This window comes from Sphingomonas glacialis, assembly GCF_014653575.1.
In the GTDB taxonomy this organism is placed as follows: domain Bacteria; phylum Pseudomonadota; class Alphaproteobacteria; order Sphingomonadales; family Sphingomonadaceae; genus Sphingomonas; species Sphingomonas glacialis.
On record NZ_BNAQ01000009.1, the window covers coordinates 1 to 53,353 of the forward strand.

The following is a 53,353-nucleotide window of genomic DNA, read 5'->3' on the forward strand; positions in this document are numbered from 1 at the left end:
CTCAGCCTCGGGGTGCCGGCACACGCGATCGAGCTGCATCACCATGATGTCGATGGCCACGGCCCGACCTTCATGGATTGGCCGTGCACCCCCGCCTATGTCCGCGCGATCGCCGAGCATTTCGGGATCGCTCTCTACGTCTCGTGGCGCGAGGGCGGCTTCGCGCGCGAGCTGGCGCGCGACGACGCGCCGACCGCGCCGATCGCGTTCGAGACGCCGACTGGCATCGGCCGTGCCGGGGGCAAAGGCCCTGCTGGCACGCGCGGGCTTTTTCCCCAGACGTCTCCCGATCTTCGGGTGCGCTGGTGCAGCCCCGCGCTGAAGATTGACGTCCTCGCGGCCGCGATCCGGAATCAGCCGCGCTTCCTTGACGGCCGCACGCTCGTCATCACCGGCGAGCGCGCCGAGGAAAGTCCCTCGCGTGCGCGCTATGCGACGTTTGAGCCGCATCGCACCTCCACCCTCGCGCGTGCAGTCGATCATTGGCGCCCAGTCCATGACTGGACCGAGCGCCTGACCTGGGACGCGATCTCGCAAGCGCGCATCCGCCCCCACCCGGCCTACGTCCTGGGATGGGGACGTCTGTCCTGCCGAGCCTGCATCTTCGGCTCACCGGACCAATGGGCGACGCTCCGGCTCGTCTTCCCTGCCGCCTTCCGACGGGTCGCGGCTCGCGAAGCCGCGAGCGGGAAGACGATCCATCGCTCGCTCACCGTCACGCAGCTCGCTGACCGCGGCACGGCGTTCCCGGCCGCGACGCTGCATCCCGACGAATTGGCGCAAGCCGATGATCCGGTCTGGCGTCTCTCGATTTTGACGGATTGCTGGACGCTCCCTGCCGGCGCATTCGGCGACCATGCAGGCCCGCCATGAACGCCGCCACGTGCGTCGATCTCATGGACCTGCTCGCTCCCACGCGGGAAGACCCGCTGTGGGAAGCCGAGAAATCGGGATGGCGCTGCTTCGTCATGGGCAACGACCGATGCCATTACCGCCGAGGGAGCAAGTCCGCACGGCTTGGCAGTCAGGCTATGACGCGGCCTCACGATCGGCCGATCCTGTTGGCGGGATGCTCTGACCAAGGCCCCGTCCACGGAGGAGAGGAAGCCTTCGGCCTTTTGAGCGCGCCTTGGCGCTCAGGAGGTTCGGCCATGCTCTACGACACCCACTACCGCCACAATGAGGCGCTGTCTCCCGAGGCGCTGGGCACATTGCCCGCAGCGCTCCACGCTCTGAACGCTGGCGTCGACGACTGCCGGCGTGCCGGCAGGCCGATCGACCGCGATGCGTCGATCCTGCTGCTGATCCGCAACCTGGCGTCCGTCGCCGAACGTGGTACGCCCAGCACCAACGAACTGCGCCTGCACTGTGCGGAAGATCGGGGCACCGTCATCGCCGGATCCGCGCTGCTCGACATCGCCGGCAACAGCGTCGCCGGCGATGCCGGTGCTAAACGGACCTTCCATCGACAGGCACAAAGCGCACTCGCTTCGCTTGCCGAGGCCATCGGCCTCGAGGCCCATGACGTCCGCATCGATACCGACATGGGCGGAATTGGTGATGATGGCACGACCGAGCTGCGCCACGCCGATCTCTCGATCCGCGTGCGTCCGCACAGCTTCCTCCCCGACAGCGAAATCACCTTCAACCGCTGCCGGGGCGGCGAACACGCCGGCCCCGTTCAACGCGCACCGATCGCCGAGCTGCTGGATGCAGCCACGTTCCAGCGCCGGCTCACCGCGACGGTTGGCGACGTTGGCGCTCCGCGCCTCGCCGCTGCCGCCTGATCCTTACGTCATCGGAGATTTATCATGGGTTGGCTCTTCATGCGCGATATGGGCGGCCACGCCTCCCCGCGCTCCTATCTCGACAACCAGTTCACATACCAGCGTGACACGCATCGCTTGACCGTGCTCGCCTCGGCCATGGTCGGATCGACCTATTACGCCGCGTGCGAGCGCCTCGCCGATGACGCCGAACGGATCGTCTTCGGCATCGTCTGCCTCACCAAGACCAGCACCGGTGCCCGCGACGGATGCACGTTCGGCTACAAAGACATGGATGAAACGGTCGGGCCGAACGAGAGCGATTGCCCGGCCGCGACCCTCGACGAGCTGACCGCTACGGACAGCGAATATGCTTTGGCCTGGCGCGCGCGGTGCCGCGCTAACCTGCTCGCGAAAAAGCTCGACCGGGCCAAGCCGACCCCGAAGCCCGGGCAGACCATCATCTTCGATGAGCCCATGCGCTTCAGCGACGGTAGCGACCGCAATCGCTTCGAGGTGGTCGCCAATCCCAAGGGCAAGACGCCGCTGTTTCGCGACCCGGAAAGCCGCGCGATCTGCCGCATCCCAGCATTTCGCAAACGGGCATACCGGATCGTTCATGCGGCGATCGTCGTGAGGGACGCGACTAGGGGCTGACGGAAAACCTCCAAAATCGCGTTTCCGCCTACTGAGGCAAAGGGACAGGGTTTATCGCGCAGGCTGAGCCTTGATTAAACAACCCCGTCCGTGACTTCGACGGTGCCATCGGAAATTATGTGTTTGCCGACAGGGGCACCCGCCCACTCTCGACCACTTCTGGTCGTACGGGTGACGGTGGCAAATGACCGTGTGTGGACGCCCCGTCGGATACAAGGGGGTATTCGAGAGATTTGATCGCGCAGGTTCAGGTGCTTCCGTGTGTCCGGCCTACTGATGCAGCCATCATCACGGCTGCTGGCCTGTATGGAGATCGCGGATTGGGTCAAGACCGGTTCTGCGCGCTCGAGGCGCTTGGACATTGCACTGGTTTTCCCAACCCCGTCATCTGACCGTTGCGCCATACCTCTCTACTGACCTTCCTTGCGTCCCTGACGCCTCAAGCCTTGGCGGTCACACCGCCGCGGCCGGAGCTCTGTAGGACCCGCCATGCGCCATCAGCGCCCAAACGGTCCTCGCCATCTTATTCGCCAGTGCGACGGTGACCAGCATGCGAGGCTTGCGCGCTAGCATGCCGGCCAACCATGCCCCGGCCTTGTCTGGATCGCGCGCCGCGACCTTGGTTGTTGAACTCGCGCCTAAGATCAGCAGCCGTCGCAGGCTGCGCTCGCCCATTTTCGTCGTACGCCCCAGCCGCTCCTTGCCGCCGCTGGAGTGCTGCCGTGGGACGAGCCCGCCAGGCCGCGAAGTCGCGCCCGCGTCGAAAGGTGCTGGCCGCCGGCGCCAGCGCTACCAGCGCGGTCGCGATCACCGGGCCAACACCGGGTATCGTCATCAGCCGCTTTGCCACGGGATCAGCCTTTGCCCGGCTTGCGATCTCGCGGTCCAGAAGAGCGATCTGCGACTGCAGCGCCTTCAGGCTCTCCGCGATGACGGCCAGCACCGGTCGCGCCTCAGACGGCACGTCGGTTGTGGGATCGACGACGATTTCGACGAGCTTGGCGACGTGCCCGACACCCTGGCGCACGATGTAGCCGAACTCGGTGAGATGTCCGCGCAAGGCGTTGATCAACTGGGTGCGCTGGCGCACGAGCAAGTCGCGCGTACGGAACACCACCGCCGAGGCCTGAGCCGCCGCGCTCTTGCCTGGCACGAACCGCATCGTCGGTCGTTGTGCCGCCTCGCAAATCGCCTCCGCGTCGGCCATGTCGTTCTTCTGCCGCTTCACGAACGGCTTCACGTAAGCCGGCGGGATCAGCTTCGTGTCGTGCCCCACCGCGGCGATCTCACGCGCCCAGTAATGCGCGCTCGCACAAGCCTCCATTGCCACCACGCATCGCGGCAGTGTCGAGAAGAACGCCAATACCTGATCACGCCGTAGCTTCTTGCGGAAGATCACCGTGCCGCCCGCATCCGAGCCGTGAACTTGAAAAACCGATTTGGCCAAATCGATGCCGACTGTGCTAACCTCACCCCTGGACGCCTCCTTCAAGTGATGTTTCAACACCTCCACTATGGCACATCGATGCCGTCAGGGGGCGTCCACCCCAACGGTTCTAAGAAGGCCTGCCGTCGCCGACGCCGGAACCGGACGATCGGCAATGCCCCTACAGTCGGTCGGTTTGGTTGCAATCAAGCTAATCCCGAACGCTGCCGCTCAATTCGGGCTTTCGTGGGCGTATCCCGGAAGCAATTCGCCGAGAAGTTGATTGGGAAACTTTCGGCTAAGAATGATCGCATAGAAGCTTTCGGTGAGTTGCGGGATGCGGCAGTGCTCGACCAGCACCCCGGATTCGAGCTCATCGCGCACAACAATGGGCGGGACCAGCGTCAGGCCGTCGCGTTCACGAGCTAATAGACGCAGCATCGCCATGTCATCGACTTCGGCGAGGATGATCGGGCGGATTCCCGCCAGATCCAGCAGTCGGTCGAACCCCAACCGGATGTCGCTGTCTAGGCTGGGGAGCAACACAGGCTCACTGCGCAAATCCTCCGGGAAGCGGAACGGCACCTGGCCCGGCCTCGGCCGTCCCACCAGACTAACGGGCTGTTCATTCAGGAGATGGTTGCGAAAGGGAGCGCGGGCGTCCCTCGGGGCGGCGCTGTTGGATAGGACCACGTCAATCGCATGGGCTTCGAGCTGTGCCAGCAGGTCGCGGATGGTGCCGGAGCGCACGATCAACTCGACGTCGGCGCGGCCGACCAAAGGGTTCAGAAACTCAAGCTGGAAGTTGCGCGACAAGGTCGTCAGCGCGCCGACCCTCAGGACCTGGCGGCTCGCGAGGGGGCGACCGTCGAGCGTGCTCATCAGCTCATCGCCAGCTTTGAAGACGGTGTCCGCATAGTCGAGCGTGATCTGCCCCGCTTCGGTCAGGACGAGCCTTTTGCCCACGCGGTCGAAAAGGGGGTGCCCCATCTGATGCTCGAGTTTTTGGATCTGCACAGACAGAGCCGACTGCGACAGGTTTAGCCGCTCCGCAGCCCGCGTAAGGCTGCCTTCATGCGCGACCGCCCAGAAATAGCGCAGGTGGTTGAAGTTCAGGTTTTTCATATCGTTCGATAAAACAGAACGAAATGGTCGAGACAATGAATTTTTCCGATCGTGCGTTGCCAGTTATCGGTTCTCCGACGCGCATGTTGCGTTGGGGGGAAGACCTTTGCCGATTGATCTGTTGCCCTATGCTGCTCCCTTGGCGCTCTTGCTGAGTGCGGCTGTCGGATTTCTACGCCCGGGCCGCACGTCCAGTATTGCTAAGCGAGTAGCTGAAGTTTCGGCCTTATTTGCGCTAGGGGTCGCGAGCGTTTCCGCTACAATGCTCTTTGCGCACGGGGCGTGGGACAGCACCCTGATCGGCGCGCGGGGTATTGGGTTCTCGATCCGCCTCGACGCGATCAGCGGCGTGATGCTTCTGTTGGTGTCATTCATCGGCTGGGTCGTGGTGCGCTATACAGCGACCTATTTGGACGGGGAACCACGCCAAGGCGCGTTTACCGGCTGGCTGTCGCTGACGCTTGCCACAGTGCTGCTGCTCGTGCTCTCGGGCAATGTGGTTCAGCTCGTCCTCGTGTGGATCGCGACGAGTCTGTTCCTGCACCGGCTCCTGCTGTTCTATCCGGAGCGGATCGCGGCAAAGAGGGCCGCTGCGAAGAAGTTCGTCACCGCGCGGATCGGCGACATGGCGCTGATAATCGCGGCTTTGTTGCTGACATTTGCCTATGGCACGACGGATATCGAACAGATTCTGAACGCTGCCCGCGCGGGGACCGGCGGCGACCCAGCGATTGTCGCGGCGGGATTTTTGGGGGTCGCCGCGCTTTTGAAGTCGGCCCAGTTTCCCATGCACGGCTGGCTGACCGAAGTGATGGAGGCTCCAACGCCGGTTTCGGCGCTATTGCACGCCGGGGTCATCAATGCCGGTGGCTTCCTGCTAATCCGCTTTGCCGACGTTATGTTGCTGGCGCCCGGTGTACTCGCCGGGCTCGTGTTGATCGGCGGATTCACCGCGCTCTTTGCCGGGCTGGTCATGCTGACCCAGCCGGCGGTGAAAACGTCTCTCGCCTGGTCGACAGTCGCCCAGATGGGCTTCATGATCCTCGAATGCGGCCTGGCGCTGTTCCCGCTCGCCCTGCTGCACATCGTGGCCCATTCACTCTACAAGGCGCATTCGTTCCTCGCCTCCGGCGGCGCGGTCGAACTGATCGCTGCCAACCGCCGACCCGGACCTGTGGCCAGTCCCAAGGCCGGGGCGGTGGCCCGTGCCTTTCTACTCGCACTGGCGATCTATGCCGTCGTCGGGTTCGGCTTTGGATTTCAGCACAAGTCGCCGCAGGCCATCGCGTTGGGCGCGATCCTGATCTTCGGCGTCGCCTATATGCTCGCACAAGGTTTGGCGGACGCCGCGCCGCGGGCATTGACCAGGCGTACCGTCGTCTACGCCGTCGCCACGTCCGTTGGCTATTTCGCCCTCCAGGTCTTCGCGATCTGGCTGACGTCAGGGGTGCTGCCGCCTGCACCGTCACCAGGTCCACTGGAATGGGCGCTGATCGTCCTTGCGGTCATCAGTTTCGGCCTCGTGGCGGTCGTCCAGGCGATGTTTCCGCTGTGGGCCTACCACCCCGCGGCCGCTGGGCTGCGCGTGCATCTCTCCAACGGCTTCTATGCCAACGCGGTGTTCGACCGGCTGCTCGGCGGCTGGCGGATGCGCGACGCCTCCTGATCTCCTGGGGAAAAGACCATGATGCATGCAAAGCCTCCACTCGGGCGCGACACGCTCGACATCGTTGTCGATCAAGCCGTTCGGGCGATCCCGCCCGCCTGGCCCTTGGCGTCGAGCGTGGCGGTCAATCCATTCCTTGGCCAGACCCGGGAGAGCCTCGCCACGGTTGCCGCCAGGCTCGCCAGGGTGGCTGGTATCCCGGTGACGATGCCGCGAAGCTGGTATCTGGAACAGATCGCCGATGGACACATAACTGATGCTGATCTTTTGGCCGCTCTTACGACTGCGCCGGCGGCGCAGCGCCCGCCGAACCTTGGGGCGCTGAAGGCCGCGGTCCAGGTGGCAAGATCGGGCACCGGTGCCCTGCCGACGGTCGCGGACCTTGCGGCGGAAGTTTCCGGAATCGACTGGCCGGGACTGATCGCCGAGCGGTTCGGCGCTTGGGCGGCCGGGTATTTAGACGAGGGGCAGGCGCTCTGGGCTGCCCCTCGCGGCAGAGGCGCCTACGCCGCTTGGCGCGCGGTCGCGACCCATGACCTGACGCCGGAGATTGCCGGTCTTTCCGGGTTCGCAACTCACGTGTCGCTGGCTCCGGAAGCAGCAGCGGATGCGGTGACGAGCGTCGTGCAACGCATGCGCGTTCCGATAGCGGCGGCGCACACCTATTTCCACCAGATGCTCATGACACTCGGCGGATGGGCGCAATATGCCCGCTATCGGCTGTGGCAGGCCGAACTCGCCGGTAGCACCGACGCGACCATGAGCGACTTTCTGGCGATCCGCCTTATCTGGGAAGCGGCGCTGTTTGATCGCTATGAAAAGGAGATCGGCGCGCGCTGGGCGTCGGTCGTTGCCAAGCATGCTTTGCCTGTCACACCCACCGTCGATCATGTCGTCGACGCCATCCTGCAGGAAGCATCGGAACGCGCGGCGCAACGCGAGCTGGCTGAAACGCTCGGTGGGCCGGAGAACGAGACGATCAAAGGCCGCCCCGTATTGCAGGCCGCCTTCTGTATCGATGTGCGCTCCGAGGTATTCCGGCGTGCGCTCGAATCCGTAAACCCGGCGATCCAGACCCTAGGGTTCGCGGGCTTTTTCGGCATGACCGCGTCGCATCGCCGCTTTGCTTCGGACGTGAGCGAACACCGGCTGCCCGTATTGCTGAACCCCGGCCTGACGACCAGTTCGGGCGGTGCGGACGACGCCGGTGCGGATCAGAGCGCTCGGTTGAAGGCGCGGGCGAAGCGTGCCTGGGGCCGTTTCAAGCTGGCCGCCGTATCATCTTTTGCTTTCGTCGAGGCAACGGGACCACTTTATATCGGCAAGCTGGTGATCGATGCATTGGGCCTGCGCACAACACCAGTGCCGAATGATCCGGCACCGCTTCCCGATCCCGCGCTCGATCTTGCGGCCCGGACAGCGGCGGCGGAGACCGTGCTGCGGGCCATGTCGGTGACGACTGATTTCGCAAGGCTCGTCGTCCTGGCCGGCCACGGTGCCAACGTCGTCAACAACCCTCATGCCAGCGGGCTGCACTGCGGCGCCTGCGGTGGCTATTCGGGCGAGGTGAATGCTCGCCTGCTCGCCAGCCTGCTGAACGATCCCGAGGTCCGCAGTGGTCTAATTCCAAAAGGGATCGCCATACCCTCTGACACTTTGTTCGTCGCTGCTTTGCACGACACGACGACTGACGCTGTCATGCTCTATTCCGAAGACTGCATTTCCGCAGCGCACGCTACCGATCTGAACGAAGCCAGGGTCTGGCTCGCCGCAGCGGGCAAGATCGCCCGGGGCGAGCGGGCGTTGCGTCTGCCGCGAGGAGCAGGTGAGGACAGTCTCGCAATGCGCAGCCGCGACTGGGCCGAGGTCAGGCCAGAATGGGCGTTGGCAGGCTGCAAGGCTTTCATCGCGGCACCACGTCGGCGCACGATGGGAAAGAGTCTCGAGGGTCGGGCCTTCTTGCATGACTATGACTGGCAGGGTGACATTGACTTTGGCGTCCTGGAACTGATCCTGACGGCGCCCGTGGTCGTGGCGAGTTGGATCAGCCTGCAATATTATGGCTCGACGGTGGCACCCGCGGTCTTCGGGGGCGGCAACAAGCTCCTGCACAACGTCGTTGGCGGCATCGGCGTCGTGGAGGGCAATGGCGGCGCCTTGCGTGCCGGCCTCCCATGGCAGTCCGTCCATGACGGTGACCGTCTCGTTCATGAGCCCCTCAGGCTTTCGGTTTGTATCGAAGCGCCGCGCGACGCGATGACCGCAATCCTCAAACGCCATCCCGACGTGCGTGCGCTTTTCGACAATCGCTGGCTCTATCTCTTCGCGCTCGACGAGGCGGGGCGGATCGCATGGCGATACACAGCCGATCTGGAATGGGTGGCGGTCATCGAGTCAGAGCCTGCAACGGCGGTGCCTGAGTTGGCGGCCTGACCCATGAAGCCGACGGAAAGCAGCGCGGCGCAGTTACCTCGCATGTCGCACCTCGAGCGACTGGAGTCCGAGGCGATCCATATCCTGCGCGAGGTCGTCGCCGAGGCGCGTAATTCGGTGATGCTGTTCTCGGCAGGCAAGGACAGCACTGTTATGGCCCACTTGGCCTTGCGGGCGTTCTACCGCGGCAAGCCGCCCTTTCCCTTGTTGCACATCGACTCGACCTGGGAGTTCGGATCGCTCCTGACGTTTCGCGATTCCTTTGCGCGCGATCACGGGTTTGATCTGATCGTGCGGGCCAATGAGGAAGGGCGTGCCGCAGGCCTCAGCCCCTTCGATCATGGCGAACGCTATACCTCAGCCATGCGCACCGAACCGCTCAAGGTCGCGCTCGATCAGGGTGGTTATGACGTAATTTTGGGTGGTGCCCGGCGCGATGAGGAGAAATCCCGCGCCAAGGAGCGCATAGTCTCCATTCGCAGTGCCGGTCATGGCTGGGTTCCAAGGCAGCAGCGCCCAGAGCTTTGGCACCTCTACAACACACGCCTCGCCCCTGGCCAATCAGCGCGCGTGCTCCCGCTATCGAACTGGACCGAGGCGGACATCTGGAGTTACGCGCTGCTGCACCACATTCCGCTGGCACCGCTTTATTTCGCCCAAGTTCGGCCAGTCATCGAGCGCGATGGCGCATGGCTAGTGATCGATGATCCGGCCCGTATGCGCTTCAAGGCGGGAGAGGCCACGAGCGAACGCTCGGTTCGTTTCCGAACCCTAGGGTGTTGGCCTGTAACGGCTGCGGTCGAGTCACAAGCCGCCGACCTTTTTTCAATCGTTCGCGAAACACTCGGCGCAGCGAACTCCGAGCGGCAAGGTCGCATCGGCGACAGCGAAGATGGCGGTTCGCTCGAACAGAAAAAGCGCGAAGGCTATTTCTGATGGAGGCAGCGGGGGGACTCCTCTATCGCGGCGACCGCGCGATCCTGGCGACAATGCATGCCAAGGAAAAGGTCGTGGCGCCGATCGTCGAGCGTTTTCTGGGCTTGCGCCTGGAAGTCGTTTCCGGGGTGGACACAGACGCCTTCGGCACCTTTAGCCGGGATATTGAGCGGACCGGATCGCAGCTCGATGCAGCACGCGCCAAGATTGAGGCGGCTTTCGAGGGAATGCCCGACCTTCAGATCGGATTGGCTAGCGAAGGCAGCTTTGGGCCGCACCCCTATATTCCGTTCTGCCCGCTCGAGCGCGAAATTGTCGTCCTGGTCGATCGAACGGCCCGGCTGGAAGTTGTCGGGTACCATGCGACGCTCGACACGAACTTTGCGCACGCGGTCGTAACCGATATCGCTGGCGGCCTCGCATTCGCTGAAAGGGTGGGGTTTCCGGATCACGGGGTCATCGTGATGGGCTGCCGCGATGGTCAGCCGGCACATGATCTCGGGCTGATCAAAGATGCGGAAACCTGGGACGGCCTGACATCGGCGCTTGACCGGGTCATCTCCAAGGTGGGTGCCGCCTTTGTAGAAACTGACATGCGTGCGCACCGTAATCCCAGGCGTATGCGCGCGATCAAGCGCGCGACGATTGAGTTGGTCCGGCGCGTAAGAAGTCCGTGTCCTGCCTGCGGCCGGCCTGGATATGCCGTGACCGAACGCCTTCCAGGCCTGCCATGTTCGTGGTGCGGCGAGCCGACGCTGCTCATCAGAGCAAGCGTGCAGACATGCGTCGGTTGCGGTTGGCGTGTTGAGCATGCCGTCGAGGCCGCAGCTGCTGAGCCCGCGCACTGCGGGGAGTGCAATCCATGAGCCGGGAGGAGCGGATGAGAGAGGTGAGGCGGGAGCCTGAAATCATGCTGGCAGTAGCGGACGCCAGAATCGCATGGGTGCTGGAGCACCCGCACATGAGTGATTGGCTGAAACAGGCGCTTCGAACGGCAGACGGGCTTGATCCAATCGGGCTGCAGAACGATATCGAGATGCTCAGGCATTTGATTGTTCCGAGAGCCCAAGCCCAGATCGAGATCACCATGACCTCATTATTCGTAGAGTGAAGCCGGCCAGAAGTCATCGGCTCGCCATAGGACATCAAAGAGGCCTTTGGTTCGTACGGCCGCTATCCTATGCCCCACGCCGAAGAGCTGCCGGGAAGCAGTGGCGAATGCTCCTCATTGCGAGACGCGCCTTAGCGCCCCTCTGAAGGTCCAATGTCGGAGCGGAAGCTGTCCTTCGGGGAGGCGTTCCGCTACGGTAAAATGTCCCAAAAGGCGACGCTTGGCGGCAGAGGTGGCGGGAAACCCTGTCGCTTTCTCCGATGCGCGACAAACGGATGTTTTCCGTCGTTCCCGTGGATAGCAACAAGCGCTCGCAAGCGACGCAATGACCATTGACGTTTTACACACGCGAAGGTCCCGTGTTGCTGTTGTGAAACTTAGCATTATCGCGATAGTAGTGACACCACATCGTCAGCCTATCCCGTCAGGTAGGCTTGCCAGGTCCCTCCGCCATATGTTCCGCGATGGCGCCTGCTGTCGTCCACCAAATGCGGGAGTCGGCAGCCTTCCTCAATCGCGTCAGTACCCGGTCGAGATGTACCGCTCGGTGGGCCTGCCCCATGATGTAGGGATGGAGCGCGATGCCCAGCACCACCGGGCGACGGTCGCACTCGGCCAGAAGCTGTTCAATCGCGTCCTCGATCATGCCGGCAAAGGTTTCGGCTTCCTGATGGCGGGCGATAATCGAGGGGATGTCGTTGATCTCCTGTGAATACGGGATCGACAGGATTCCCTTGCCACTCCGTGTATCCAGTCGTGTCGGCTGATCGTCATGCGCCCAGTCGAGGACATAGTCGAACCCTGCTTCTTCAAGGAGATCAGGCGTATTCTCACTTTCCGAGATCCACGGCCCGAGCCAACCGCGGGGGCGGAGGCCGATGGCTTCGAATTCCTGAAGCGTACGCGCGATCATTTCGCGCTCCTCGTTTTCGCTCAAGTGGCCCTCGGCCTGTGCATTGGTGCGGCCATGCGCGGCGATTTCATCACCCCGGTCTCGGCACGCCTCCGCAAGCCCTGGGCACCGCGTGATGATGGCGCTGTTGACGAGCGCCGTCGTCTTCAGTTCGAGCCGGTCGAACATCTCCATGAAACGCCAGGCGCCGACGCGGTTGCCGTAATCGCGCCAGGCGAAGTTCATAACGTCGGGATCGGTCTTGGATGGGGCCAGCGTTGCGCCCATCCCGTCGCCAAAGGCAAAAACCTCATGATTAACGCCGAGGTACACCGCCAGACGGCGTCCTTCGGGCCAGCTATAATCGGGGCGGCCGATGATTGGGACGTACTCATACCGGCTGTGATGTGCCAGTTCCGTCATGGACGTGTCCTCGCTTTGCCCAATACTTGTGCGATGGCCTCGGTCGCACAGCGCTCGTCATTGGCGGATCCACCTGACCCGGCGACGCCGATACCCCCGATCACGTCACCATCAACGATAATCGGCATGCCACCGCCCAACAAAAGGAGTTCGGGAATGGTGACGAGGTTACGAGACGTCGGATCTGTCGCTGCGCGCTCAGTCAGTACGGTCGTGTTGGCCTTGGTCGACAAGGCGGTGAACGCCTTGCGCTGGGCGGCGAGCGTGTTGTGCGGGCCGATGTCGTCGCCGCGCTGGAGAGAGACCAGGTTTCCGCCGCGATCGACGACCGCGACCACAGACTCTCGACCGATCGCGCGGCACGAGGCGATCGCGGCACTCGTCAGGCTGTTGGCCAGCGCCAGCGACACGGTTTTGCGTTCCAGCGGTACTGCGGGCGTTGCCGCGGGCAGAAGAATGACGAGACTCAACACCGTGATGTGACCTTTCAGGAATTATTAGCGCGGAGACGCATCAGGCGACGCCGGTCGCGATCAGTGCAGCCCAGCCAACGAGGAACGCCAGCGCGAGCCATGTCAGGATCGCACTGCCTGCTCGCGGCACGTTGGACCGGCGCAGGTCCATTCCAATCGGATGGGCGATCCGGGCGACAACAAACATTGCACCGGTGACCCCGAGCGTCAGGCTGGACCCGCGGGCGAGCTCGATCAGCGCCATCAGCGCCAGGACAAACGGAGCATATTCGACCAGATTGGCATGCGCGCGCATCCGTCCAGCAAGAACATCCTCACCGCCGTCGCCGATCAGCACATTGTCGCGCAACCGCATGCGGAAGATCCGCAGGCCAAGCCATAGGTTGATCGTTCCAAGGGAGGCCGCTGCCGCCAGCGTGACGGGAAGCGTCATGCCCGTCACACTCAGTTTCCCCGGTAGGTCGAATAGCCATAGGGGCTGACAACGACCGGCACATGGTAGTGACCCGCCTTGTCGATCACGCGGAACGTCAGCGTGATTTCCGGAAAGAACGGGCTCGCTGACGCATCGGGGTAGCGCGACATGTCGAACTGGAGCTTGTAGATTCCGGTGTCGAACGACTTGGCGTCCCCAAAGCTACGAACGCGGCCATCGGCATCGGTGGTAGCGGTGCCGACCTTTTGCCAGCGTCCGTCATCCGCACGCTTCGAGAGGGTTACAGGCACGGCCTTGCCGCCAACGCCCCGGGCGAGGTCAAGAACGTGAGTGGAAATGTCGGCTGCCGCGGCGGGGGTGGCGACTGCGCCGAGCAATAGAGCGAGAGCGATGGCCTTCATGAGCGATATCCTTGCTGAGTGTCGTATCGGGAAAAGAGGGTGTCGAGGCGCGATGTGCCTGATGGTACGATCGCGCCCTGCTGGATCAGACGACGGTGGCGCGGCGGATCGGCGACTGCGGCCGCGGCGTTTTCTGCATCGACTATAAGGAACGTCGCTTCGTCACCGATAGCCAAGCCGTAGCGTCGGAGCCCCAGAACCGATGCTGCATCCGTCGTGGCCATATCCAGCGCGGTCGCGAGATCGGCGTCGGTGAAGAAGCCTGATCGATACCCGATCATCATCGCGCGCCCGAGCATGTCGGCATCGCCATACGGCCACCAGGCATCGCGGATGTTGTCGTTGCCGGCAAACACGCGCACGCCTGCACTACGAAGCACCTTGATCGGCGGAAAAGCGCGGTCACCCGGCGCATTCGTCATGATCGCTACGCCGGCTTCCGCCAAAATATCGGCAGTGCGGGCGGCTTCGTCCGGCCCGACATCGCCGAGCGCATAGGCGTGGCTCACGACGACCTTGCTCTGCATTCCGATCGCGATCGTTCGCGCAGCGATCCGGCGCAGCTGCTCGATCCCCTGTCGACCGGGTTCGTGGAGGTGGATATCGATCTTCACGCCGTGCCGTTCCGCCACGCCGAACACCACGTCGAGGTGCGCGTCGGCATCACCGTCGAACGCCGAAGGGTCCAGCCCGCCGACGACGCGTGCCCCTTCCCGAACGGCCGCATCGAGTAGATCGGCGGTCCCGGGGGATGCAAGGATGCCTGCCTGGGGAAACGCGACGATCTCGACATCGACGCGGTCCCGCCACGGCTCACACGCCGCCATCACCGCATGCAGATTGGCGAGGCCGATCGAGGCATCTACGTCGACATGGCTACGCATCGCGACCGGGCCGAAACCGTGCGCCTGCGCCAGCAACGCCTGCGCGCGATCGGTGACCGGCAATGCATCCGCAAGCAGCTGCTTCTCGATACCCAAGCGTTCGCCAAGGCTTTCGGCTGGGCGATGCGGAGGCCAGTCATCGCCAACGAAGCTCTTGTCGAGATGGATGTGGCCTTCGACGAATGCGGGAAGGACCAGAAGCCCCGCCAGGTCGATGATGTCGGCATTGGCCGGCAGAGACGCCGCCTCAACAAACTGACCGCCCGACACCGCCAGATCGCTGGTTCGACCATCTTTCAGCAGAGCGTTTCGATATAGGCGGGGTGCGATGAAGTCACGCAAATCAGCGGTCCTTGGCTTAATGAAACTCGCAAATGGGCGCGCGTGCTCACATTTATGAATGAGATATTCAAATGGCCGGCATTCGATATTAGAATGCCGATATGCTCGACCCAAGATTGCTCCGTACCTTCGTCGCTATCGCCGATGCCGCCAGCTTCACGATCGCAGCCGATCGTCTCAATTCCACCCAGTCGACGGTCAGCCAGCATCTTGGCCGCCTTGAAGCAGCGGTCGGGCAGTCGCTGATCGATCGATCGGCGAGGCCTATTTCGCCGACGCCTTCTGGTGAGCGGTTGCTAGGCGGCGTGGACAAATTGGTTGACGCGAGATTCGGTGATTGATTCAAGGCTTCCTTTTGGAGGCAGGGTTGAGCCGGGGTGATCTGAGCGAAGCGGAATGGCGCGTTTTGAGAGGCTTGCTGCCGATTGATGCGGCGAGCCGTGGGCCTGGGCGACCGCCCGAAGAGAACCGTTCGATCATCAACGGCATCCTCTGGCGGCTGCGCTGCGGCACGCCTTGGCGCGACGTGCCGCCCAAATACGGCAACTGGAACACGATCTACCGCCGGTTTCGGCGCTGGAGCGAGGCCGGGGTCTGGGAGGCCGTTTCGGTCACGCTGGCCGAGATGATGGCGGACAGCGGCCATTACAGTATCGATAGTACCACCGTTCGCGCCCACGTCTCGGCAGCGGGCGGAAAAGGGGGGCTCATCGACGCGCTCTTGGCCGCTCGCGGGGCGGGTTCACCAGTAAACTTCACTGTCTGGCAGATGCCCGAGGACGACCGCTCGCCTTCCACCTGACAGTCGGCGAAGCGGCCGATTGCAAGGCCTATGACACGCTGATCGCCCTGCCGGAGCAGGCGCCAAAGGCGCTGCTGGCCGACAAGGGATATGACGCCGACGCCATCCGAGCCGACCTTGCGCGCCGCAACATCCAGGCCGTCATCCCGGGCCGATCAAACCGCCGGATCAAGATCGAACACGACCGGTCGCTCTACAAGGAACGCAATCATATCGAACGCTTCTTCGGCCGCCTCAAAATCAACCGCGCCATCGCCACCCGCTACGACCAGCTCGCCGAAAGCTTCCTCAGCATGATCCATATCGCCGCCGCTAGATACTGGCTCAAATTTGTCCACGCCGCCTAGCAGCTTTATGCTGGCCGAAATCCTGATCATGTTGCTACCGGCGTCACTTGCTGCCTGGGGGGAAGGCTGAGAATGGCGGCGCCGGAAGGAGCTGAATAAACTGTTCGGTCTCACGCCAACGTCATCGAGACCGTTCTCCCGACGCCGATACTTTCCTGCAAAGCCGACACGCTGCCTACTGTCGCGTCGCGGTAGCCTCGGGATGAGCCCAATTTTCTTATAGTGACGGATCGTGCGCTGGGACGCCGCGCTGGCGTCCGCTGAGGCTCGGGAACAGCCAATGCTCTCAAAAAAAATGCTAAGCTCAGGCCGCCTACGATCTCTGTGATAACGAGCGCGACACCGAGCTTCGACTCTTCGTCAGCGAAGCGACCGGGCTTTCCCGCGACGGTCAAATTGGCATCCGGTAGCCGTAAAATTCGTGGTCCTCATTATAACCACCGTGGCCGGCGCCGAGATCGGCAAAGTCGGACACGAACTCGATCGCTGTGACCCACTTGACCATCTTGAACCCGAGCTCGTTCTCGCATCGCAACCGCACCGGGGCGCCGTGCAGCACGCTGACCGGCTTGCCGTTCATGTCGATGGCCAGCAGCGTCAGGGCGTGCCGCATATTCACCATCCGGTGTACGTCATAGTACCGGCCGCCATCGGCTCCGTCGGCGAGCGAGTAGAATACCGCATAGCGTGCTTCCGGCGCCGGTCGCACCAGGTCGAGTATGTCGCGCATCGGCACGCCGCCCCATTTCGCGACGCCCGACCAACCCTGAATGCAGAAGTGCGTAGTGATCTGCTCCTGCTGCGGCATGGAGCGCAGGTCCGCGAGTGTGAAATCGCAGGGCCGCTCCACAAGTCCGCTCACTCTAAGGCGATAATCGGCAAAATCGCCTGCGACGAGTGTCTCGAATTCAGCCGAGTCCGGCATCGTTCCGTTGGGCCAGAAGTAGGGAGAGATATCTTTTTCGGTAAGTTCGCTCTTTGGGTCCCACCACTCTGCAAAACCTTTGAACCATCCGACCATGGCCTGTCCGGTTCTCTGGACGAGGCGTGCATGTCGGATCGTGAATGGCGTGGCGGACCACCATGCGATCGCCACCAGGGTCATCAATGGGACAAACACCGCAAAGCCGCGCCATGAGCCGTCGTGCACCCCGCCCCACATCATGTTGAGGTTAACTCTTGCGCCGGTGATGAACACCAACGTGACGTGTGCGAGGATGAACAACAGGAACCACCACAGCACCAGGAAATGCAGGGAGCGTGCTCGTTGGCGATTCAGCACACGACCGAACCAACCGGAGCTGTTCGAAAGCGAGGGGCTCTGCATGAATCCGGTCACGATCGATGTCGGTGCAGCGATGAACACCGTGGTGAAGTAGGCAAGCTGTTGGAGGCTGTTGTAGCGTGTCCAGCTATGGTCGATCGGAAAGTTCAGCGACCAGTATTGCAGCGCAGTAGAGAGGGCGTTCGGGAACACGTCCCATGTCGTCGGCACAATCCTCTGCCACTGGTCAGTCGAAAATAGCAGCACGTATATCGCAATGCCGTTGAGCACCCAAAGCGTGTTGACCGAGAAGTGCCACCAGCGGGCGAGGCCGATCGAATGACGAATGCCGGGGATGCCCAGCCAACCGGGGATCGTTACTGAATCGTCTTTGGCTGTCCACACTCGCCCGGTCGGTACGGGCTTTTGAAAGCGGAACCAGTCCGAACCGGGGGTGCAATCGCGATGCCAATAAAGGCGGGGATGATCTGCCAGGATCTGCACGCCAGCGCGCATGATGAACATCATGAAGAAGAAGTTGAGAAAGTGGCTGACCCGAAGCCATAGCGGAAAGCCCGAGATGACCACATGCGCGCTGGGCGGTGCGCCGGGATAGCGAACCAAAAAGCCCTGAACGTCGGGAATCTGACGGAGCGATTGTGCCACAGCGACGCCGGCGATAAGAATAACGAAAGCGATCGGCAGCGCCCACAGCACGCTGTACCAGCGTTTGCCGAAACGGATGACCGGGACGATCCCCGACTGTGGCGGCATCCAGTGGCTTAGCAGGACGCGGTCGTCGGCCCTTGTTAGGCTTGCCGCAATAGGATCGTGGATGGCGCGTCCGTCGTTCACATTTTCCATAAAATATCGACCTGTACGCGCTGACTACGGAAGCCCCGGTAGCCGTATCGGGTCAATAGAACGAAAGTTGAGCCACTTATGAGGTCGTGTCCAGTGTGTTGGAGGGGTTAAGATGTATATCTACCCGAGCTAGGAGCATCGACCTTATGACGCCGACCGAAGCGCTGACGCGCCTAAAAGAAGGAAACCGCGCATTCCTGAACGAGGAGCCGCTCCAGCCGTCACTCGATCGGGCCAGCCGCCTCGCCCTGGCCGGAGGGCAGAAGCCGTTCGCGGCGTATGTCAGCTGCTCCGACAGCCGAATGCCTCCGGAATTGCTGTTTGGGGGCGGGTTGGGCGAGCTATTCATTGTCCGTAACGCCGGTAACACGCTTGATGTTGCTGCGATGGGCAGCCTGGAGTTTGCGGTCAGCGTGCTGGGCGTGCCGCTCATCGTCGTCATGGGCCATGAAGGCTGTGGTGCGGTTAGCGCTGCGATGTCGGTAGTGACCAAGGGAGCGCGCTTCCCCGGCAACATCGGCAAGATGGTCGAACCGATCATTCCTGCGGTTCTGGGGGCGGGCCGACTTGGGCATGTCACGCTCGAAGGAGCCGTCCGCCAGAACGTCTCGAACGCAGTGCGCGAACTGCGGGAAGACTCCGCCCCGACCCTCATGGAGGCGCAGATCAGCGGTAGGCTTGTCGTTGTGGGAGCCTATTATTCGCTTGGCACCGGCGAGGTAGACGTTTTCGACACCGGCGTTGGCCAGCCGGCGTCCACGATCATCTAATCGTACACCCGAGCCATGCTCCAGATTCAGTGCAACTTCGTGGGAGCGGGCTGCGGCCTTGGCGTTACAACCCGCTTGGCTGCATGAAACTCAACACGTCGAAACAGCAGGTCGAGATCTTCCCGGCTTACGTCGAAGGTCTCGCCAAGATCGGCGAGCGCAAGGTCGATGTCTGCGGGATGCGGGGCGCTTAAGCCGGATGCGGCAAGCTCGTGACCCACGATCGGGATCGGGCGGTGTGGATAGGAGTGGCCCGAGACCCTGTGGAAAGCGAGGCCGGTCAGGATCAATATCAACGAATTGATTCCGACCGGCACGAACGGGAAAGCGTAACCAGCTTCCAGCACCGCAGGCCCACCGATCACGGCCGTCAACGCAGCCGCCCCACCTGGGGGATGCAGGCAGCGTAGCAGCGACATCGCGAGGATCGCCCCGCCCACGGCAACGCCCACCGCCAGATACGGGATGGGCACGAACCGGGCCGCCGTTACGCCAACGAGCGCCGATACGACGTTACCGCCAATCACCGACCAGGGTTGTGCCAATGGGCTCGACGGGACGGCAAATATCAGCACCGCGGAAGCGCCGATTGGTGCCACCAGCAATGGGAGCGGCGCCGATCCGTGCAGCGCCATGGCGCAGACCAGGCTCGTCAGTGCAACGCCGATCACCCCCCCAATGCACGCAAAAAGACGGTCGCGCAGGGTCGCGCCAGCAAGGATTGGTACAAAAGAAACCGGCAGTCTCATATTCTCAGATCACCTACTCTGAACGGTCCCGCTTCCTCCGCATCGACCAATTGCGGCTTGTTACTAGGTTCGGTCGACCTCTGCGCGCCTGCGGGCGCTCCGGACTTTAAGCAGGTCATGCCGCGAGAGAATGCCGAGAACGCGATCGGTGCCAACCTCGACAATGGGAATACGTCCGATCCCGCTCTCGACCATCAAATCAGCAACTTCGCCGATCGGGGAATGAAGGTAAGCGATCGGCTGTGACGGATCGGATAGCGCCTCGGCAAGCGGTGTTTCAGGCAGCTCACCCTCTACCTTCCAGCGCAGCGCGTCGGATCGGGACACCATCGCGAGGAGCCGCCCGCTATCATTCACCACGGGGTACGTCCGGTGCGTTGCGCCGTCCCCGAAAAAGGCGACGGCGTCCTTGATCGACATGGCACCCGACAGCACGGCCGGATCGGGTGTCATCACCTGCTCCGCTTGCAGGAACTCGTGCGGATCGACCGTGTATTCCTGAAGGATATGGCGGCCGCGCCGAGCAATCTTTTCGGTCAGGATCGACCGGCGCATGATCAGAACGCTGATCGCGTATGCCCCGGTGGCCGCTGCGATCGTCGCCGGCAAGGCGTCGAAGTGACCGGTCAGCTCAACCGCGAATAGCGCGCCGGTCAGCGGCGCACGCATGGCGCCGCTCATCATGCCGGCCATGCCGATCATCGCCCAGAAACCTACCGATCCAGGAAGGAACTGCCCGAGCAGGGCACCGAAAGCGCCACCCATGATCAGCAATGGCGCGAGAACGCCGCCCGAGGTTCCCGATCCCAGCGCGACCAACCACACGATCGCCTTCACAACCAGCAGCGTCAGGATCACCCGCACGGCCAATGATCCGTCGAGGAGCGCCTGAATGTTGGCGTAGCCCGCGCCAAGGACGCGGGGCTCGATCAGACCCCCGACCCCTACGACTATGCCGCCCAGCGCCGGCCACCACATCCAGTGCACCGGAAGCCGGTGAAACGCGTCCTCGACGCGGTAGAGCAGCACCGACAGCAATGCCGCCTCAAGCCCGACCAGGACGCCGATCCCGAGGGACAACCCTCCGACCGGCCACCACGCCTGCACGGGAGCGGCAGCAAATGGAAAGAGAGGTCCGACGCCCAGCAGCATGGGCCGCCAAGCAAATGCCACCAAGGTCGCCACGACCACAGGCACGAAGCTGCGCGGCTTCCACTCGAACAGTAGGACCTCGATCGCCAGCAGTATCGCGGCGATCGGCGTCCCGAAAATACCGGTCATTCCGGCCGCAGCGCCGGCGACCAGCAGCGTCTTGCGCTCGGCCGCGCTTAGGTGAAAGCATTGGGCGAACAGCGATCCGATCGCCCCGCCGGTCATAATGATCGGACCTTCGGCTCCAAACGGGCCGCCGCTTCCGATCGAGATCGCCGACGACAGCGGCTTGAGGACCGCAACCTTGAGCGAAAGGCGGCTTTCACCGTAAAGGATGGCTTCGATCGCCTCCGGAATCCCGTGTCCCTTGATCTTCTCCGAGCCAAAGCGCGCCATCAAGCCGATCATCAAACTGCCGACGACCGGTATCGCGACCGCCGCGAGGCCGACGTGGGCATCTACGATTTCAGCGGGCGCGGCCGACACCCTTCCGAACCAAAACAGGTTGGTGGCGACCGCGATGAGCTTCAGCAGAATCTAGGCTCCAAACGCCGCGCCCGTGCCAACGACGATCGCCGCTCCGGCGAGCATGATCATGCGCCAATCGGCGCTATGATCGGCGAGCCGTCTAGGTTTCGGGATACTGATGGTAGAAGTCGTCATGCCAACTCGCCGTCTAGGAATGGCGGCTGCCTATATCGCGACACGATATAGTTCAACGGCTAGGATGCGAATGATGACAGACGGACATGAGTTGACAGACGCCGATTACGCCGCACTTGCGGAGTTCCGCTACGCGCTTCGCCAGTTTCAGGCGTTCAGTGAACGCGTAGCCGCGAATTGTGGTCTGACGCCCCAGCAACACCAAGCGCTGCTCGCCATCCGGGCGGCCGCGCACGCAAACGTAAGCGTCGGCTATGTTGCCGAGCGTCTCAGTTTGAAGCCGCACAGCGCGACCGGGCTTATCGACCGGCTTGAAGCGCTTGGCCTAGTGACGCGCCGACCATCCCCCGACGACGGTCGCCAAGCTCTGCTCGAACTGATGCCGAGGGCGCAAACATTACTGCGGCAGCTATCGGAGACCCATCGCGAAGAGATCGTGCGCCTTCGCCCCATGCTCACCGAGTTGCTTGCACGCATCGATTGATCACACTTCCAAAGCTCTTACGTTGCAACATATATCGCAATACGATATATATATCCGCTGAAGGGAGTCGGCGACATGCAGTTGATCCTCATCGCGGCTGGAGCGATCGGCCTGGTTGCAGGCAGCCTGGCGGCAGCCGCGTTGCTTTGCTCGTTTTTGTGGTATGCATTTCGTCTCGTGCTGCATCCGGAATGGGCGGTATCCGCTGTTCTGATCCTCCTCGTTCTTGCCTTGGCCGGCGACCTGCCGAAAAGCCCGTTTTTGGACATGACGCTGACATTCGCGGTTGTCGCCGCAGTGCCTCTCTGGTTCGCAGGGCGCGCTTGGCGCAAGCAACGCGAGCGGGTCTTGGCCAGTCGGCGCAAGCTGTCCGTCCAGCCACGAACGAGCGAATTGTTTACACCGACAGAAACCGCGCTGTGGCCGCGGTTGTACCCGGCGATCACAGCCTGCATTTGCGAAGAGCGCCCACCTACTCGCGAAGAAGTTCGTATAGTGGCCGCGCGACTTTGGCGGGAGGGCTTCGCGCAACGCTTCGGCGCGCAGACTGTGCCAGCGAGCTTCGCTGCACGACGACTACTGGTTCGCGCCGCTACCGCGGCACTAAGCGGCAAAGCTGCCGTTTCCTTTCGACCAACACACGATGTAGTAGCGTAACCGGTCGAAGCTGTTTCAAAGGCCGGCGCAAAACTTCGAGACGGCGGCAAATCACACGATCTTTCGCTATTTTCTATCTGAGAGGACAAGGTGCCAACGCTGAGCCCACATGACAGAGCCTATTACGAAGCCCGCGCCGGGGCCGAGTTGGACCTTTCGCAGCGATCTATTGATCCGTGTGCCGCGAAGATTCACCACGACCTCGCAACCCGCTATCTCTCGATTCTGCATGATGGTGCGGCCGAACCCTCAGCCTTTCCAGCGCTCAATCATGCGCGCCCGTATGAAGCGCGCAAAGGTGGGCAAGGAGGAGGTTTCACGATAACATCGCCGCGCTACGGCTGGCGAGCGGTCCTTAATGGGGGGCTGTTATCGGAGAGGATGCGCCGGTTACGCCGGAGTTGCCGGTCGTAGCACCGTTACGTCACGGACAGAGCCGCGATGCGAGGCTTCGGCCTTTGTCGCCGGGTCGTGTAGTTCGCGAGCTGTGCTAAGGTTATCGGGGCTGATCGGGGGATCCGGACGGACATGGCTATACCTGCTCGACCACGTTTTCCCCGCCACCATCCCGAGAGGTGATCCCAAATGCGGGCGCACAGTCGCAACGCCGCAGATCATGGGCGAGCATTTCACCCGTCGCGATGACCTCAAAGGTCCGGGCGTCGATGTAGCGCACGGGCTCGCCGTTCAGCAGCGTTACCCAGGCCGCGCCGCGATGCTGGCGCGATCCTGCTCCGCCTTGCGAGGTGAAGACGTAACGGTGCTCAACCACGAACAAAGGCGTACCGTCGTCACCGGTACAGCGGTGACGGGCCAGTTCCTCTATCATGACTTCAACCCTCTCTGGGCGGCGTCACACTCACGATGCGCAACAGCCGGTCATGACCGTCGCGATCCGGCCAGCGGATCGACGACCCAGCCGTCATGCCGATCAGGCCGGCGCCGATCGGAGTTAGGATCGAGACGCGTCCCGCAGCTATGTCCGCATCGAGCGGATAGACGAGTTGCACGGTGCGGCGCGTGCCAGTGCTTTCATCGATGAAGTCGATCCACGAATTCATCGCCACCGTCTGCTTTGGCAGTTCGCCCGGTTCGCACAGCTCGGCGCGCTCCAGTTCGGCCAGGAGCATCGCCGAGGAATGCGGGTGCCGATGCTCGGCACTCAGAGCCAGCTCCGATAGCGCGTCGCACTCGGCAGCGGTAAGATGGATAACCGGATGATTGTCCACCGGGAGGGTGTGTTGTTCCATTGCAGCAGCTTTCCGCTATTCGAGAACACAGGCGCACATTGGCGCGTCCTGTAAAATCAGATCGAGTAAAGCCCGAACTCACGCGGCAAAGCCGCCCAGAGCCCGGGCTAGCGGCGCGCGGCGAGTTGCCCGGCATGGTGGCGGAAGCGCCTGTATCTCGCGGGAGCGAACATTTATGGAACATGATGGCCGCAACAGGCTGCGTCAACCTTCGCGTTCGATCCAGCCCTGTTGGTCACAACAGTCTCGTTCGATTATGACAATGCTCAAGTAGTTATGCCTCCTACGCGCTTGGATTGCGATCGTAGAAATCGACCTGCATTCGCATGGCTCCAAGCGGCTCAACAAAATGGGGCTGATCTGGAAGGACCAGGCCAGGATGGTCCGGATCGAGGATTGTTTCGGTAATGGGATCGAGCACTCGGTATCGTAATCGGCCTTCCAGCACCCGGATGATTCCCCAAACGCCGGCCTTGGTGCGATGCTCTTTGCGCAGACCGGCGGGAAGCGTGTTTTCGTCGAAAACCGGGGTGCTCTTGTAGGGCTCTGGCGCGTTCATTGTGCCGGCACCGTTCGGAAATGGACCGCGCGATCGACAAGATCAGTCATGTGATCGGCTGCCTGGATCGTCAGGGGATGCTGGGTGAAACCCGGCCGAGGAGAGATGTAATCCGCCATCTCCCGCGCCACTTCGAGCTGTCGATCCGAGCCCTCCGCCAAAACGGCGATCATCAGGTTCTCGAGCGCGATGACCCGGATGCGGAGCTGGACCAGTTCGGCGTTGGTCATGTCGGGAACGTCCGCGTGCGTTTCATGCGACATCGACGCCAGGGCACCGCCTTCGTTGTCCCATCTCGAAAGCGCACGCCGCCGAAGGTCGGACGGATCAAGGAGCGGATCAGTATCGGGCATCAGAATTTCCTCGTTGAGCGCGGCTGCGAGAGCTTGGGATCAATCATCGGTAGCCAATGCCCTTCACGTAATCGACCAGTTGCGCTTCTTCATATTCGGCGTCGCTCAGGAGGGCGCGAAGAACGGCCCGCGCGGTGAGCAACCCGACCGGCCGGTTGTCGCCGTCCGCCACCGGAATGTTCTTCAGGTGTCGCTCCTTCATCAGCTTGGACACGTCTTGCAGAAGGTCCGTCCCATGGCACAGCGCGACATCGCGCGTCATCACGGTCGAGGCCGGACACATGCAGGTGGCACCTTCGCAGACACTAATCTGCCTGACGACATCGGTTTTGGTGACGACGCCCCGTAATGCGCCCTTGCTGTCGCACACGATCACGAGGTCGGTCCCGGAAGTCAGCAGTTTGGCGGCTTCGATCAGCTTGGCGTCCTCGGCGATCGTCACCAGCTTTTCGCGTGCTGTTTCCAGCATCCCTTCGACGAACATCGCTCGGTCTCCTTGTCGCGCCTAAGCGTCCAGCCGGATTTCAGTGGCATGTTGCGGATACGGTGCAGCATGTGCGTGATCGACGGGCTTTCCGCCGAGCTTGCTTGCAAAGCCGTGATTGACATCGCGGTGGTGCGCTTCATCGGCGCGCACGACTAGAACGACATCGCGCAGCGTCGCATCGTCGGCCATCTTCCAATAATGCTTGGCGATTGCGGGCGCGGGCACGTTCGGCGAACGCCCTTCGTCGATTTTTTTGAGGTACAAAGTGTAGCTGGTCACTGCCTCTTCCTCGAAATAGCCGACGACCCGGTGCGCGGTGCGCGACGAGACGAGGTAAAGGATCGAAAAGCCGGCCAGGAATATACCCTGTACCAGCAGGATCACCATCCGCTCGAACCAGGTCGGCTTGGCAATTTCGATAAACGTCATGAGGTGCATGCGCTCGTTCTCGGCTTCCTCCATCAGCGTCCGAATCCAGCCCTCGTCATCGCGCATCCAGCACAGGCAGGTGAGATGAGTGAACATCGCGCCGACCATCCCCGGCACGGCCGCGACCGTCTCCAGGACGATCGCCCGATGACCGTAGCGCTTGGCAAAGAAGGTGTCGGCGCTGAAACGAAGGAGCTTGGTGAAGCCGAGCGCAAAGCGATCGGAAAATCCTTGTGCCTGATAATGGATGGCAGGCTGCGCTTCGCGTTCTTCGGCAAGCGCGCGCTTATCGAGGGTGAGGATCGAATTGGTCATGATGGTCCCTTCAGGACGCCGCGAGGACCGGCCGGGGTGAACCCCCGGACGCCGGTGCCAGGCGGAAATACAATGCCAGCTTGAGGCTTTCGGCGATGCGCGCCGCCTTGTTTTGAAGCGTAATGGCAGCTTCGGGCGACAGCAGCTCGTCGGTAACTTCGGTCCACAGCGTCAGCCAACGATCAAACATCGCCGGCGCGATAGTAGGCAGGTGTTTGAGATGCGCTGCGACCGGGTTGCCTTTGTAGCGCCCGCTTGTCAGCATAACCGACGACCAGAAGGCGACCAGCTTTTCGAGATGATGCTTCCAGTCGCCGATCGCATTATTGAATACGGGCCCGATCAGCGCATCGTCGCAAACGCGAGTGTAAAAACCCGGGATCAGGACCTTCAATTGATCTTCGCTGATTTGAGCATTGTCGCCCATGACACTGTTCCAGTCCGAAGTTGGTTTTGCGCTTGCCGTCAGACCGCGCCGCACATAGCTTAAACCACCGCAATTGAACGAATCGCATGTGTCGCATCGTCGCAGGAGATGCAGGCCGAAATTTTGAAAGGACAGAATAACACAGATTGGAATCGGAAGCTATTCAGGCGGCCAATGCGGATAATTCGTCAAACATTAGTCGCAGACGCAATGGTGTTACAACGGTCTCGGTCGGTTGTGACACCGCGCAGCCAACACGCACGCGCGGTTTTGTGAACTCAAAACCTCGCTTTACAATGTTGGTTGCTGAGATCGGCAAACCAGCTCGGTTATCACCGCGAGAGGCGGGGGCTACTAAAAAGCGCGATTGCGGGCTACCGTGAATCTGTGTCCGAATAATGCACAGGGGCCTGAAGGCGCTTTCGCGGTGGGACAATGAGGGAGGCGCAGGACCCGACGGCCCTCAAGAACACTCTCTCGATGTCGATCTGACCGAAATTCCGCCGCTGACGAATGCCGAGCTCGTTCAGCTCCGCATTCGCGTGATCGCGTCGGAAAACCTGATGATCATGATGCTGGCGGAAGGGTCCGATCGGCAGTTGGAACTCGCACGCGAGATGGCGTCCTATATCTCGCCGAGGCCAGGTTTCACCCACCACCCGCTAACGACTCAGGCGGCAATGCACATGGTCGACCTCGTCGATCGGGCTATACATTACCGGAGCATCGGCCCGTCATGACGGCGCCGGCTGCGTCCACGCCGACAACGCCCTATAAATCCACGCCGGTGTTCGACGAGACGACCCTTCCTGCCGGACTGCGCCGCGAACATCGCACGAAAGCCAGCGCGTGGGGAGTGATCCGGGTGCTCGAAGGACGCCTGCGTTATCGGGTGCTCGACCCGAGCTCCGAGGTGATCCTTGAGCCTGGCCATCCGGGGCTGATCCTTCCCGAGCAGCCCCATTTCGTCGAGCCGCTTGGCCCCGTCCGGATGCAGGTCGAGTTCTATGACCACCTCCCCGATCTGTGACTCATCCCTCCATGGGCGCATCGAGCGCGGGATAGACGAGCGAGGCGCCGTCCGCGCGCGCCGCCGGGTTGATCCTGGCGGCATCGACCCGCGCGGTCCCCATCAAGTGGAAGACATCCCTCCCGTCCTGAAGGAGGTAATCGGCGACGAACCGGCGATGGCAGCGCCACCAGACCGCTTCCGAACACATGATCGCGCACCGCCGCTCGACGCTCAATTCGGTCAGGCGTGAGAAGCCGACGCGAAACTCGTTGGACAGCGCGTAGTCCGCGTAATTGTGAAAGCTCTGGTTGGTCCAGAAGCCGTTGACTTCGGGTGAAATCGTTGTCGATTTGGGTCGCCGACCGCCCAATTCCTTGATCCGTGTATGACCGATCTGCCAGGCGGCGAGCGCTTGTGGAAGCGCGTCAATGTTAAACTGAGGATTGGTGCGGGATCGCGGCGTGCTGCGGATATCGACGACCAGCTCGACCCGGCCTGTCTGCAGAAGCTCGACGAACTCGACGACGCTCCGCGTCGAATGACCGATCGTGTAGACAGGCGGGCGGTCGACCGACATCATGCGAGTGCATCCTGGACCGCGTGGCGCAGCAACGGAAGCACGTCCGCATCGAACCAGGGATTCTTCGCCGCCCAATGGCGTGAGCGCCACGAGGGATGCGGCAGCGGAAAAATTGTGGGCAGATAATCTCGAAAGCTCATCACTCGTTCGGTCATTTTGCCCGGTCCCAACACGTCGGTCTGGGCGTGCGTCCCGACCAGCAACGTCAAACGCAGGTCGGGCTTGTGCGCCAGCAGGCGACCGCGCCAGAGCGGCGCGCATTCGGGCCGCGAGGGCGCGTCACCGCCGCCCGGCTGGCGTCCGGGATAGCACAGTCCCATTGGCAGGATCGCGATTTTGCTCTCGTCATAGAATTGGTTCGCCGACGCCTCCATCCACTCGCGCAGGCGATCCCCCGACGCATCGGAAAACGGGATCCCGCTTTCGTGCACCTTCGTTCCCGGCGCCTGGTTGGCGATCAGAATGCGCGGGGTCGCCGATATCTGCACGACCGGTCGCGGCCCCAGCGGCAGGACGTTGGCGCAGGCGCGGCAGGCGCGAACCTCGTCCAGCAGGGAATCTAGCGTGTTCATGCGTTACAGATGGGGTCGGAGGTTCCACTTGAAAATGACCGGCCGAAATTGCCCTCTGGGAGAATGCAGATGACTGAACGATTCAAGGTTGGCGACCGGGTCGGATGGAATTCGGAAGCCGGTCACGTCAGCGGGACGATCATCAAGGTTCATAGCCGCGGCTTCGATTATAAGGGCCACACCCACCGCGCGACTCGCGAGTCGCCGCAATATGAAATCAAGAGCAGCAAGACCGACCATATTGCCGCCCACAAAGGCTCGGCGCTTACCAAGCTGGGTGATTGAAAAATTTTGATCCGGGACGAAGAAGCGAATAGCCGATGAACGAGAGACCCGCGTCGCCGGCATCCAAGCCGCGCTTACCAGCGCGAACTGTCGCCTCTGCCTCAACCACTGGGGGCCACCCCAAAACGGCTTCGCGCATGACCAGGGGAGCACCATTCCCGACGCGCTCCTCGCCCAAGTCGCGCCGCTGCCCTAGAGCCGCATCCCGCTGACCGGCGACTATCTCTGGAATGAGATCGACCGCCCCCTCGAACGCTACCGCGCCAATCGCTTCAATCCCAAGAACTTTTATCCCCTTACCGTACACGGCTGAAGAAACTCCCACGGAGCCCCACTTCGCGCTGCTCGCGCCGGATTTGCCGGGCTTCGGCGGCTCGAGCGCAGCCACTCCCGGCTTTCTCGGCACGGGCGGGTTGGCGCATTTCTTGACGCGGCTGGCTGATGCCACTTCTCCGGACGGACCCGTGGGGTTGATCGCGCACTCGGTCGGTTCGCCGATAGCAGTCGAGGCCGTGATTCGCCATCCGGGCCGCTTCACCGCCCTACTCTCGATTGAGGGCAACCTCACCTCAGAGGACGCCTACTTCTCAGGGCAAGCGACCGGATTCGCCGACCCGGACGCGTTCAAACGAGTTTTCGTTACCTCGATCCGTGACATGGCGACCCGCGATCCGGCGATGGGCCGTTACGCCACTGCCGTCGCCGGCGCGGACGCTCTCGCCATGTGGCGTCTAGGCCGTGACGCGGCCGAGCTGGGACGTGACGACGGGTTCGGCGCGGAGTAACTGCGGCTAGCCGATGCGGGCGCGCGCAGTCTGTACTTATGGGGAAGACATAATAGCCCGGAAACCACCGCCCGGTTCGTCGACAAGCACGCGGGTGATCTGCCACACCGCGAGTTCTTTGGCGCCGGACATTGGAAGATGACCGACACCCCGGCCGCGACCGCCTCCGTCGCGCAGGCGCTGTTCTTGCAACCGTACGCATAGGCGAGCCGGCTGACGATCACGTCGGTGCCCCGATCGCCTCACCTTCGAAGCCGCTGTTTCGCTCGCTGCCACACTAGGGCGTCCTAACTCGCGGCCGTCTTAGCGTATATCTGTGTCCGTTCTATGTACCACCCCCGTATAGGGGGCCGTTTCGTAGCTGTAATTCGAGGTGACGCCGTTGCGTCCGAGCGTCTCTGTCAGGCCGTCGATCGCAGCCCAGTCGAGCGTGATCCCAGGCGCTACGACCAAGGCGCGATATCCGACCGTTGATCCGTCTTCGAGCGTCACGGTATTGCGCTCAGGCGCGAAGCGGGCGACCGCACTTTTGATCCAGCGCGCACCGGTAGGCATCACGCTCGCTTCGGGGCGTCGAGTATCCCTGGCATCGAACACGCCCCCGCCGACCATCGTCCAGCCGGGCTGATAGTCATGCTCGGTGCGCGGCTCGATGACGATGATGTCGAGCGTGCGATCACGCTCGAGCAGCGATGCAGCCGTTGCAAGTCCTGCCGACCCACCGCCGACGACAACGATGTCGGCACGCGCAGGACCGGCCTGTTCCGGAGTTGCCGAATTCGTTTCCAATCGGGACCGGAGCGCCGCCAGGTCATAGCCGGCGTTGCTCGCAGTCTTGAGGATCGTCTCCGCCGGCATCGAGCCTACCTGGGAAAGCGCCCAGAGCGAGGTCGAGCGCGTGCCGGTCCGACAATAGGCAAGCACCGGTGCGTCGAGACGTGCCAGCACGTCGGCCATGCGCGCGACATCTTCATCGCCAATCTTGCCCGCGACGACCGGCACGTGCGCAAACGCCATACCGTGGCTGGCCGCAAGTTGCTCCATCTGGTCTGCGGAAAGCTGGCCAGGCTCCTCGCCATCGGGTCTGTTGTCGACGATACCTCGAAAACCGTCCCGCGCTGCTTGGGCGATATCTGCCTCGGTCAGCTGCGGCGAAACCGACAGGGCTGGTGTCAGCGATTTGATAGTCATGGAATCGTCCTTCAGCGGTAGGAGGTTAGGCCGCGCTCAGCGGACCCGGGCTCTCGTCGACAGGCCGAACGGCAGGTATCCGGGGCACGTGGACGTCAGAGCCGTGAGCAACAGCACGACCCCGATGATGCCGAGGACGAGTGCGAGGGTGCCGTTGATCAATCCGGTCATGATCACCGCTGCGATCGCGACGACAGCGACGATCCGGATTGTACGGTCGATCGTTCCCACGTTCTTCATGGCCTGTTCCTTTAATGAAGGCCCGGCACGGGACGAGCGCGTGCCGGAGCATGGCATCAGGCGGCGAGCGGGCGCTTCGAGAAGTACCAGTCGGTATAGGCAAAGCCTTCACCCTCGCGGCTTGCTGCCGCTGCGATCGTCTTGGGTGGGGGGACGATGGCGTCCTCGCCCGGCTGCCAACCGGCAGGCGTCGCCACGCCATTCGCATCGCTCGTCTGCATGGCAGTGACCAGACGGACGATTTCGGGGATCGAGCGGCCGTTGCTCATCGGATAATAGAGCATCGCTCGCAGCATGCCTTCGGGATCGATCACGAAGGTGGCGCGCACGGCGGAGGTATCGCTCGCGCCTTCGTGGATCATGCCATAGGCACGTGCCACCTCCATCTTCAGGTCTTCGATGATCGGAAACGGGATTTCGACACCGAACTTTTCGGCGATGTTCCGCGTCCAGGCGATGTGAGAGTAGATGCTATCAATCGACAGGCCGAGCAGCTCGCAATTTTTCGCCGTCAGCTCAGCCGCGACCCTGGCGAAGCCGATGAATTCGGTGGTGCAGACCGGCGTAAAATCGGACGGATGCGAAAACAGCACCAGCCACTTGCCCTTATAGTCAGCGAGCGTGCGGTCGCCGTGCGTGGTCTTGGCGGAAAAGTTCGGTGCGGGCGCATTGATGCGCGGCAGGCCGACCGTAAGGGTATCAGACATGGGAAGTCTCCAGGGGAGGCTGCTTTGCCGGGAGAGCAGGCAGCAGACGATGCAGGATCATTCCGCCAAGCATTGCGGTGACGAAGATAGCTGCGGGGACAGGGGCGATGGCGAGATCGGCGATAGCCGGCCCCGGGCAGAGCCCGGCGATGCCCCACCCGATCCCGAACAGGACAGACCCGCCAATGAGAGACGGCGTGATTCCGGTCGTGGCGGGCAGTGTGAAGGATGTGTCGGCGAACGGAGCATCAAGCCGCCTGCGGATCCGCCAGGCGATTGCCATCGGGACGATGGCGCCGCCCATGACAAAGGCAAGCGTCGGATCCCATGCCCCGCCCAATAGGTCGAGGAACGCGCGGACCCGGGCAGGGTCCGACATGCCCGAATGCGCAAGGCCCGCGCCGAACAGGAGGCCGGCGAGCAAGGCGATCATCACGCGACGCATCACCAGGATACTCCCAAGACGTGCATCACCGCGACGGTCGCAAACCCCGCAACCATGAAGCTGGCGGTTGCCGCGATCGACCGGGGTGACAGCCGCGACAGTCCGCAGACCCCGTGGCCGCTGGTACAGCCGCTGCCCATGCGCGTGCCGAAGCCCACGATCAGGCCGCCGAGGACAAGGACGGTCATTGATGTCGGGAAACGCGTCGTCACCGGGCCGGCGACAAGTGCTACCACCCAAGCGCCAATCGGCAGGCCGATGATGAATGCGCTGGCGATCGGCCATGGGGTCCCACTTGGTGCGATCCCCGTCGCGCGCGCGACGAGCCCACTGACCCCGGCAATTCGCCCGAGGCCCAAAAGCATGATCGCGCCGGCAAGGCCGATCAACAGGCCGCCGGTCAAACCAGCAAGCGGCATGGCACCTGCCCAGTTCATCAGAGCACGTTCAGCGGAATCTGGAGGTAGCGCGTGCCATTGGCTTCAGGTTCGGGGAGGTGTCCACCGCGCATGTTCACCTGGATGGAGGGCAGAATCAGCTTGGGCATCGACAAGGTGGCGTCACGCGCCATTCGCATCGTGACGAACTCATCCTCCCCGACGCCTTCATGGACGTGCACGTTACCGGTGCGCTGTGCGCCAACGGTCGTCTCCCACGCGTAGCGGTCGCGACCGGGCGCCTTGTAGTCGTGGCACAGGAACAGCCGTGTTTCGGCGGGAAGGGTCAGCAGACGCCGGATCGAGCGGTAAAGTTGGCGCGCATCCCCGCCGGGGAAATCGGCTCGAGCCGATCCATAGTCGGGCATGAACAGCGTATCACCCGTGAATACGGCCTCACCGATGACATACGCCATGTCGGCCGGGGTGTGGCCGGGCACATGGAGCGCGATCGCCGGGATCGAGCCGATTGCGAACCGGTCGCCATCATCGAATAGGCGGTCGAACTCTGACCCGTCGCGGGCAAAGTCGGTGCCTTCGTTGAAGATCTTTCCGAAGACGTCCTGAACGCGCAGGATCTCCCGGCCTATGGCAAGCGCTCCGCCGAGTGCCTTTTGCAAATAGGGTGCTGCCGAGAGATGATCGGCATGAGCGTGCGTTTCGAGCAGCCAGTCGATCCCCAGCTCTTCGTCACGCACATAGGCGATGATCGCATCCGCCGAGGCGGTATCGGTGCGACCCGCCGCGGCATCGAAGTCTAGCACGCTGTCGATGATCGCCGCGCGGCGCGTTGTCGGATCATGCGCGACATAGCTCGCCGTGTTGGTCGGCTGGTCAAAAAAGCTCCGCACTACAAGCGTCGGAATACCCTGTGCGGCGGTGACTTGCGATGCGGCTGCGGCGAGAATCGTGTCTGTCATGACGGCTATATACGCCAAACTTTCAGACTTACAATATCTCGGTAATTACGTATATTCGTTGCGTGCAAAAGGGTGTCGAGGCAATCGGATGGCGATGATGCAAACAGATGAAGCAGCGACAACCCGCACTCCGTCACCCCGCCCTCTGCGGATCGGTGATGTCGCACCAAACTTTCATGCCCGCACGACACAGGGCGATGTTAGCCTCGACCAGTATCGTGGCCGCTGGGTCGTCTTCTTTTCCCATCCCGCAGATTTCACCCCGGTCTGCACGAGCGAATTCGTCGGTTTGGCCAAGGCGATGCCCGAGTTCGAGGCGATGGATTGCGCGCTACTCGGCCTGTCGGTGGACAGTCTGTATTCGCATGTCGCGTGGTTGCGTGCGATCCGCGAGCTATTCGGGGTCGAAGTTCGGTTTCCGGTGATCGAGGATCCCTCGATGGCTGTCGGCCGGGCCTATGGCATGCTCGATGAGAACGCGGCTGACGCTTCCAGTGTTCGTGCGACCTATTTCATTGATCCAGCCGGCATTATCCGAGGCGTTACATGGTATCCCATGACCGTCGGCCGTTCGATCGAGGAAATGATCCGGATGCTTGCGGCTCTGCAGCGATCGGCCGACGGCAGCGTATTGACGCCCGCAGGATGGCAACCGGGTGACGATGTTCTGGTTCCGCCGGGCGACATGGTTGAGACTGCTCTTGGTGAGGACGCGCCTGCCGACTGGTTCCACCAGACTCGAGCCGACCGATGACCGCAATTTTCCAATCACGTGAGCTGGCAAACGTAGCAGCCGACAGGCTGAAAAATTATGCGCAGCCGCAAAGACTGATGATCCTCTCCCACCTGTTGAACGGGGAGCAGATCGTCGGGGACATCGAACGAACGACGGGGATCGTGCAACCTGCGCTGAGCCAGCAGCTCGCCGAGTTGCGTCGGACAAACCTCGTCACGATGCGGCGTGCAGCCAAGCAAGTGTTCTATCGTCTCGCCGACGATGATGTGACGCTGTGCGTCCGTGCGATAGAGGCCATGTTCGGCAGCGGGGATGACGTTCCCAAAGCCCTTGAACAGGTCGTTCTGCCCGCCCCTGTTGCTTCTGCGGTGCCTCGCCGTCCTATTGCCGCCGCGGCGTTCGCCCGTGTCGAATGAGATCTGGTCGTGGGTCGGCGCACCGCAATGATGTCGGCGGTTCATCAAGAAGCACGCGGTTTGTGCGCTGCATATTCATGTTCAGGAGCACGAGAATGTCGAGAAAACTCATTGCCGGCCTGTTATTCGCGAGCACGCTGTTGATGACCGGGCCTGTCCTCGCAGCTCCCGCTGGCCAGCTCTATCCCGTCATCCCGCAATTCGGGGGCATCATGCTGGTCCCGAACGCTGCAGAGCGCCCCGATCCGAAGTTGCGTTACCGCGTCGTCTTCAACATTACGAAAGCTGCCGCTTCGCCCGACAAGATCAATCCGAGCTTGGAAAAAGTCGCCCGGTTTGTAAATCTCTTGGGTGCGGACAAGGTGCGACCGGCAACTGGTGATATCGTGGCAATTATCCACGGCCCGGCCACCCCGCTCATTCTCCAGAACGCGCCTTATGCGACGCGGACCAAAATTGCGGTAAATCCAAACGTCGCGCTTATCGTTGCGCTGCAAAAGGCTGGCGTCTCCGTGCACGTCTGTAGCCAGGCCATGATCGGCAATGGCATCACATCGGATCAGCTGACACCGGGAGTCGTGATCGACGATTCAGCACTCACCACATTGGCCAATCTTCAGCTCCGTGGATATGCGCTCATACCGGACTAAACACATGGCGGAAAGCCGCGCCTGAAGACCGGCCGATCGTTCGCAGATATTTGGGTTCGTTTTTGTACCGCTCCAAAATGACCGGAAACCCGGTTCCCGTCATAAATGTGTGACAAACAGGTGTTTTGCGTCACCTGAGCCGGCCTGCCGACGCTAAGTATCTCGGTCCGTTCTATGTACCGACCCCGACCCGGAGCTGGCCGCCTTCGGCATTACCTTCCCCCACGGTCATGATGACGGTGCCCGGCGAATGTTGGTCGCGGTCTAGGCGCATCTCGATCGCGACTGGAACACCGATGATCACGCGCGACCGGGCACCCGCATCCTCTCCGCTGGACGCTTCCAGACCGGCGTCCACTATGGATGGTTTCTTCGCGCCTTTCCGGCCGAGCCTCCCCGCTACGAATGACCCGAACCGCTTGGGTCTCCCATTTTGCCAACCTTCAGGAGTCCGGTCCCATGAAGACCTTCACCGACCCCTTGGCGAATACCCTGCCCATTACCGTGCGGAAATCACGGTCGAGGCGGAAGATGTCGTCAGCGCCTGCCGCTCCGCTTGTCGATGCGTCGCATACGACCGACGGGTGGAAGAGCCTCGATACAGAGCATCCCACTTATGTCAGCGCGATCGCTGAAGGTGCGGACGTCCATCCCTGGCGCTTTGTCCAGGATGGCGGCGATACCTCCGTCCTGCCCGTCCCGGGCCTGTTCTCTGAGGTGGCGGCGTGCGCGGGCTATGCCGCGACCCGGAGCGAGAATCTGGTCGACCAGCTCCGCATCATGATCGATGCGCTCGGCGCCGAAGGAGCGTTGAGGATCACCCCAGCGGCGATTGTCCGCTTGTGTGCAACGCGGCAGGCACTTCTCGACGACATCGCGACATTCGGGTTGAGCCCCACATCAACCGTAGCAGCAAGCGTGGTCACGTCTGCGCCCGACGCCACCTGACGCCCGACAGCCATCCGCCAGAGAGATGCGGCACATGGGCGGCCGCGAGACCCCCGCAACCGCAAAAATCCGGGCCGAGTTGCCGCTTTGCGGCTGCCCGCACCACCCCGGTTTTTGCGGTTTCCCTCCGCTGCGCTCCGGTGCGGGCGCCTCTTATTCGGCCGCCCAGGAGGTGCGCATCCGGCGGATAGGCCGCCGGCCTCGATCAGATGAAGGGCTTGACCCCATGACCACTTCCCTCGCTGCCGCACTCTCCGCTCTGGAGCTTGGACACCTCGAACCCCGCTCCGAAGACGTTTCGGGCATGTGCCCGCCCTCGACCGAAGCACTGGAGCAGACCACCACCGCCATCTGGAGCGACCTGTTCGCAACCCTCCAGAACACGTCGCTCGAGCGCGACATCGAGGAGATGGGCTGGGGCCTGGTCAACCTCTTCCACCGGGCCGCGGCGAAGAAGCACGCGACCATCGACCGTCTCACCGACGAGATCAGGCTCTTCCTGGCCGAACAGGACGGTTCGGAGATCAACACCGCCAACCTCGAGGACAAGATCGACCTTGCCAAGAAGATCGAGGAAGCCGCCACCTGCTACGAACACATGCGCGACACCGCAGCGGCACACTACATCCGCGAAACCGGCCGTTCCTGGATCCCGTCGACCGGCAACCGCATTTCGCTCGGGGTGACGTCGGCAATCGTTGACGGCCGAGCATTCCTTCAGGCTCGCCGCGAGCGCGTCCGCGACGCCAACACGGCACAGGGCACCCCCGTCGTGTTTGCCGGAGGACGGCTGACCTTCCAGACCGACGAGGACATGAAGGCATTTGGCGACAACCTGCTGCGCACCCTCAATGCGGTTCGGGAGCGCGTCGGCGACATGTATCTCGTCCATGGCGGCGACATGAAGGGCATCGAGCGCATCGCGGCGTCGTGGGCCGAACAAAACGGTATCCAGCAAGTCCGGTTCGGTCTCGATCGCAAGCTGGGTGATCGTGCCGGCTTCCGTCGCAACGAGCAGATGCTTTCGCTGAAGCCCCGCTACGTCATCGCCTTCCAAGGCAACGGTGTGACCGAGCGTCTGGTGATCGATGCCAAGAAGGCCGGCATCCGCGTGGTCGATCGCCGCGGACCGCTCGGAACCCCTCCCGCTGCACAGAACGCTCAGAGCGACCGCAAGGTCACCTGAGCTTCGGCTCGGCCGCTGGCTTTGCGCCAGCGGCCTCGCCTCTTGCGGCTTTGCCGCAGGAGATCATTCTCACCCACAACACCGATGGAGTAACACGATGCCTCGCCCCAACCCATTCCAGACGGCTGCGCATTGCTGGCGCTTCGCGCTGCGCTGCGCCGCGCAGCCGCTGACGGCGACACCTACCACGTCGTCATGACGGACAATCCCGCCGCTCCGCGTGTGGTCATGTCCGACCGCGACCTGTTTGCATCCGAGGATCTGACGCCATAGGACATCTAAGCGTTGTGCGATCCGTTCCTGCTCGGCATCGCGACGGGCATCGCAGGAACGGGGCAGCCGTTTTCGCATCGCGACCTCGCCATCGTCGAGGCACTCCGCGCTGAACGCGAACGTCGACGCGCCGTGATCGCGTAAAGCGGGCGCTGCCGCGCCCTGATATATGACGCAGAGCGGTCCCGTGGGCGAGGCCCGAGCCTACCCCGACCGTCTGCCTCGGATGAGGGGTATGGTCCTCACGCTGCTACGATGGTTCGCGCAGGCCCCGCCAGCACCCCGGTTGAGAGCCTCGATCGGCATCACGACAGCGGCGCTCAGGTCTCGACCGCCCAGCGGGGTGGAACGCGCCGGACCACCATCAGGCGATGTCGGAAGGGGCACGGCGCGCGAGCCTGGGCAGGAAGGCGGTGCCAAGGTCCACGCCGCGACCGTCATCCCGGTGAGGTTGCCCGCGTAGCGATCGGCGCATGGCGAGTGCAGGCAAGGTGTCGTGCCGCCTGTGGTGACTGGTCGAAGCACCGACATTGCCGGCAGACCGATGTGACAAGCTGGTCCTGCACACGGTTCTCTGTCGGTTGCCCGCCAGTGGGGGTCCATCCCCTCTGTTTCCTGAACGACCTAATCCGGCCGTCCACCCTCCCCAACCCGCGATCCTTCGGGCCGTGTTGCCGTGTGCCACGGCTGCCCGCACCACCCCTCGGATCGGGGTTCCCCTCCGCGTCTTCGCGCTCCGGTGGAGAGGGCGTCCTGGCCGTCTTTTTTGGTGTTCAGTCGAGGGGACGAACCCCCGGCCAGCAAAAAAAGGAACCTCGAAATGCAGAACCTCGTCATCCTCGCCGGCAACGTCGGCGCCACCCCCGAGACCCGCTCCACTCAGGGCGGCACCAAGATCACCCAGTTCAGCCTCGCCACCTCGCGCCCCAAGCGCGACAGCGAAGGCAAGATCCTTAAGGACGCCGATGGTCGCCGGGTCGAGGACACCGAATGGCACCGCATCACCTGCTTCAACGGCGTCGGCAAGACCGTCGCCCAGTACGTCGACAAGGGCCAGAAGGTCATGGTCCGGGGCCGCATCCACTACACCCGCTGGACGGACAACGAGAACATCGAGCGCTACGGCGTCGAGATCATCGCCGACGAAGTGACCTTCCTCAGCCGGGGTCGCCAGCAGCAGGGGGCAACCCAGAACCAAGACGATCTGGACGATGACGTCCCCTTCTGACCGAGGCAAGTACGGCCCGGAGCTTACGCTCCGGGCCTTTTCCCATGTTCAGCCTTGCCGCATCCCGTCCCCGCGTAGCACGATGCCGCGCAGCTCGCCGATGCGAGCCTGCTAGGGAGATGAGCATGAAACGGGCATGGCTGGTTCTCGCAGGAGCCTTCGCGCTCGCCGCTTGCGGCAAATCCGTGAAGGGCACCTACAACATGGTCAATGGACCATCGCCCGGCATCGTCGCGACCTTCGGCGACAAGACCTTCTCTCTTTCGAGCGGCACCAGCGGAAATTACGAAGTCAGCGGCGACACCGTGATCCTCTCCGGCATGTCGATGGCAGGCAGCTACAAGATCGACGGCAACAAGCTGATCGGCGATCGCTTCAGCTTCGTCCCCCGTGATCCAAATGACAAAAGGCCCATCAACCAGGGGCCGCGCGGAGGGTCGTTCGACCATGAGACAGGGGTTAGCTCCACTCTGGGATCAGGTAAAAACTAGGGTCGGGCGTCTCCCGGCTACGCCGGGACCGTCGCTCTATTCCGCTTCGCTTCACCGAGCCCCTTCGGCTCTCGGCCCATTCGGGTAACGATCGACTGACGGGCGCTCGGTGCGCGCAGGAGATCTTCTTCCGAAAAGCGGCAACATCTTTCCAATCTGGCCGGGCTGGCCGTCATTGCGCCCGAGTGAAGTCTCCCTTCGATCGCGAGACGCAGAGGGCAGATCCGAGAAGCCAATCGTCCACCACCCCTTAGCGAGGGGGACGTCACCGACGACCCAACGCTGCGCAGCGACGCTCCTACCTGCGAGCTTCACCCCGCTCTTTGAGGCGCAATCCTTGGGACGGCTCGGGGCCTCATACGATCAACCCACAAGGGGTCCGGGCGCTTCGCTACGGCTTTTTTCGCACGCGAAAAAAGTGATCGCGGCCCCTCCCCGTCCCTGTCGGGCGCCTGTCGAGCGGGGATGAATCCCGCCGGCTTCACAGGAGCCTTGAGACATGTTCAACGATATCTGGATCGCCCGCAAAAACGCCATGAGCCTCGCAAAGACCTTGATGGTGGCAACCATGGTCATCGCCGTCGGCACGGGGTACAGCGTCATCACCGCCGAAGATCACGACAGCTCGGTCGTCGTCGTGAACGATTATGATCCGTTCGAGATTATGTAGAGGGTCGATCGGGAACGCGGTCCCGGCCGGGTTTATTGCCCGGCCGAGCTGAGCATAATCAGAGACCTCGAGGTCAGCTCGGCGCTACGTGATCTCCCGACATCGGACGGGCACAAATCTACGCTAACAGACCAACCCAGCGGTCATCCACGCAAGCTGCCGCGTGCATGTGCGCATTCACATCCTTCTTAGGCAACCGGAAGTCCCGACCTTGCTGATTACTGTGACCGCCGCAGCGAGCGTCGCAAGCGCTGCCCCAGCCGCAAACGTGGCCGTAGGTCCAAACTCCTCCCACAATACGCCCGCAAGCGCGCTGGCGAACAAGAGCGCGGTTCCCGTCACCAGATTGAAGATGCCAAACGCCGTGCCGCGAAGGTCGGCCGGCGCGGTGTCGGCAACGAGCGCCGATAAGAGCCCTTGAGTGAGACCCATGAATAAGCCCCACAGCGCGACACCGACAAACAGCCCAACGAGGCCTGGTAAAAATGCCAGCACAAGGTCAGCCCCGATCAGCACGCCCAATCCGACGCCGAGCACGGCGCGTCGCCCGATCCGGTCGGACAGCGAGCCGGCCGGGGTGGCTACGATCGCATAGACCAGATTCATCGCCACCATGACGAGCGGCACCAACGCGATCGGAAGTCCCGCCTGCTGGCCCTTCAGTACAAGGAACGCCTCGCTGAACCGAGCCAGCGTGAACGCCGCGCCTATGGCGACCGTCCACCAATAGGCCGGACTCATTCGAGCCAGGTCGGCGCGCTTGATCGGCCATCCCTTCTGCCCGCTGGGCTTCGTGCCAGCCGGCTCCTGCACCCCGTAAATCATGAAAAGCATAGCGATAATCGCTGGGACAACCGCCCACCAGAATACGGCACGAAAGTCATTGGCGTAAGCCGCCATCAATACGATGGCGAGCGACGGCCCGGCGAAAGCCCCCACAGTGTCGAGCGCTTGGCGAACGCCGAACGCCGTTCCTCGGATCGCGGCCGGGGTGATGTCCGCTACCAAGGCATCACGCGGTGCAGTGCGGATGCCCTTGCCGACGCGATCGAAAAACCGTGCGCCAAATACCGCGCCAACAGATCCTGCCAAGGGAAAGACGGGCTTGGTGATCGCGGAAAGGCCGTAGCCGACGACCGCAAGCAATTTGCGCTTGCCGAGCCGGTCGGAAAGCACGCCTGAGAACACCCGCGCGATTGACGCCGTGGCTTCGGCTACCCCCTCGATCAATCCGACTGCGGCGACGCTCGCGCCAAGCGAGCCGACCAGGAAAAGCGGTAGCAGACTGTGTATCAGCTCAGAGGACATATCCATGAACATCGCAACAAAGCCGAGTGCGATGACGCTGCGGGGCACGGCGCGCCAGCCTTTCGGCACGAGATCGATCTGACCGCTCAATGCCTGATGTACTGCTGTAAGCTGACGCGGAATCCGATACGCACCTCATTGGCGCTGCGTCGGTCGGTGACGATCGCCGTCGGCCCCGTGATCGTGCTGTGGCCATATTCGAGATGGAGACTGGCGAGTTTGCGCGTGTAGGGCAGGTTGTAGTTGAACCCTGTGCGGATCGCCTGTTGGGTTGCGCGCCGCGCGATCTGGTCGGCACCCAGGCTTACCACGTCAAACCGAGCGAACAGATCGAGGTCACCGGTCCGGGGCGCGTCGAATAGCGAGACCTGCCCCATAACATAGCCACCATACACGTCGCTGCGGCTTTCGGAGAAGCGCGAGGAGATGCCTTCGGCCTCGATCGTCGTGGGGTGCCCGGCAATGGGAAAGGTATAGGCGATATCAGCCTCGCCTGTGGTCTTGGTGCCGGTCGCAGCCAGACCGCCTACGGCTGCAAAGCCGATGGCTGTCGCCAGATTGAAAGTACGGTCACGGATGCCGGTCGTCCGATCGACGGCGAAGCCGGCCGTGAGTTTCCTGCCGCCCTTGTCGTCGCTGACCGGGGTCAGCACGATCTTGGCTGCGACCGCGCGGCCGAACGAGAAGTTGACCTGTTGGGCGTTCAATCCGCCTCGATTGTCACCGATTGAACCTAACAGCGTTACCGTGGGCGATAACATCTTCTGCACCTGAACACCGAGCTGCGCGCCAAAGGTGTTGGTAGAACCGTGCTCCTCAAGGATCAGCGAGCGATTGATCGTCGGGAGATTACCCGACGATAGATTGTCGTCGCGTGACAGGATGCTGGTGTTGTGCCCGAACAGCACACGGAATTTGGCGGGATCATCGGCGTCCTGCACTGCCACGAACAGGTTCTCGAAATCGTGGCTATTGAGCGTGCCCGCCAGACCAGGATTGATGCCAAAGGCGTTCGTGTCGGTCAGGTCGATTTCATAGACCCCGGCGATGCGCAGATGATCGCTGATGCGCGGCAAGTCGATCTCCGCGCCCTGCCGGACACGCCGGAAATAATCGGGTCCTCCGGGGTCGATCAGCCGTTCGGCGAACCCCCATGCGGTCAGCCGAAAGTCACCCGCCTGGTAGACGATTCCTACATCTGGTTTGAACGACAGCCCCTGCTTGGCCGGCGCTGGAACCTCGGGTTGCGGCGTCGCGTCGCCTGCCGTGCCGGTCGTTTGCGAGGCTGCTGGCGTGGCGGCAAGCAACCCCGCGACCATGACGGCCCGTGCGGCTTTCACCAGAGATACCGTCGCCAGCCGGTCAGCCTCGACGCCGAACCCTTCTGCCGCGCGCGATACATTTTGATGTAGAGCCACACCCCGGTCAGCGTCATCGCGACCAGCCCAAGGCCCCATAGCAGCCCCAGGAACTTGCCCCCGTCGCCGATGATCTCGCCCGAATGAAGTCGGATCAACCAATCCTCGCCGTCGGGCTCGTCAGACAGGATGGCGGCCGTAGCGACGCCGACCGCGACCTTGCGCGGGTCGGCTCCGTCGAGGTGGAACACGAATGCCGGGGTTGGTGCCTTGATCTGCCAATCCACCCCTGCGATCGGACGATTGCCGTAGCGCGCGAGAAGCACTGCTCGCGCGTGGTCGAGAGCGGCCGGATCGAGCCCGGTTGGCTTCGCAAGCGATAACGGCGACACGATCGACGCCGCTGCTTCCTTTGCCGCTTCTTCCGACCCGAATATCTGCTGATATTGGAGCGCGACGCCGGTGATCGACACCAACAGGAATAGAACGGCCGCGCCGATCCCCAGCCAGCGGTGAAATTGACGGGCGGTCAGCCGGGTTTTGCGTTTCACTGGCTGCATGACCGTCCTCCCTCGGTGTAATGCAACACCTATTACATCATCTATATGGGCTTTGCCATCGGTGCAACAGGTGTAACATTAAACGACCATGACGCTTCGTTGGCTACTTTTCCTGGGTCACCTCCCTGCTACCTCGTCCAGCGCACGGGTCGCGCTCTGGCGTCGCCTACGCGCAGCCGGTGCCGCCAGTCTCGAACACGGCACGTGGGTACTGCCCGAAAGTGAGGCGCACGCTACGCTGTTCGCTGATCTGGCCAACACGGTCCGTCAACAGGGGGGCAGTGTGTCGATCTTCGCCGGCAATGTCGTGGGTGGGGACGACGAAGCCATCGCACGGTTCCGCTCCGATCGGGCACGTGAGTACGACGAATTCCATAACCGCGCTGATGCGCTCTTGGCCGAAGTCGCCAAAGAAACCGCCGCGGGTAAATTCATGTTCGCGGAGTTGGAAGAAATCGAGGACGATTTCGAGAAACAGCGGGCATGGCTCGCCAAAATTGAGGTCCGCGATTTTTTCAAGGATGCCCGGTCGGAACAGGCCAGATCCAAACTGGCGGAATGTGGTGAGGCGCTCCAGGTTTTCTCGCGTCTGGTCTATGAGAACGAGGGCGCTGAAAAGTAATGCTCGACACACTGCGCGAGATCGGGCGGGTTGAACGCACCTAATTCAAGCGCGCTTGGTGAGCGATCCCGCCGGGGAGCCGCATACTCACCCGCATCGCCACGACCCGACAACTCAAAGTCACCCGCATTACCCAGCTTCACACCGTGGCCAAGCTGATTTAAGATTTGAGGCGTTTGAAACTCGAGAAAGCAAAGGCTCTGCTCGATCTCCCTCAACAGGAGTTCGAACTATGGCTACACCTCTCTCACTTCAACTTCGCATCGATGACACGGACAACGCGTTCGCGGCGGTGATCGAAAGCTACGACGGGCAACTGCAGGCCGGTCGATATGGCCTTAGACGTCGCCGTTATCTCGCAAGCGTCATTCACTTTGGGCAGTGGCTTAGCGACCAAGGTCTCTCGATTAATCGCCTCGACGAACACCTGATCGCCAAGTTCCTGTCGGAGCACCTGCCACAGTGTTCATGCCAGCGGCCGGTGCCGCTCCGAATGATCGAGGTCAGAGCCGCACTTAATATCATGCTTCGTCTCCTGCGAACGCAGGGAATAGTCGCCGTTCCGTTCAAGGATGATATCGGGCGCGAACTCGCTGGCTTCGATACGAAGATGGTCGAGGTCTGGGGACTGTCGAAAGGTACCCGCGACCATCGCTGCCGGATCATCCGCCGGTTGCTCAAGAGTCAGTTTGGGACGGGTCCGATCGCAACGACACAACTCCGTCCGCCGGCGATCCGGGCGTTCGTAATCGGCGATGCTGGCTGGAGCACGAGCACGATCCGGGTCATGGCCGGTGCCGTCCGCTGCTATCTCCGGCACCGCCAGCTGCTTGGCGACGATGTTCGTGATCTGCTTCGCGCCGTGCCGCGGCCGGCGTACTGGCGGGACGCGGCATTGCCGGAAGCGCTCTCGCCGGACGAGTTGAACCAACTCTTGCACGCGTTCGACGCGCCTTGTCCCTCGCGCAGGCGCGGTTACGCTATGGTTCGCTGCCTCGCCGACCTTGGGCTTAGATGCAGCGAGATCGTCGCGCTGCGGCTGGATGATATAGGCTGGCAGGAAGGAACGGTGCGGATCGGCGCCGGTAAGGCGCGTCGTGCGGACGTGCTGCCGCTGCCGCAAGCGACCGGGGAAGCGATCGCCGACTATCTGCTGCACGAGCGACCGACGACGAGCCGGCGAGAGGTGTTCGTCCGGCATGTAGCCCCGCTAGGCGAGCCGGTCGGACGACGCGTTGTTCAGCAAGCTGTCCACGCCGCCTACCGGCGACTTGGCTGGGAACGAACGAGGGTCCACATCCTTCGCCACACGCTCGGCAGTCGGCTCGTCAACGCCGGCACACCGATGAAGCAGATCGCGGACCTGCTCCGTCATCGCAGCATCGTCACCTCCGCGATCTACACTCGGGTCGACGCTACGCGGCTATCGGCTGTCGCACTGCCCTGGCCGGGGGACGCGGCATGAGCGCCCCCTCCACGATGCTGGTGCGGGCACAGGAATACCTCGCCGAGCGCCGCCATCTTGGCTTCGAGCTCGACCGATCCGGCAGCCTTACCCTGGCGTTCGCCCGCTTCGCCGACGCCAGCGGCCATGTCGGCCCGCTTGCCGTGCAGATCGTCCTGCGATGGGCCAAAGAGGGCGCAGCACGCGCTGACCCATTTACCTGGGCTGGGCGGGTTGCTGTACTCAGGCCGTTCGCCCGGCATCTTGCCGATCGCGATCCGAGCACCCGGTTCCCGGAGGACTCACCGTTCGGATGCTCGCACCGACGGCTCGCTCCCCACATCTACTCGTCCGCCGAAATCGAGTCGCTGATCGCGGCCGCGAAGCGGCTCCCCGGCGGGTTGACGCCCGCAACCTTCGCTACGCTGTTCGGGCTGCTTGCCGCGTCCGGCATGCGTATCTCCGAGGCGCTTCGGCTGAGCATTCACGATATCGGTGACATCCAAACGCAGATTACCGTGCATCACTCGAAGTTCCAGCGGAGCCGGCTCGTACCGCTACACCCGACCGCCACGGCGGCGCTGAGAGCCTATTTGCGCATCCGGGCCAAGCACGGATCGATGGAGGGCAGCACGCCGCTGTTCCTTCTTGAGCAAACCGGCGAGCGCCTCACCTATGGAAACGTCAGGTCAGTGTTCGGCCGGCTTGCTGCTGAGCTTGGCATCCAGGCCCGCGGCGGCCATCAGGTCATCCGCATCCACGACCTGCGACATAGCTTCATCTGCCGTCGCCTGATGCTTTGGCAGCAAAACGGCGCCGACATCGGCAACGCGATGATGGCGCTCTCGACCTATGTCGGGCACGTCAACCTCGGCGACACTTACTGGTACCTGCAGGCGGTGCCGGACCTGATGGCGATCGCCGGGAGCCGGTTCGAGGCGCTAAGCGCCAAGGATGCTGAGGTGCGTCATGGCTGACTCTCTCGCACCCCCCTCCTTCCCGGCGCTGCTCCAGCGGTTCTTCACGGAATACCTGCGCGAGCAGCGGGCGGTCAGCCCTAGCACAGTCGCCGCATATCGCGACACGTTCCGGCTTATGCTCCTGTTCGCGCAGAGGACGATCGGGAAGTCACCGACCGAGCTTGCGCTCGCCGATATCGATGGGACGCTGATCCTCGCGTTCCTTGACCATCTCGAGCGCGAGCGCAGCAACAGCGTGCGCAGCCGCAACGCGCGCCTGTCGGCGATCCGTTCGTTCCTGAAGTACGCCGCCCATCAGGATCTGACGGCGCTCGCCACCATCGAACATGGCTTGGCAGTACCGCAGAAGCGGTCCGACCAGAACGTGCTCGGCTTCCTGACGCGACCTGAGATGGAGGCGATTATTGCAGCGCCAGACCCGCAAAGCTGGGCCGGACGGCGAGATCGCGCGCTGTTCACCCTGCTCTACAACACAGGCGCGCGCGTATCGGAGATCATCGATCTTCGAGTCGGCGACGTCGTACTCGACGTATCGCCTGTAGCGCACCTCCGTGGAAAGGGTCGGAAGCGACGAAGCGTGCCGATCTGGAAGACGACTGCTGCCACGTTGCGGCAATGGCAGCGCCACCTGCCCAGGGCCTGCGAAAACGATCCGCTGTTCCCGAACAGCTCTGGCGGAAGGCTGTCGCGGTCCAGTGTCACTCAGCGCCTCGCACTCGCGGTTACGAGCGCGTCCCGGTCGCTACCCCAGCTGGGCGGGAAGCCGATCTCGCCTCATACCATCCGTCACACGACCGCGATGCACCTGCTTCAGGCGGGTGTGGACATCACCGTCATCGCGCTCTGGCTCGGGCACGAAAGCCCGACAACGACGCACATCTATCTGGAGGCGGACCTCGCGATGAAGGAAGCAGCGCTCAGTCGGTTGGAGCCGACTGCCGCCACGCCGGGACGCTATCGTGCCCCGGATCGGCTGATGGCGTTCCTTCAAGCGCTCTGATTATGCGCAGCCCGGCCGGGCAATAACCCGGCCGGAACCGCGTTCCGATCGACCCATCTACATAATCTCGAACGGATCATAATCGTTGTTATGCCGATCTGCGCATAACAACGAATACGACCCCTTCGCCTGACCAGATGGGGGCCGAAAGGCCCCCGCGCCTTCGTCAGGCGCAAAGGTCTAGGGCCAGGCCGGCCATCGAGCCCGTCCCACCACCCCGCGCTTTCCGGCGCAAAAGAGAGGGGCCAAGCCGGGTATCGAGCCCGCCTCGTCCCCGCGCTACGCGCAGCTGCGGCACCTGTGGGAGAACTGCTCATTCGTGTCGTCGTAGTATGACATGGATGCGGCGATTGCCTCAAGGATGTGCGGTTCCCCCAATTTGCTCACGCAAATCGGCTCCCCCACGCCCCGCTGGCGCGGCCGCTTTACGCGGTCCCTGACCCGATCGCCCGGAGCCCATGTCCCGGTACTCCCGCACAATTTCGTGCCAACAACGGGAGAAGCCTATGCAAGTCGATCTGTATCAAACACTCAAATCCATCAAGGTAACCGACGATCAGGCAAAGCTGGTGGTAGCCAGCATCGAGGAGTATATCGACGACATGGTTGGAGACGCGACAAAGCCGCTTTCCACGAGAAGATCGACGGCCTGCAACGGTCGCTCGATACGCACATGAAAACCCAGACATGGGTCATAAGCATCATCGGCTTTACCATCGTGGCCCTGACCGCGATCGGAACGCTGGTGTCGATTCTGCGGCACTAAGACGAGGGGGCTCCGGCCCCCTTTTTTGCTCACCGCGTACTGTTGCCGACGATCAACTCCACGCCGTCCTGACGGGCGGCAGCTCCTCGAATGCTTCGAGCAGCCTGGGTTCCCGCAGCAGCGTCGTCCACTGCCCCCCATAGGTCCGTGACGCCAGATAGAAGGTCGAACCGTAGCACTCGACCATCCGGCAACGCTCCAGCTTGTCGACCAGCGAATAGTTGGCACCGTGGCGGGCGACGACATCTTCCATCTCGACGCGCATCAATGTCCCGCATTGACAGCAGCGCGAGCGAACCAGCGCTTTCATCCGCAACATCGTGCCGGCGTTCTCCATCCAGCGGGGCCACAGGGCAACGATGTTGGTAGACGTTTCCATGGCCGCGACGATAGTCCTCCCGGTCGGGGATCGCCAGCGGTTTGGGGTCGGCCGGTCTCCAACTCGCCGCCATCCCAAGGGGCCTTTCGGGCTCCTGCGTCCTCGCCGAGGCGCTTTCACGCGCAAGTCCGCCACGCGGACTTCTCCACTGCGTTTCGACCCTACGGGTGCGCGAGCCAGCTATGCCTTGGCGGTCCTGTCGCCGGTCGAAGGCCCCGATTGGCGGGGTCAGACAAGGAGACCGACATGGCCGACCAGACCTTCACATCCGAGCGCCCCAAGGGCGGGCCGACCGAGATCGCGCGGCTCAACGACTGGCTACGCGCACATATCACTGCCCCAGTTAACAACCGCATCGTGATGACGAGCGGTATCGCCGACCTGATCGGAGACGTCAGTATCTTTCGTGGATTCCGCAAGCGCGCCGAGCTGATCCGCACCGTACGTGACTACGACCGCTTCGATGACGCCATCAACCCGCACGGCGAGCGCGACATGGGCCGGTTCGAATTCGAAGGCACCGCCTGCTACTGGAAGATCGACTACTACGACCTCGACCTGATCGGGGGTTCGGAGGATCCGGCCGATCCGTTTCAGACCACGCGCGTCCTCACCATCATGCGCGTCGACGAACGATGATGCACACCGCCCCGACGCGCCCAGCCGTCGGGGCTTTTCCCCATCTCCCGAAAGGATCGCATCATGACCGTCGAAACGATCAATCAGATTAGCGCAACCGAGCGCGCACGCCGTCACCGTGAGGTGGACTTCGCACGCGGCAACGTCCGCCACGAAGGCGGCATCCTCTCCGAGGAGATCGAGCAGCTCAATGCCCGCTACATCGCCGGTGAAATCGACAGCGACGCGCTGACCGGTGCGATCCTGGCATCGCAGACCGTCCAGCTCCCTTGATGGCGCGGAGGTAGAAGGGAGTGCGCTGTGTGGCGGCCTCCCCTGCCCCACCACCGTCGGAAAGGCTCTGTCGTCGACGCCGTTCCATCGTGACGACCGGGCGGGGCCGGCGTCAAGGATGCGCGGTGCCCCCAATTTTGACGCGGCCTCCGTTTTCGCTGCGCTGCACTACGGCCACGACAAAATCGGCACCCCCACGCCCCGCTTCGCGGCCGCTTGCGCGGTCCTGTGACCCCGACCCCGCCCGATCGTCAGCCCGCCTCTGTCTCAAGCGAACAGAAGGAGGATCAGATGAACATTCAAACCGCACGCACCCAAGCATGGCTCGCGGACCTGGCCAGCATCCAAGCGGAGATCGCGATACACGGGATGCCCGCGGCACCCCGGCCCGCTCGCAAACGGACCCGCAAGCTCAAGCCGCTTTGGGAAGAGTGACCGAGACGGGGCGGCGCTGCCGCCCCGCTCTCGTCATGTCTCACACCGCTCGATGCGCCAGCACCTCGCGGATCCCGCGCGCGCAGCCCTCGGGGAATCCCTGCACATATCCGATCAGAAACGCGGTGAAGCCAATCCCGATCAGCGCCGCGATACCAAGCACGACGAGCTGCGGCAGCGACGCCCGTTGATGCAATGGTGTCCTCGCAGGAGGCGTCATTCTCCGCTGATGCGCCCGCTGCAACGTTCGAACCGCGGCGATCATCTCCTCGACCAGGAGCATGTTGTGTCGCGAGATTTCTCCAACATCGACGATCAGCTCCCGCGATGCGACAGCCGCATATTCAAACGTCAGCTCCGGTGTATCCACGAGACCGCTTAGTCCCGAACTTCGCTGATGCAGTTGCAACAATCCCGTCTCGATTTCGAGCAGAACGGCTTCTTCAAGGTCCGGTTTACTCACCTTCACTCCGCGGCTTTGATGGTTTCGCCTTATGGACCGTCCTGACCGCAAAACCTATGTCGCGGGCGTCGCCCCGCCCTATGGGCGGTGCCGGGCTCTATTCCGCTCGGCGCTCCACCGAGCCCCTTCGGGTCTCAGCCCTTCGGGTGACGATCCCTGACGTGAACCTGCCGGATTGAACCGCTGCCTGGCCTGCTACCATTGCATCGATTGCACTTGCGACCGTCTGTTCGCAGGGGCAGCAAAGTGCGGCCTTTCAGGCACCCTCTCTTAAAACTTCCAGGCCGTCCTTTGGGAGGCCTTTTTTGTTTGAAAGATTCCCTCTACCGCGGGGTCTAGCGGCCTACCGGAATCTTGCCGGCATGATCGACACGCGCCGCTAGCTTTGCCGAAGCTGCGGTCTCGGCCGGCTTGGGGCGGGATCGCTCATAGATCGGCGCGACAATACAAACAGGGAACTGGAATATGGACGAGAAGACTGACCGGATCGCGTTGGCGGCCGAGCTTACCGCCGCGTGGCTTGCGAACCCGAATACCCGACCCGAAGCCGATGCCGTTCCGGCTTTCCTCGCCTCCATGCACGCGGCTCTTGTGAAGCTGGACGCCCCGGCCGAGGCTGATCGCCAATCCGAGGCGCGAAGCGAGGCGGAATATCCACCAGCGACCACTGCGCGGAAATCGCTGGCGTCGCCCGACCACATAATATCGATGATCGACGGAAAGCCGTACCGTACCCTACGACGGCATCTCAGCCGCAACGGGCTTACGCCCGAGGAGTACCGCGCCCGCTACAATCTCAAATCCGATTATCCGATGGTAGCGCCGGCCTACAGCGAGGTACGTCGCGCGATGGCAAAACAAATCGGCCTTGGGCGAAAGACCAAGACGGCAGAGGTAGAGGCAGCATCGCCAGCGCCGACACCTCGGCGCAAGCTCAAGGTCGCAACGCCTGCGTAAGTCAGGATCCCAAGCGACCGTCCGTCGCGCGATCGTGAAAACAAATACTGCGCGAAATTGCGCGCTCGCTGTGTGATACCCTTGGGTTACAGCGATGAGGAGTTCACAGCCCCTGCCGCAAATCATGTCACCCAAGGAGGTGATATTGATTTGACCATGTATGAAACCGCAATGGTCGTGCTGACTGGGTAATTCGCTAGTCGTCGCGATCGTCACGCTGGGCGGGAAGTAATTTCGGCTTAGCGGGGGGCGGAGGTCTCACAGGGCCTTCGCCCCTTTTTCGAAGAAAAAGGCCGGCGCTGTTGACAGCGCCAGCCCCGGAAGTTTGAACCCGTCGCGTTCACAGCGCGACGGATTCAGGTCAGTGACACCGATCTGACTCGATGAAACCGCACCCCCCATATACGCCATTCATCCTGAAAATCTAATTTCAGGATGGATAGGCCTGGCGCCTGAGTGGAAATGTCCCTTCGTAGAACCCGCTCCCTCCCCCGCACCTATCGGGCTACCGGTATCTCCCCGATCCGCGTCGTCCATGCCGGACTTTTCTGGCTCCGCTTCGTATCGAACCCGCGCGCGCCGAACCCCTGCGCTGCGATTCCGACCGTCCCGCGGCCGAACCGATCGTTGAGCCCGTCCATGGCTGCGAGCAACCCGGGCGCACGCGGATCCTCGACGGCGAAGAGATCCCCCTGCCCCGCGCCCTGCGGCAGCAGCTCCTCGAGCAGGACGCCGCACTTCGTATAGACGCCCCCGGGCTGATACATCGCCTCCATCATCTTAGCCGCCAAGCCGGCGATGATGCGCGGATCGTTGCTGGGCGGCGACATCCGGGTCTGCCGGCTCGCCGAGGGCGGATTGGGCCGGTAGCGCGAGCCGTGCGCGAACACGATCAGCCGTGTTGCCACCAGTCCTTGGTGGCGGATCTTCTCGACCGCGCGCACCGCGCGCCGCACCATCGCCTCGCGAAGCTCCGCGAGGTCCGTCACCGGCGCGCCGAACTGGCGTGTTACCGCCGTCGCCTTGCTGGCTTCCGGCTCTGGCGTGAAGTCGTCGCATTCGACGCCGTTCAATTCGCGCACCAGGCGCTCGAGAACGACCGTGCCGACATCACGCGCGGACGCGGGTGCCATTGCCACGAGGTCGGCTGTCGTGCGGATTCCTAGCGGATGCAGTCGCGCCGCCAGCGCCGAACCAATCCCCCACACCTCCTTGACCGGCCACTTTGCAAACAGCCGCGCGCGTAGCTCGGTGTCGTGGAGGTCCACGACACCATCCCAGATCTTCTCGGTCGCCTTCGCCAAAGCGTTGGCGACCTTCGATAATGCGCGCGTCGGGCCAAGCCCGATCCGCGTCGGAAGGCCGGTCTGGCGCAGGATTGCCGCGCGCAGCTTATGCGCGGCCGCCACATTCCCCAGGCCGTTGGGCAGGACAGGCAGACGGTAAAAACTCTCGTCGATCGAGTAGATCTCGATCAGGTCGCTATGCTCCGCGATCACGGCATTGAAGCGCCGATTCATGTCAGCATAGAGTTCGTAATTGGAGGATCGGACCTCGATCCCATGCCGCTTGATGATGTCACGGATCTTGAAGAGTGGATCGCCCATCTTGATGTGGAGGGCCTTGGCCTCCTCGCTCCGCGCGATCGCACAGCCGTCGTTGTTCGACAGCACGATAACCGGCACGCGCCGTAGCTTCGGGTCAAAGACCCTCTCCGACGAGACGTAGAAGTTGCTGACGTCGACAATCGCGTGGGTCATCGGCGCGCGCCTATCGCTGGTAGTCGCGGACGGCTGCCCGCACGACGCCCCATATTTCCGTCTGGTCGTCGGCGATCTGCTCCGGGTAGCTCTG

66 protein-coding genes and 2 pseudogenes (1 of these 68 cut by a window edge) are annotated in these 53,353 nt (G+C 62.6%); 34 read left to right on the forward strand and 34 right to left on the reverse strand.

Annotated features, from left to right (window positions below; translation table 11 throughout):
* From IE187_RS19020 to IE187_RS19030, 3 genes are all read left to right on the forward strand, one after another.
* Window positions 1-873: phosphoadenosine phosphosulfate reductase domain-containing protein (locus IE187_RS19020; RefSeq protein WP_189677589.1), on the forward strand; the 873-nt coding region annotated here is incomplete at its 5' end.
* Window positions 874-1,151: 278 nt separating this feature from the next.
* The gene (locus IE187_RS19025) at window positions 1,152-1,787 is read left to right on the forward strand and encodes a hypothetical protein (RefSeq protein WP_189677590.1); all 636 of its coding nucleotides are present in this window, start codon (window positions 1,152-1,154) and stop codon (window positions 1,785-1,787) included.
* Window positions 1,788-1,910: 123 nt separating this feature from the next.
* Window positions 1,911-2,423 (forward strand): DUF6927 domain-containing protein, encoded by a 513-nt coding sequence (locus IE187_RS19030; protein WP_229839561.1) that lies wholly within the window; start codon window positions 1,911-1,913, stop codon window positions 2,421-2,423.
* A 453-nt stretch (window positions 2,424-2,876) separates the two neighbouring features.
* Here the strand turns inward: IE187_RS19030 and IE187_RS19035 are convergent.
* Window positions 2,877-3,915, reverse strand: a pseudogene (locus tag IE187_RS19035) (IS110 family RNA-guided transposase).
* Between the two features lie 165 nt (window positions 3,916-4,080).
* Window positions 4,081-4,974, reverse strand: a complete 894-nt coding sequence (locus IE187_RS19040) for a LysR family transcriptional regulator (protein ID WP_189677592.1) — start codon at window positions 4,972-4,974, stop codon at window positions 4,081-4,083.
* 262 nt (window positions 4,975-5,236) lie between these two features.
* Here IE187_RS19040 and IE187_RS19045 point away from each other — a divergent pair, with 262 nt between their 5' ends.
* The 5 genes from IE187_RS19045 to IE187_RS19065 are packed head-to-tail and all read left to right on the forward strand — an operon-like array spanning window position 5,237 to window position 11,120.
* Entirely contained in the window at window positions 5,237-6,640 is a 1,404-nt protein-coding gene (locus tag IE187_RS19045; protein WP_229839547.1) for a proton-conducting transporter transmembrane domain-containing protein, read from the forward strand.
* Window positions 6,641-6,658: 18 nt separating this feature from the next.
* A complete protein-coding gene (locus IE187_RS19050) occupies window positions 6,659-9,073 on the forward strand; it encodes a YbcC family protein (RefSeq protein WP_189677594.1) in 2,415 nt (804 codons plus the stop codon).
* Between the two features lie 3 nt (window positions 9,074-9,076).
* On the forward strand, window positions 9,077-10,009 hold the full coding sequence (gene cysD / locus IE187_RS19055) for a sulfate adenylyltransferase subunit CysD (protein ID WP_189677595.1): 933 nt from the start codon (window positions 9,077-9,079) through the stop codon (window positions 10,007-10,009).
* Window positions 10,009-10,875, forward strand: coding sequence for a DUF6671 family protein (locus IE187_RS19060; RefSeq protein ID WP_189677596.1), 867 nt, complete (start codon window positions 10,009-10,011; stop codon window positions 10,873-10,875). Before cysD ends, IE187_RS19060 begins: the two co-directional genes overlap by 1 nt.
* Window positions 10,872-11,120, forward strand: a complete 249-nt coding sequence (locus IE187_RS19065) for a hypothetical protein (RefSeq protein ID WP_189677597.1) — start codon at window positions 10,872-10,874, stop codon at window positions 11,118-11,120. The genes IE187_RS19060 and IE187_RS19065 overlap by 4 nt, the downstream gene beginning before the upstream one ends.
* A gap of 424 nt (window positions 11,121-11,544) precedes the next feature.
* Here IE187_RS19065 and IE187_RS19070 read toward each other — a convergent pair whose 3' ends face one another.
* Genes IE187_RS19070 through IE187_RS19090 form a run of 5 tightly spaced genes read right to left on the reverse strand, consistent with a single transcriptional unit; the run spans window position 11,545 to window position 15,085 of the window.
* Window positions 11,545-12,435, reverse strand: coding sequence for a polysaccharide deacetylase family protein (locus IE187_RS19070; RefSeq protein WP_189677598.1), 891 nt, complete (start codon window positions 12,433-12,435; stop codon window positions 11,545-11,547).
* Complete coding sequence (locus IE187_RS19075; protein ID WP_229839549.1) at window positions 12,432-12,908, reverse strand: GlcG/HbpS family heme-binding protein; 477 nt, start codon at window positions 12,906-12,908, stop codon at window positions 12,432-12,434. Before IE187_RS19075 ends, IE187_RS19070 begins: the two co-directional genes overlap by 4 nt.
* A gap of 40 nt (window positions 12,909-12,948) precedes the next feature.
* A complete protein-coding gene (locus tag IE187_RS19080; protein ID WP_189677657.1) occupies window positions 12,949-13,341 on the reverse strand; it encodes an MAPEG family protein in 393 nt (130 codons plus the stop codon).
* An 11-nt stretch (window positions 13,342-13,352) separates the two neighbouring features.
* Window positions 13,353-13,745, reverse strand: coding sequence for a hydroxyisourate hydrolase (uraH, locus tag IE187_RS19085; protein ID WP_189677599.1), 393 nt, complete (start codon window positions 13,743-13,745; stop codon window positions 13,353-13,355).
* Window positions 13,742-15,085, reverse strand: coding sequence for an amidohydrolase family protein (locus IE187_RS19090; RefSeq protein ID WP_229839550.1), 1,344 nt, complete (start codon window positions 15,083-15,085; stop codon window positions 13,742-13,744). Before IE187_RS19090 ends, uraH begins: the two co-directional genes overlap by 4 nt.
* Here IE187_RS19090 and IE187_RS19095 point away from each other — a divergent pair.
* On the forward strand, window positions 15,073-15,312 hold the full coding sequence (locus IE187_RS19095; RefSeq protein WP_189677600.1) for a LysR family transcriptional regulator: 240 nt from the start codon (window positions 15,073-15,075) through the stop codon (window positions 15,310-15,312). The two genes, IE187_RS19090 and IE187_RS19095, sit on opposite strands and share 13 nt — an antisense overlap.
* A 74-nt stretch (window positions 15,313-15,386) precedes the next feature.
* Window positions 15,387-16,120 (forward strand): annotated as a pseudogene (locus IE187_RS19100) (IS5 family transposase).
* Between the two features lie 391 nt (window positions 16,121-16,511).
* Here the strand turns inward: IE187_RS19100 and IE187_RS19105 are convergent.
* Window positions 16,512-18,248: a molybdopterin-dependent oxidoreductase gene (locus tag IE187_RS19105; protein ID WP_189677601.1), complete on the reverse strand. Its 1,737-nt coding sequence runs from the start codon at window positions 18,246-18,248 to the stop codon at window positions 16,512-16,514.
* A gap of 146 nt (window positions 18,249-18,394) precedes the next feature.
* Between IE187_RS19105 and IE187_RS19110 the strand changes: the two genes are divergently transcribed.
* Window positions 18,395-19,018: a carbonic anhydrase gene (locus IE187_RS19110; RefSeq protein WP_189677602.1), complete on the forward strand. Its 624-nt coding sequence runs from the start codon at window positions 18,395-18,397 to the stop codon at window positions 19,016-19,018.
* 26 nt (window positions 19,019-19,044) lie between these two features.
* On the opposite strand, the gene IE187_RS19115 is transcribed toward IE187_RS19110, so the two are convergent.
* From IE187_RS19115 to IE187_RS21645, 3 genes are all read right to left on the reverse strand, one after another.
* Window positions 19,045-19,767 carry an HPP family protein gene (locus IE187_RS19115; protein WP_189677603.1) on the reverse strand — a complete coding sequence of 241 codons (723 nt, stop codon included), beginning with the start codon at window positions 19,765-19,767 and terminating at the stop codon, window positions 19,045-19,047.
* Between the two features lie 63 nt (window positions 19,768-19,830).
* The gene (locus tag IE187_RS19120) at window positions 19,831-21,456 is read right to left on the reverse strand and encodes a chloride channel protein (protein ID WP_229839562.1); all 1,626 of its coding nucleotides are present in this window, start codon (window positions 21,454-21,456) and stop codon (window positions 19,831-19,833) included.
* Entirely contained in the window at window positions 21,457-21,582 is a 126-nt protein-coding gene (locus IE187_RS21645; protein ID WP_268249537.1) for a hypothetical protein, read from the reverse strand.
* A 70-nt stretch (window positions 21,583-21,652) separates the two neighbouring features.
* Between IE187_RS21645 and IE187_RS19125 the strand changes: the two genes are divergently transcribed.
* Window positions 21,653-22,066: a MarR family winged helix-turn-helix transcriptional regulator gene (locus IE187_RS19125; protein WP_189677604.1), complete on the forward strand. Its 414-nt coding sequence runs from the start codon at window positions 21,653-21,655 to the stop codon at window positions 22,064-22,066.
* Between the two features lie 75 nt (window positions 22,067-22,141).
* Window positions 22,142-22,723, forward strand: a complete 582-nt coding sequence (locus IE187_RS19130; protein WP_189677605.1) for a hypothetical protein — start codon at window positions 22,142-22,144, stop codon at window positions 22,721-22,723.
* 532 nt (window positions 22,724-23,255) lie between these two features.
* On the opposite strand, the gene IE187_RS19135 is transcribed toward IE187_RS19130, so the two are convergent.
* From IE187_RS19135 to IE187_RS19165, 7 genes are all read right to left on the reverse strand, one after another.
* The gene (locus IE187_RS19135) at window positions 23,256-23,552 is read right to left on the reverse strand and encodes a hypothetical protein (RefSeq protein WP_189677606.1); all 297 of its coding nucleotides are present in this window, start codon (window positions 23,550-23,552) and stop codon (window positions 23,256-23,258) included.
* Between the two features lie 4 nt (window positions 23,553-23,556).
* Window positions 23,557-23,973 (reverse strand): nucleoside diphosphate kinase regulator, encoded by a 417-nt coding sequence (gene rnk, locus IE187_RS19140; protein WP_189677607.1) that lies wholly within the window; start codon window positions 23,971-23,973, stop codon window positions 23,557-23,559.
* Window positions 23,974-24,256: 283 nt separating this feature from the next.
* Window positions 24,257-24,532 (reverse strand): TehB family protein, encoded by a 276-nt coding sequence (locus IE187_RS19145; protein ID WP_189677608.1) that lies wholly within the window; start codon window positions 24,530-24,532, stop codon window positions 24,257-24,259.
* Window positions 24,529-24,762 (reverse strand): hypothetical protein, encoded by a 234-nt coding sequence (locus IE187_RS19150; protein ID WP_229839551.1) that lies wholly within the window; start codon window positions 24,760-24,762, stop codon window positions 24,529-24,531. The genes IE187_RS19145 and IE187_RS19150 overlap by 4 nt, the downstream gene beginning before the upstream one ends.
* Before the next feature lie 166 nt (window positions 24,763-24,928).
* Complete coding sequence (locus IE187_RS19155) at window positions 24,929-25,369, reverse strand: CBS domain-containing protein (RefSeq protein ID WP_189677610.1); 441 nt, start codon at window positions 25,367-25,369, stop codon at window positions 24,929-24,931.
* A 21-nt stretch (window positions 25,370-25,390) separates the two neighbouring features.
* Window positions 25,391-26,116, reverse strand: coding sequence for an alternative oxidase (locus IE187_RS19160; protein WP_189677611.1), 726 nt, complete (start codon window positions 26,114-26,116; stop codon window positions 25,391-25,393).
* A 10-nt stretch (window positions 26,117-26,126) separates the two neighbouring features.
* Window positions 26,127-26,543, reverse strand: a complete 417-nt coding sequence (locus IE187_RS19165; protein WP_189677612.1) for a group III truncated hemoglobin — start codon at window positions 26,541-26,543, stop codon at window positions 26,127-26,129.
* A 398-nt stretch (window positions 26,544-26,941) separates the two neighbouring features.
* On the opposite strand from IE187_RS19165, the gene IE187_RS19170 reads away from it, so the two are divergent.
* Window positions 26,942-27,283 carry a hypothetical protein gene (locus tag IE187_RS19170; protein WP_189677613.1) on the forward strand — a complete coding sequence of 114 codons (342 nt, stop codon included), beginning with the start codon at window positions 26,942-26,944 and terminating at the stop codon, window positions 27,281-27,283.
* The gene (locus IE187_RS19175) at window positions 27,280-27,573 is read left to right on the forward strand and encodes a TehB family protein (RefSeq protein WP_189677614.1); all 294 of its coding nucleotides are present in this window, start codon (window positions 27,280-27,282) and stop codon (window positions 27,571-27,573) included. Before IE187_RS19170 ends, IE187_RS19175 begins: the two co-directional genes overlap by 4 nt.
* Before the next feature lies 1 nt (window position 27,574).
* Here the strand turns inward: IE187_RS19175 and IE187_RS19180 are convergent, their stop codons facing one another.
* Together IE187_RS19180 and IE187_RS19185 are read right to left on the reverse strand one after the other, a co-directional pair.
* Window positions 27,575-28,135 (reverse strand): DUF488 domain-containing protein, encoded by a 561-nt coding sequence (locus IE187_RS19180; RefSeq protein WP_229839552.1) that lies wholly within the window; start codon window positions 28,133-28,135, stop codon window positions 27,575-27,577.
* Window positions 28,132-28,707 carry a uracil-DNA glycosylase family protein gene (locus tag IE187_RS19185; RefSeq protein ID WP_189677615.1) on the reverse strand — a complete coding sequence of 192 codons (576 nt, stop codon included), beginning with the start codon at window positions 28,705-28,707 and terminating at the stop codon, window positions 28,132-28,134. Before IE187_RS19185 ends, IE187_RS19180 begins: the two co-directional genes overlap by 4 nt.
* 69 nt (window positions 28,708-28,776) lie before the next feature.
* Here IE187_RS19185 and IE187_RS19190 point away from each other — a divergent pair, with 69 nt between their 5' ends.
* Window positions 28,777-28,992: a hypervirulence associated TUDOR domain-containing protein gene (locus IE187_RS19190; RefSeq protein ID WP_189677616.1), complete on the forward strand. Its 216-nt coding sequence runs from the start codon at window positions 28,777-28,779 to the stop codon at window positions 28,990-28,992.
* On the opposite strand, the gene IE187_RS21495 is transcribed toward IE187_RS19190, so the two are convergent.
* Window positions 28,973-29,380 (reverse strand): hypothetical protein, encoded by a 408-nt coding sequence (locus IE187_RS21495; RefSeq protein ID WP_229839563.1) that lies wholly within the window; start codon window positions 29,378-29,380, stop codon window positions 28,973-28,975. The two genes, IE187_RS19190 and IE187_RS21495, sit on opposite strands and share 20 nt — an antisense overlap.
* Here IE187_RS21495 and IE187_RS19195 point away from each other — a divergent pair.
* Window positions 29,349-29,777 carry an alpha/beta fold hydrolase gene (locus IE187_RS19195; protein ID WP_229839553.1) on the forward strand — a complete coding sequence of 143 codons (429 nt, stop codon included), beginning with the start codon at window positions 29,349-29,351 and terminating at the stop codon, window positions 29,775-29,777. The genes IE187_RS21495 and IE187_RS19195 overlap by 32 nt on opposite strands.
* A gap of 303 nt (window positions 29,778-30,080) precedes the next feature.
* Here IE187_RS19195 and IE187_RS19200 read toward each other — a convergent pair whose 3' ends face one another.
* The 6 genes from IE187_RS19200 to IE187_RS19225 are packed head-to-tail and all read right to left on the reverse strand — an operon-like array spanning window position 30,081 to window position 33,717.
* Window positions 30,081-30,968 carry a bifunctional protein tyrosine phosphatase family protein/NAD(P)/FAD-dependent oxidoreductase gene (locus tag IE187_RS19200; RefSeq protein WP_189677618.1) on the reverse strand — a complete coding sequence of 296 codons (888 nt, stop codon included), beginning with the start codon at window positions 30,966-30,968 and terminating at the stop codon, window positions 30,081-30,083.
* Between the two features lie 36 nt (window positions 30,969-31,004).
* Window positions 31,005-31,208, reverse strand: coding sequence for a YgaP family membrane protein (locus IE187_RS19205; RefSeq protein ID WP_189677619.1), 204 nt, complete (start codon window positions 31,206-31,208; stop codon window positions 31,005-31,007).
* 56 nt (window positions 31,209-31,264) lie between these two features.
* On the reverse strand, window positions 31,265-31,915 hold the full coding sequence (locus IE187_RS19210) for a peroxiredoxin (RefSeq protein WP_189677620.1): 651 nt from the start codon (window positions 31,913-31,915) through the stop codon (window positions 31,265-31,267).
* The gene (locus IE187_RS19215) at window positions 31,908-32,360 is read right to left on the reverse strand and encodes a YeeE/YedE family protein (RefSeq protein WP_189677660.1); all 453 of its coding nucleotides are present in this window, start codon (window positions 32,358-32,360) and stop codon (window positions 31,908-31,910) included. The genes IE187_RS19210 and IE187_RS19215 overlap by 8 nt, the downstream gene beginning before the upstream one ends.
* Window positions 32,360-32,797, reverse strand: coding sequence for a YeeE/YedE family protein (locus tag IE187_RS19220; RefSeq protein WP_189677621.1), 438 nt, complete (start codon window positions 32,795-32,797; stop codon window positions 32,360-32,362). Before IE187_RS19220 ends, IE187_RS19215 begins: the two co-directional genes overlap by 1 nt.
* The gene (locus IE187_RS19225) at window positions 32,797-33,717 is read right to left on the reverse strand and encodes an MBL fold metallo-hydrolase (protein WP_189677622.1); all 921 of its coding nucleotides are present in this window, start codon (window positions 33,715-33,717) and stop codon (window positions 32,797-32,799) included. Before IE187_RS19225 ends, IE187_RS19220 begins: the two co-directional genes overlap by 1 nt.
* Before the next feature lie 97 nt (window positions 33,718-33,814).
* Between IE187_RS19225 and IE187_RS19230 the strand changes: the two genes are divergently transcribed.
* The 8 genes from IE187_RS19230 (at window position 33,815) to IE187_RS19265 (ending at window position 40,315) form a co-directional block, all read left to right on the forward strand.
* On the forward strand, window positions 33,815-34,471 hold the full coding sequence (locus IE187_RS19230; protein WP_438810939.1) for a peroxiredoxin: 657 nt from the start codon (window positions 33,815-33,817) through the stop codon (window positions 34,469-34,471).
* Window positions 34,468-34,869: an ArsR/SmtB family transcription factor gene (locus IE187_RS19235; RefSeq protein ID WP_189677624.1), complete on the forward strand. Its 402-nt coding sequence runs from the start codon at window positions 34,468-34,470 to the stop codon at window positions 34,867-34,869. Before IE187_RS19230 ends, IE187_RS19235 begins: the two co-directional genes overlap by 4 nt.
* A gap of 95 nt (window positions 34,870-34,964) precedes the next feature.
* Window positions 34,965-35,519, forward strand: coding sequence for a DsrE family protein (locus IE187_RS19240; protein ID WP_438810938.1), 555 nt, complete (start codon window positions 34,965-34,967; stop codon window positions 35,517-35,519).
* Window positions 35,520-35,978: 459 nt separating this feature from the next.
* The gene (locus IE187_RS19245; RefSeq protein ID WP_189677625.1) at window positions 35,979-36,467 is read left to right on the forward strand and encodes a hypothetical protein; all 489 of its coding nucleotides are present in this window, start codon (window positions 35,979-35,981) and stop codon (window positions 36,465-36,467) included.
* A 226-nt stretch (window positions 36,468-36,693) separates the two neighbouring features.
* Window positions 36,694-37,653: a DUF2493 domain-containing protein gene (locus IE187_RS19250; protein ID WP_189677662.1), complete on the forward strand. Its 960-nt coding sequence runs from the start codon at window positions 36,694-36,696 to the stop codon at window positions 37,651-37,653.
* 1,093 nt (window positions 37,654-38,746) lie between these two features.
* Window positions 38,747-39,154 carry a single-stranded DNA-binding protein gene (locus IE187_RS19255; RefSeq protein WP_189677626.1) on the forward strand — a complete coding sequence of 136 codons (408 nt, stop codon included), beginning with the start codon at window positions 38,747-38,749 and terminating at the stop codon, window positions 39,152-39,154.
* Window positions 39,155-39,279: 125 nt separating this feature from the next.
* Entirely contained in the window at window positions 39,280-39,645 is a 366-nt protein-coding gene (locus tag IE187_RS19260) for a hypothetical protein (protein WP_189677627.1), read from the forward strand.
* A 499-nt stretch (window positions 39,646-40,144) separates the two neighbouring features.
* On the forward strand, window positions 40,145-40,315 hold the full coding sequence (locus tag IE187_RS19265) for a hypothetical protein (protein ID WP_189677628.1): 171 nt from the start codon (window positions 40,145-40,147) through the stop codon (window positions 40,313-40,315).
* A gap of 177 nt (window positions 40,316-40,492) precedes the next feature.
* On the opposite strand, the gene IE187_RS19270 is transcribed toward IE187_RS19265, so the two are convergent.
* Genes IE187_RS19270 through IE187_RS19280 form a run of 3 tightly spaced genes read right to left on the reverse strand, consistent with a single transcriptional unit; the run spans window position 40,493 to window position 43,586 of the window.
* On the reverse strand, window positions 40,493-41,713 hold the full coding sequence (locus tag IE187_RS19270) for an MFS transporter (RefSeq protein WP_229839555.1): 1,221 nt from the start codon (window positions 41,711-41,713) through the stop codon (window positions 40,493-40,495).
* Window positions 41,710-42,963 (reverse strand): porin family protein, encoded by a 1,254-nt coding sequence (locus IE187_RS19275; RefSeq protein WP_189677629.1) that lies wholly within the window; start codon window positions 42,961-42,963, stop codon window positions 41,710-41,712. Before IE187_RS19275 ends, IE187_RS19270 begins: the two co-directional genes overlap by 4 nt.
* Window positions 42,960-43,586 carry a PepSY domain-containing protein gene (locus IE187_RS19280; protein WP_308435302.1) on the reverse strand — a complete coding sequence of 209 codons (627 nt, stop codon included), beginning with the start codon at window positions 43,584-43,586 and terminating at the stop codon, window positions 42,960-42,962. Before IE187_RS19280 ends, IE187_RS19275 begins: the two co-directional genes overlap by 4 nt.
* Before the next feature lie 43 nt (window positions 43,587-43,629).
* On the opposite strand from IE187_RS19280, the gene IE187_RS19285 reads away from it, so the two are divergent.
* From IE187_RS19285 to IE187_RS19305, 5 genes are all read left to right on the forward strand, one after another.
* Entirely contained in the window at window positions 43,630-44,163 is a 534-nt protein-coding gene (locus IE187_RS19285) for a Chromate resistance protein ChrB (protein WP_189677631.1), read from the forward strand.
* Between the two features lie 232 nt (window positions 44,164-44,395).
* Window positions 44,396-45,628, forward strand: a complete 1,233-nt coding sequence (locus tag IE187_RS19290; protein ID WP_189677632.1) for a tyrosine-type recombinase/integrase — start codon at window positions 44,396-44,398, stop codon at window positions 45,626-45,628.
* The gene (locus tag IE187_RS19295) at window positions 45,625-46,584 is read left to right on the forward strand and encodes a tyrosine-type recombinase/integrase (protein WP_189677633.1); all 960 of its coding nucleotides are present in this window, start codon (window positions 45,625-45,627) and stop codon (window positions 46,582-46,584) included. Before IE187_RS19290 ends, IE187_RS19295 begins: the two co-directional genes overlap by 4 nt.
* Window positions 46,577-47,587 carry a tyrosine-type recombinase/integrase gene (locus tag IE187_RS19300; RefSeq protein WP_189677634.1) on the forward strand — a complete coding sequence of 337 codons (1,011 nt, stop codon included), beginning with the start codon at window positions 46,577-46,579 and terminating at the stop codon, window positions 47,585-47,587. The genes IE187_RS19295 and IE187_RS19300 overlap by 8 nt, the downstream gene beginning before the upstream one ends.
* 506 nt (window positions 47,588-48,093) lie before the next feature.
* Window positions 48,094-48,264: a hypothetical protein gene (locus IE187_RS19305; RefSeq protein WP_189677635.1), complete on the forward strand. Its 171-nt coding sequence runs from the start codon at window positions 48,094-48,096 to the stop codon at window positions 48,262-48,264.
* A gap of 141 nt (window positions 48,265-48,405) precedes the next feature.
* Here the strand turns inward: IE187_RS19305 and IE187_RS19310 are convergent, their stop codons facing one another.
* Window positions 48,406-48,732, reverse strand: coding sequence for a hypothetical protein (locus IE187_RS19310; protein ID WP_189677636.1), 327 nt, complete (start codon window positions 48,730-48,732; stop codon window positions 48,406-48,408).
* Between the two features lie 246 nt (window positions 48,733-48,978).
* Between IE187_RS19310 and IE187_RS19315 the strand changes: the two genes are divergently transcribed.
* The 3 genes from IE187_RS19315 (at window position 48,979) to IE187_RS19325 (ending at window position 50,079) form a co-directional block, all read left to right on the forward strand.
* Window positions 48,979-49,371, forward strand: coding sequence for a DUF3768 domain-containing protein (locus IE187_RS19315; RefSeq protein WP_189677637.1), 393 nt, complete (start codon window positions 48,979-48,981; stop codon window positions 49,369-49,371).
* Window positions 49,372-49,434: 63 nt separating this feature from the next.
* Window positions 49,435-49,644 carry an antitoxin VbhA family protein gene (locus IE187_RS19320; RefSeq protein WP_189677638.1) on the forward strand — a complete coding sequence of 70 codons (210 nt, stop codon included), beginning with the start codon at window positions 49,435-49,437 and terminating at the stop codon, window positions 49,642-49,644.
* A 291-nt stretch (window positions 49,645-49,935) separates the two neighbouring features.
* Entirely contained in the window at window positions 49,936-50,079 is a 144-nt protein-coding gene (locus tag IE187_RS19325; protein WP_189677639.1) for a hypothetical protein, read from the forward strand.
* 40 nt (window positions 50,080-50,119) lie between these two features.
* Here IE187_RS19325 and IE187_RS19330 read toward each other — a convergent pair whose 3' ends face one another.
* The gene (locus IE187_RS19330) at window positions 50,120-50,542 is read right to left on the reverse strand and encodes a hypothetical protein (RefSeq protein ID WP_229839556.1); all 423 of its coding nucleotides are present in this window, start codon (window positions 50,540-50,542) and stop codon (window positions 50,120-50,122) included.
* Window positions 50,543-51,007: 465 nt separating this feature from the next.
* Between IE187_RS19330 and IE187_RS19335 the strand changes: the two genes are divergently transcribed.
* Entirely contained in the window at window positions 51,008-51,499 is a 492-nt protein-coding gene (locus IE187_RS19335; RefSeq protein ID WP_189677641.1) for a Ros/MucR family transcriptional regulator, read from the forward strand.
* Window positions 51,500-51,996: 497 nt separating this feature from the next.
* On the opposite strand, the gene IE187_RS19340 is transcribed toward IE187_RS19335, so the two are convergent.
* Together IE187_RS19340 and IE187_RS19345 are read right to left on the reverse strand one after the other, a co-directional pair.
* On the reverse strand, window positions 51,997-53,259 hold the full coding sequence (locus IE187_RS19340) for a Y-family DNA polymerase (protein ID WP_189677642.1): 1,263 nt from the start codon (window positions 53,257-53,259) through the stop codon (window positions 51,997-51,999).
* Between the two features lie 10 nt (window positions 53,260-53,269).
* Window positions 53,270-53,353, reverse strand: the final stretch of a protein-coding gene (locus tag IE187_RS19345) for a LexA family protein (RefSeq protein WP_189677643.1). It continues 354 nt past the right edge of the window; the window shows 84 of its 438 coding nt (coding positions 355-438); the start codon falls outside the window, past its right edge; the stop codon is at window positions 53,270-53,272.

Excerpts from the sequence above, each read along its gene's own strand:
- IE187_RS19200 (WP_189677618.1), bottom strand. The coding sequence starts at position 30,968 with ATGACTATCAAATCGCTGACACCAGCCCTGTCGGTTTCGCCGCAGCTG.
- IE187_RS19045 (WP_229839547.1), top strand. The coding sequence starts at position 5,237 with ATGCTCTTTGCGCACGGGGCGTGGGACAGCACCCTGATCGGCGCGCGG.
- IE187_RS19145 (WP_189677608.1), bottom strand. The coding sequence starts at position 24,532 with ATGAACGCGCCAGAGCCCTACAAGAGCACCCCGGTTTTCGACGAAAAC.
- cysD (WP_189677595.1), top strand. The coding sequence starts at position 9,077 with ATGAAGCCGACGGAAAGCAGCGCGGCGCAGTTACCTCGCATGTCGCAC.
- IE187_RS19110 (WP_189677602.1), top strand. The coding sequence starts at position 18,395 with ATGACGCCGACCGAAGCGCTGACGCGCCTAAAAGAAGGAAACCGCGCA.
- IE187_RS19290 (WP_189677632.1), top strand. The coding sequence starts at position 44,396 with ATGGCTACACCTCTCTCACTTCAACTTCGCATCGATGACACGGACAAC.
- IE187_RS19315 (WP_189677637.1), top strand. The coding sequence starts at position 48,979 with ATGGCCGACCAGACCTTCACATCCGAGCGCCCCAAGGGCGGGCCGACC.
- IE187_RS19340 (WP_189677642.1), bottom strand. The coding sequence starts at position 53,259 with ATGACCCACGCGATTGTCGACGTCAGCAACTTCTACGTCTCGTCGGAG.
- IE187_RS19150 (WP_229839551.1), bottom strand. The coding sequence starts at position 24,762 with ATGACCAACGCCGAACTGGTCCAGCTCCGCATCCGGGTCATCGCGCTC.
- IE187_RS19125 (WP_189677604.1), top strand. The coding sequence starts at position 21,653 with ATGATGACAGACGGACATGAGTTGACAGACGCCGATTACGCCGCACTT.
- IE187_RS19260 (WP_189677627.1), top strand. The coding sequence starts at position 39,280 with ATGAAACGGGCATGGCTGGTTCTCGCAGGAGCCTTCGCGCTCGCCGCT.
- IE187_RS19175 (WP_189677614.1), top strand. The coding sequence starts at position 27,280 with ATGACGGCGCCGGCTGCGTCCACGCCGACAACGCCCTATAAATCCACG.
- IE187_RS19165 (WP_189677612.1), bottom strand. The coding sequence starts at position 26,543 with ATGGGCGACAATGCTCAAATCAGCGAAGATCAATTGAAGGTCCTGATC.
- IE187_RS19080 (WP_189677657.1), bottom strand. The coding sequence starts at position 13,341 with ATGACGCTTCCCGTCACGCTGGCGGCAGCGGCCTCCCTTGGAACGATC.
- IE187_RS19205 (WP_189677619.1), bottom strand. The coding sequence starts at position 31,208 with ATGAAGAACGTGGGAACGATCGACCGTACAATCCGGATCGTCGCTGTC.
- IE187_RS19225 (WP_189677622.1), bottom strand. The coding sequence starts at position 33,717 with ATGACAGACACGATTCTCGCCGCAGCCGCATCGCAAGTCACCGCCGCA.
- IE187_RS19170 (WP_189677613.1), top strand. The coding sequence starts at position 26,942 with ATGCACAGGGGCCTGAAGGCGCTTTCGCGGTGGGACAATGAGGGAGGC.
- IE187_RS19230 (WP_438810939.1), top strand. The coding sequence starts at position 33,815 with ATGCAAACAGATGAAGCAGCGACAACCCGCACTCCGTCACCCCGCCCT.
- IE187_RS19040 (WP_189677592.1), bottom strand. The coding sequence starts at position 4,974 with ATGAAAAACCTGAACTTCAACCACCTGCGCTATTTCTGGGCGGTCGCG.
- IE187_RS19285 (WP_189677631.1), top strand. The coding sequence starts at position 43,630 with ATGACGCTTCGTTGGCTACTTTTCCTGGGTCACCTCCCTGCTACCTCG.
- IE187_RS19065 (WP_189677597.1), top strand. The coding sequence starts at position 10,872 with ATGAGCCGGGAGGAGCGGATGAGAGAGGTGAGGCGGGAGCCTGAAATC.
- uraH (WP_189677599.1), bottom strand. The coding sequence starts at position 13,745 with ATGAAGGCCATCGCTCTCGCTCTATTGCTCGGCGCAGTCGCCACCCCC.
- IE187_RS19060 (WP_189677596.1), top strand. The coding sequence starts at position 10,009 with ATGGAGGCAGCGGGGGGACTCCTCTATCGCGGCGACCGCGCGATCCTG.
- IE187_RS19130 (WP_189677605.1), top strand. The coding sequence starts at position 22,142 with ATGCAGTTGATCCTCATCGCGGCTGGAGCGATCGGCCTGGTTGCAGGC.
- IE187_RS19235 (WP_189677624.1), top strand. The coding sequence starts at position 34,468 with ATGACCGCAATTTTCCAATCACGTGAGCTGGCAAACGTAGCAGCCGAC.
- IE187_RS19115 (WP_189677603.1), bottom strand. The coding sequence starts at position 19,767 with ATGAGACTGCCGGTTTCTTTTGTACCAATCCTTGCTGGCGCGACCCTG.
- IE187_RS19215 (WP_189677660.1), bottom strand. The coding sequence starts at position 32,360 with ATGCGTCGCGTGATGATCGCCTTGCTCGCCGGCCTCCTGTTCGGCGCG.
- IE187_RS19210 (WP_189677620.1), bottom strand. The coding sequence starts at position 31,915 with ATGTCTGATACCCTTACGGTCGGCCTGCCGCGCATCAATGCGCCCGCA.
- IE187_RS19300 (WP_189677634.1), top strand. The coding sequence starts at position 46,577 with ATGGCTGACTCTCTCGCACCCCCCTCCTTCCCGGCGCTGCTCCAGCGG.
- IE187_RS19095 (WP_189677600.1), top strand. The coding sequence starts at position 15,073 with ATGCTCGACCCAAGATTGCTCCGTACCTTCGTCGCTATCGCCGATGCC.
- IE187_RS19105 (WP_189677601.1), bottom strand. The coding sequence starts at position 18,248 with ATGGAAAATGTGAACGACGGACGCGCCATCCACGATCCTATTGCGGCA.
- IE187_RS19240 (WP_438810938.1), top strand. The coding sequence starts at position 34,965 with ATGTCGAGAAAACTCATTGCCGGCCTGTTATTCGCGAGCACGCTGTTG.
- IE187_RS19180 (WP_229839552.1), bottom strand. The coding sequence starts at position 28,135 with ATGATGTCGGTCGACCGCCCGCCTGTCTACACGATCGGTCATTCGACG.
- IE187_RS19070 (WP_189677598.1), bottom strand. The coding sequence starts at position 12,435 with ATGACGGAACTGGCACATCACAGCCGGTATGAGTACGTCCCAATCATC.
- IE187_RS19220 (WP_189677621.1), bottom strand. The coding sequence starts at position 32,797 with ATGAACTGGGCAGGTGCCATGCCGCTTGCTGGTTTGACCGGCGGCCTG.
- IE187_RS19335 (WP_189677641.1), top strand. The coding sequence starts at position 51,008 with ATGGACGAGAAGACTGACCGGATCGCGTTGGCGGCCGAGCTTACCGCC.
- IE187_RS19160 (WP_189677611.1), bottom strand. The coding sequence starts at position 26,116 with ATGACCAATTCGATCCTCACCCTCGATAAGCGCGCGCTTGCCGAAGAA.
- IE187_RS19155 (WP_189677610.1), bottom strand. The coding sequence starts at position 25,369 with ATGTTCGTCGAAGGGATGCTGGAAACAGCACGCGAAAAGCTGGTGACG.
- rnk (WP_189677607.1), bottom strand. The coding sequence starts at position 23,973 with ATGGAACAACACACCCTCCCGGTGGACAATCATCCGGTTATCCATCTT.
- IE187_RS19320 (WP_189677638.1), top strand. The coding sequence starts at position 49,435 with ATGACCGTCGAAACGATCAATCAGATTAGCGCAACCGAGCGCGCACGC.
- IE187_RS19265 (WP_189677628.1), top strand. The coding sequence starts at position 40,145 with ATGTTCAACGATATCTGGATCGCCCGCAAAAACGCCATGAGCCTCGCA.
- IE187_RS19135 (WP_189677606.1), bottom strand. The coding sequence starts at position 23,552 with ATGATAGAGGAACTGGCCCGTCACCGCTGTACCGGTGACGACGGTACG.
- IE187_RS19245 (WP_189677625.1), top strand. The coding sequence starts at position 35,979 with ATGAAGACCTTCACCGACCCCTTGGCGAATACCCTGCCCATTACCGTG.
- IE187_RS19295 (WP_189677633.1), top strand. The coding sequence starts at position 45,625 with ATGAGCGCCCCCTCCACGATGCTGGTGCGGGCACAGGAATACCTCGCC.
- IE187_RS21645 (WP_268249537.1), bottom strand. The coding sequence starts at position 21,582 with ATGACGACTTCTACCATCAGTATCCCGAAACCTAGACGGCTCGCCGAT.
- IE187_RS19305 (WP_189677635.1), top strand. The coding sequence starts at position 48,094 with ATGCAAGTCGATCTGTATCAAACACTCAAATCCATCAAGGTAACCGAC.
- IE187_RS19025 (WP_189677590.1), top strand. The coding sequence starts at position 1,152 with ATGCTCTACGACACCCACTACCGCCACAATGAGGCGCTGTCTCCCGAG.
- IE187_RS19185 (WP_189677615.1), bottom strand. The coding sequence starts at position 28,707 with ATGAACACGCTAGATTCCCTGCTGGACGAGGTTCGCGCCTGCCGCGCC.
- IE187_RS19190 (WP_189677616.1), top strand. The coding sequence starts at position 28,777 with ATGACTGAACGATTCAAGGTTGGCGACCGGGTCGGATGGAATTCGGAA.
- IE187_RS19255 (WP_189677626.1), top strand. The coding sequence starts at position 38,747 with ATGCAGAACCTCGTCATCCTCGCCGGCAACGTCGGCGCCACCCCCGAG.
- IE187_RS19325 (WP_189677639.1), top strand. The coding sequence starts at position 49,936 with ATGAACATTCAAACCGCACGCACCCAAGCATGGCTCGCGGACCTGGCC.
- IE187_RS19250 (WP_189677662.1), top strand. The coding sequence starts at position 36,694 with ATGACCACTTCCCTCGCTGCCGCACTCTCCGCTCTGGAGCTTGGACAC.
- IE187_RS19050 (WP_189677594.1), top strand. The coding sequence starts at position 6,659 with ATGATGCATGCAAAGCCTCCACTCGGGCGCGACACGCTCGACATCGTT.
- IE187_RS19310 (WP_189677636.1), bottom strand. The coding sequence starts at position 48,732 with ATGGAAACGTCTACCAACATCGTTGCCCTGTGGCCCCGCTGGATGGAG.